Annotated in this window: 53 protein-coding genes and 3 tRNA genes (2 of these 56 cut by a window edge); 7 read left to right on the top strand and 49 right to left on the bottom strand. The window is 49.7% G+C overall.

The genetic code is table 11. The annotated features are described in order from the left end of the window. The 3 genes from CVT49_02840 to CVT49_02850 form a co-directional block, all read right to left on the bottom strand. Window positions 1-701, bottom strand: the 5' portion of a protein-coding gene (locus tag CVT49_02840; protein PKK84529.1) for a serine hydroxymethyltransferase. 547 nt of this gene lie to the left of the window's left edge; 701 of the gene's 1,248 nt are visible here — the first part of the coding sequence; its start codon is at window positions 699-701; its stop codon lies off the left edge, out of view. Between the two features lie 75 nt (window positions 702-776). Further along, the gene (gene rpiB, locus CVT49_02845; protein ID PKK84611.1) at window positions 777-1,217 is read right to left on the bottom strand and encodes a ribose 5-phosphate isomerase B; all 441 of its coding nucleotides are present in this window, start codon (window positions 1,215-1,217) and stop codon (window positions 777-779) included. Window positions 1,218-1,229: 12 nt separating this feature from the next. Beyond that, window positions 1,230-2,177: a branched chain amino acid aminotransferase gene (locus CVT49_02850; GenBank protein ID PKK84530.1), complete on the bottom strand. Its 948-nt coding sequence runs from the start codon at window positions 2,175-2,177 to the stop codon at window positions 1,230-1,232. A 211-nt stretch (window positions 2,178-2,388) separates the two neighbouring features. Here CVT49_02850 and CVT49_02855 point away from each other — a divergent pair, with 211 nt between their 5' ends. Together CVT49_02855 and CVT49_02860 are read left to right on the top strand one after the other, a co-directional pair. Next, window positions 2,389-2,619 carry a hypothetical protein gene (locus tag CVT49_02855; protein ID PKK84612.1) on the top strand — a complete coding sequence of 77 codons (231 nt, stop codon included), beginning with the start codon at window positions 2,389-2,391 and terminating at the stop codon, window positions 2,617-2,619. A gap of 153 nt (window positions 2,620-2,772) precedes the next feature. Next, the gene (locus tag CVT49_02860; GenBank protein PKK84531.1) at window positions 2,773-3,297 is read left to right on the top strand and encodes a hypothetical protein; all 525 of its coding nucleotides are present in this window, start codon (window positions 2,773-2,775) and stop codon (window positions 3,295-3,297) included. A 104-nt stretch (window positions 3,298-3,401) separates the two neighbouring features. Here the strand turns inward: CVT49_02860 and CVT49_02865 are convergent, their stop codons facing one another. The 5 genes from CVT49_02865 to CVT49_02885 all read right to left on the bottom strand — a co-directional run bounded on the left by CVT49_02865 (window position 3,402) and on the right by CVT49_02885 (window position 9,495). Continuing rightward, entirely contained in the window at window positions 3,402-4,910 is a 1,509-nt protein-coding gene (locus tag CVT49_02865; protein PKK84532.1) for a hypothetical protein, read from the bottom strand. Between the two features lie 203 nt (window positions 4,911-5,113). After that, a complete protein-coding gene (locus tag CVT49_02870) occupies window positions 5,114-6,265 on the bottom strand; it encodes an acyl-CoA dehydrogenase (protein PKK84533.1) in 1,152 nt (383 codons plus the stop codon). Window positions 6,266-6,267: 2 nt separating this feature from the next. Continuing rightward, complete coding sequence (locus CVT49_02875; protein ID PKK84613.1) at window positions 6,268-7,410, bottom strand: acyl-CoA dehydrogenase; 1,143 nt, start codon at window positions 7,408-7,410, stop codon at window positions 6,268-6,270. Between the two features lie 11 nt (window positions 7,411-7,421). Continuing rightward, complete coding sequence (locus CVT49_02880; protein ID PKK84534.1) at window positions 7,422-8,285, bottom strand: 3-hydroxybutyryl-CoA dehydrogenase; 864 nt, start codon at window positions 8,283-8,285, stop codon at window positions 7,422-7,424. Between the two features lie 19 nt (window positions 8,286-8,304). After that, window positions 8,305-9,495: an acetyl-CoA C-acyltransferase gene (locus tag CVT49_02885; protein PKK84535.1), complete on the bottom strand. Its 1,191-nt coding sequence runs from the start codon at window positions 9,493-9,495 to the stop codon at window positions 8,305-8,307. Between the two features lie 220 nt (window positions 9,496-9,715). Between CVT49_02885 and CVT49_02890 the strand changes: the two genes are divergently transcribed. From CVT49_02890 to CVT49_02900, 3 genes are all read left to right on the top strand, one after another. Continuing rightward, window positions 9,716-10,333 (top strand): hypothetical protein, encoded by a 618-nt coding sequence (locus tag CVT49_02890; protein PKK84536.1) that lies wholly within the window; start codon window positions 9,716-9,718, stop codon window positions 10,331-10,333. A 209-nt stretch (window positions 10,334-10,542) separates the two neighbouring features. Next, window positions 10,543-11,118, top strand: a complete 576-nt coding sequence (locus CVT49_02895) for a hypothetical protein (GenBank protein PKK84537.1) — start codon at window positions 10,543-10,545, stop codon at window positions 11,116-11,118. Window positions 11,119-11,207: 89 nt separating this feature from the next. Then, complete coding sequence (locus CVT49_02900) at window positions 11,208-11,816, top strand: hypothetical protein (protein PKK84538.1); 609 nt, start codon at window positions 11,208-11,210, stop codon at window positions 11,814-11,816. A gap of 35 nt (window positions 11,817-11,851) precedes the next feature. Here the strand turns inward: CVT49_02900 and CVT49_02905 are convergent, their stop codons facing one another. From CVT49_02905 to CVT49_02935, 7 genes are all read right to left on the bottom strand, one after another. After that, on the bottom strand, window positions 11,852-12,361 hold the full coding sequence (locus tag CVT49_02905; GenBank protein PKK84539.1) for a hypothetical protein: 510 nt from the start codon (window positions 12,359-12,361) through the stop codon (window positions 11,852-11,854). Next, on the bottom strand, window positions 12,358-13,875 hold the full coding sequence (locus tag CVT49_02910; protein PKK84540.1) for a pyruvate carboxylase subunit A: 1,518 nt from the start codon (window positions 13,873-13,875) through the stop codon (window positions 12,358-12,360). Before CVT49_02910 ends, CVT49_02905 begins: the two co-directional genes overlap by 4 nt. Further along, window positions 13,876-14,661, bottom strand: a complete 786-nt coding sequence (locus CVT49_02915) for an enoyl-CoA hydratase (GenBank protein PKK84541.1) — start codon at window positions 14,659-14,661, stop codon at window positions 13,876-13,878. A gap of 10 nt (window positions 14,662-14,671) precedes the next feature. Then, window positions 14,672-16,279, bottom strand: coding sequence for a methylcrotonoyl-CoA carboxylase (locus CVT49_02920; protein ID PKK84542.1), 1,608 nt, complete (start codon window positions 16,277-16,279; stop codon window positions 14,672-14,674). A 74-nt stretch (window positions 16,280-16,353) separates the two neighbouring features. Continuing rightward, window positions 16,354-16,752 carry a transcriptional regulator gene (locus tag CVT49_02925; GenBank protein PKK84543.1) on the bottom strand — a complete coding sequence of 133 codons (399 nt, stop codon included), beginning with the start codon at window positions 16,750-16,752 and terminating at the stop codon, window positions 16,354-16,356. Further along, on the bottom strand, window positions 16,749-17,909 hold the full coding sequence (locus CVT49_02930) for an acetyl-CoA acetyltransferase (protein ID PKK84544.1): 1,161 nt from the start codon (window positions 17,907-17,909) through the stop codon (window positions 16,749-16,751). Before CVT49_02930 ends, CVT49_02925 begins: the two co-directional genes overlap by 4 nt. A gap of 12 nt (window positions 17,910-17,921) precedes the next feature. Continuing rightward, the gene (locus CVT49_02935) at window positions 17,922-18,971 is read right to left on the bottom strand and encodes a hydroxymethylglutaryl-CoA synthase (GenBank protein ID PKK84545.1); all 1,050 of its coding nucleotides are present in this window, start codon (window positions 18,969-18,971) and stop codon (window positions 17,922-17,924) included. A 197-nt stretch (window positions 18,972-19,168) separates the two neighbouring features. Between CVT49_02935 and CVT49_02940 the strand changes: the two genes are divergently transcribed. Then, the gene (locus CVT49_02940) at window positions 19,169-19,720 is read left to right on the top strand and encodes a hypothetical protein (GenBank protein ID PKK84546.1); all 552 of its coding nucleotides are present in this window, start codon (window positions 19,169-19,171) and stop codon (window positions 19,718-19,720) included. A 143-nt stretch (window positions 19,721-19,863) separates the two neighbouring features. Here CVT49_02940 and clpB read toward each other — a convergent pair whose 3' ends face one another. The 11 genes from clpB to CVT49_02995 all read right to left on the bottom strand — a co-directional run bounded on the left by clpB (window position 19,864) and on the right by CVT49_02995 (window position 36,758). Next, window positions 19,864-22,488, bottom strand: coding sequence for an ATP-dependent chaperone ClpB (gene clpB / locus CVT49_02945; GenBank protein PKK84547.1), 2,625 nt, complete (start codon window positions 22,486-22,488; stop codon window positions 19,864-19,866). Between the two features lie 95 nt (window positions 22,489-22,583). Continuing rightward, window positions 22,584-23,696: a molecular chaperone DnaJ gene (locus CVT49_02950; protein PKK84548.1), complete on the bottom strand. Its 1,113-nt coding sequence runs from the start codon at window positions 23,694-23,696 to the stop codon at window positions 22,584-22,586. A gap of 102 nt (window positions 23,697-23,798) precedes the next feature. After that, complete coding sequence (locus tag CVT49_02955) at window positions 23,799-25,712, bottom strand: molecular chaperone DnaK (protein PKK84549.1); 1,914 nt, start codon at window positions 25,710-25,712, stop codon at window positions 23,799-23,801. Between the two features lie 95 nt (window positions 25,713-25,807). After that, window positions 25,808-26,251, bottom strand: coding sequence for a hypothetical protein (locus CVT49_02960; GenBank protein ID PKK84550.1), 444 nt, complete (start codon window positions 26,249-26,251; stop codon window positions 25,808-25,810). Window positions 26,252-26,454: 203 nt separating this feature from the next. Further along, window positions 26,455-28,722 (bottom strand): hypothetical protein, encoded by a 2,268-nt coding sequence (locus CVT49_02965; protein PKK84551.1) that lies wholly within the window; start codon window positions 28,720-28,722, stop codon window positions 26,455-26,457. Further along, the gene (locus tag CVT49_02970; protein PKK84552.1) at window positions 28,691-29,830 is read right to left on the bottom strand and encodes a hypothetical protein; all 1,140 of its coding nucleotides are present in this window, start codon (window positions 29,828-29,830) and stop codon (window positions 28,691-28,693) included. Before CVT49_02970 ends, CVT49_02965 begins: the two co-directional genes overlap by 32 nt. After that, window positions 29,818-32,646, bottom strand: coding sequence for a hypothetical protein (locus CVT49_02975; protein ID PKK84553.1), 2,829 nt, complete (start codon window positions 32,644-32,646; stop codon window positions 29,818-29,820). Before CVT49_02975 ends, CVT49_02970 begins: the two co-directional genes overlap by 13 nt. 139 nt (window positions 32,647-32,785) lie before the next feature. Then, window positions 32,786-33,775 carry an AmmeMemoRadiSam system radical SAM enzyme gene (amrS, locus tag CVT49_02980; protein ID PKK84554.1) on the bottom strand — a complete coding sequence of 330 codons (990 nt, stop codon included), beginning with the start codon at window positions 33,773-33,775 and terminating at the stop codon, window positions 32,786-32,788. Beyond that, window positions 33,765-35,366 (bottom strand): hypothetical protein, encoded by a 1,602-nt coding sequence (locus CVT49_02985; GenBank protein PKK84555.1) that lies wholly within the window; start codon window positions 35,364-35,366, stop codon window positions 33,765-33,767. Before CVT49_02985 ends, amrS begins: the two co-directional genes overlap by 11 nt. Then, on the bottom strand, window positions 35,363-36,136 hold the full coding sequence (locus CVT49_02990) for a hypothetical protein (protein PKK84556.1): 774 nt from the start codon (window positions 36,134-36,136) through the stop codon (window positions 35,363-35,365). The genes CVT49_02985 and CVT49_02990 overlap by 4 nt, the downstream gene beginning before the upstream one ends. A 55-nt stretch (window positions 36,137-36,191) precedes the next feature. After that, complete coding sequence (locus tag CVT49_02995) at window positions 36,192-36,758, bottom strand: hypothetical protein (GenBank protein ID PKK84557.1); 567 nt, start codon at window positions 36,756-36,758, stop codon at window positions 36,192-36,194. A 306-nt stretch (window positions 36,759-37,064) separates the two neighbouring features. On the opposite strand from CVT49_02995, the gene CVT49_03000 reads away from it, so the two are divergent. Beyond that, entirely contained in the window at window positions 37,065-38,624 is a 1,560-nt protein-coding gene (locus CVT49_03000) for a sodium:calcium symporter (protein ID PKK84558.1), read from the top strand. A 145-nt stretch (window positions 38,625-38,769) separates the two neighbouring features. On the opposite strand, the gene CVT49_03005 is transcribed toward CVT49_03000, so the two are convergent. The 23 genes from CVT49_03005 to CVT49_03115 form a co-directional block, all read right to left on the bottom strand. Continuing rightward, window positions 38,770-40,197, bottom strand: a complete 1,428-nt coding sequence (locus tag CVT49_03005; protein PKK84559.1) for a sigma-54-dependent Fis family transcriptional regulator — start codon at window positions 40,195-40,197, stop codon at window positions 38,770-38,772. 209 nt (window positions 40,198-40,406) lie between these two features. Then, window positions 40,407-41,246, bottom strand: coding sequence for a hypothetical protein (locus CVT49_03010; GenBank protein ID PKK84560.1), 840 nt, complete (start codon window positions 41,244-41,246; stop codon window positions 40,407-40,409). 13 nt (window positions 41,247-41,259) lie between these two features. Further along, window positions 41,260-42,792, bottom strand: coding sequence for a hypothetical protein (locus CVT49_03015; protein ID PKK84561.1), 1,533 nt, complete (start codon window positions 42,790-42,792; stop codon window positions 41,260-41,262). Window positions 42,793-42,807: 15 nt separating this feature from the next. Then, the gene (locus CVT49_03020; protein PKK84562.1) at window positions 42,808-43,527 is read right to left on the bottom strand and encodes a hypothetical protein; all 720 of its coding nucleotides are present in this window, start codon (window positions 43,525-43,527) and stop codon (window positions 42,808-42,810) included. Between the two features lie 119 nt (window positions 43,528-43,646). After that, entirely contained in the window at window positions 43,647-44,585 is a 939-nt protein-coding gene (locus CVT49_03025) for a sugar transferase (protein ID PKK84563.1), read from the bottom strand. Window positions 44,586-44,953: 368 nt separating this feature from the next. Beyond that, window positions 44,954-45,892, bottom strand: coding sequence for a hypothetical protein (locus tag CVT49_03030; GenBank protein ID PKK84564.1), 939 nt, complete (start codon window positions 45,890-45,892; stop codon window positions 44,954-44,956). A gap of 662 nt (window positions 45,893-46,554) precedes the next feature. Beyond that, window positions 46,555-46,956 carry a hypothetical protein gene (locus tag CVT49_03035; protein PKK84565.1) on the bottom strand — a complete coding sequence of 134 codons (402 nt, stop codon included), beginning with the start codon at window positions 46,954-46,956 and terminating at the stop codon, window positions 46,555-46,557. Between the two features lie 19 nt (window positions 46,957-46,975). Further along, on the bottom strand, window positions 46,976-49,099 hold the full coding sequence (locus CVT49_03040; GenBank protein PKK84566.1) for a glycoside hydrolase: 2,124 nt from the start codon (window positions 49,097-49,099) through the stop codon (window positions 46,976-46,978). A 9-nt stretch (window positions 49,100-49,108) separates the two neighbouring features. Further along, window positions 49,109-49,780 carry a hypothetical protein gene (locus CVT49_03045; protein ID PKK84567.1) on the bottom strand — a complete coding sequence of 224 codons (672 nt, stop codon included), beginning with the start codon at window positions 49,778-49,780 and terminating at the stop codon, window positions 49,109-49,111. A 122-nt stretch (window positions 49,781-49,902) separates the two neighbouring features. After that, window positions 49,903-51,210, bottom strand: a complete 1,308-nt coding sequence (locus CVT49_03050; GenBank protein PKK84568.1) for a hypothetical protein — start codon at window positions 51,208-51,210, stop codon at window positions 49,903-49,905. A gap of 324 nt (window positions 51,211-51,534) precedes the next feature. Continuing rightward, window positions 51,535-51,607, bottom strand: a tRNA-Arg gene (locus CVT49_03055). 7 nt (window positions 51,608-51,614) lie between these two features. Then, the gene (locus CVT49_03060) at window positions 51,615-52,145 is read right to left on the bottom strand and encodes an adenine phosphoribosyltransferase (protein ID PKK84569.1); all 531 of its coding nucleotides are present in this window, start codon (window positions 52,143-52,145) and stop codon (window positions 51,615-51,617) included. Further along, the gene (locus tag CVT49_03065) at window positions 52,139-52,426 is read right to left on the bottom strand and encodes an acylphosphatase (GenBank protein PKK84570.1); all 288 of its coding nucleotides are present in this window, start codon (window positions 52,424-52,426) and stop codon (window positions 52,139-52,141) included. The genes CVT49_03060 and CVT49_03065 overlap by 7 nt, the downstream gene beginning before the upstream one ends. Next, a complete protein-coding gene (locus tag CVT49_03070; GenBank protein PKK84571.1) occupies window positions 52,423-52,914 on the bottom strand; it encodes a TIGR00725 family protein in 492 nt (163 codons plus the stop codon). The genes CVT49_03065 and CVT49_03070 overlap by 4 nt, the downstream gene beginning before the upstream one ends. A 57-nt stretch (window positions 52,915-52,971) precedes the next feature. After that, window positions 52,972-53,045: transfer RNA gene (locus CVT49_03075), tRNA-Pro, on the bottom strand. Between the two features lie 65 nt (window positions 53,046-53,110). Continuing rightward, complete coding sequence (locus CVT49_03080) at window positions 53,111-53,860, bottom strand: 5'/3'-nucleotidase SurE (GenBank protein PKK84572.1); 750 nt, start codon at window positions 53,858-53,860, stop codon at window positions 53,111-53,113. Between the two features lie 107 nt (window positions 53,861-53,967). Further along, window positions 53,968-54,660, bottom strand: coding sequence for a hypothetical protein (locus tag CVT49_03085; GenBank protein ID PKK84573.1), 693 nt, complete (start codon window positions 54,658-54,660; stop codon window positions 53,968-53,970). A 16-nt stretch (window positions 54,661-54,676) separates the two neighbouring features. Next, entirely contained in the window at window positions 54,677-55,270 is a 594-nt protein-coding gene (locus CVT49_03090) for a DUF4145 domain-containing protein (protein ID PKK84574.1), read from the bottom strand. 79 nt (window positions 55,271-55,349) lie between these two features. Continuing rightward, window positions 55,350-55,427 (bottom strand) — tRNA-Pro (locus tag CVT49_03095). Between the two features lie 26 nt (window positions 55,428-55,453). Continuing rightward, window positions 55,454-55,819 carry a MerR family transcriptional regulator gene (locus CVT49_03100; GenBank protein ID PKK84575.1) on the bottom strand — a complete coding sequence of 122 codons (366 nt, stop codon included), beginning with the start codon at window positions 55,817-55,819 and terminating at the stop codon, window positions 55,454-55,456. 17 nt (window positions 55,820-55,836) lie between these two features. Continuing rightward, window positions 55,837-56,847 (bottom strand): glycerol-3-phosphate dehydrogenase, encoded by a 1,011-nt coding sequence (gene gpsA, locus CVT49_03105; protein ID PKK84576.1) that lies wholly within the window; start codon window positions 56,845-56,847, stop codon window positions 55,837-55,839. Beyond that, the gene (gene plsY, locus CVT49_03110; GenBank protein ID PKK84577.1) at window positions 56,840-57,490 is read right to left on the bottom strand and encodes an acyl-phosphate glycerol 3-phosphate acyltransferase; all 651 of its coding nucleotides are present in this window, start codon (window positions 57,488-57,490) and stop codon (window positions 56,840-56,842) included. Before plsY ends, gpsA begins: the two co-directional genes overlap by 8 nt. A 95-nt stretch (window positions 57,491-57,585) precedes the next feature. After that, window positions 57,586-57,671, bottom strand: partial view of a hypothetical protein gene (locus CVT49_03115; protein ID PKK84578.1) — the end only. Its footprint extends 250 nt past the window's final position; 86 of the gene's 336 nt are visible here — the last part of the coding sequence; its start codon lies off the right edge, out of view; its stop codon occupies window positions 57,586-57,588.

Below are 57,671 nucleotides of genomic sequence, written 5' to 3' on the forward strand. Positions count from 1 at the left end.
CCGCCGCGAGGGCCGCGCAGGGTCTTATGCGTGGTGGTGGTAACGAAGTCGGCATAGGGAATCGGCGACGGATGCAGATTGGCTGCGATCAGGCCCGCGATATGGGCGATATCGACCATCAGGTAGGCGCCGACAGCATCGGCCGCTTCGCGGAAGCGCGGGAAATCAAGGGTGCGGGGGTAAGCGGAAGCGCCGGTGACGATTAGTTTTGGCTTGATTTCTTTGGCCAGCGCAATCAGTTTGTCCATGTCGATAACTTCGGTATCCTTCTCCACCTGATAGGCGTGAAACTGGAACAATTTACCGGAGAAATTGATGGGGTGGCCGTGCGTCAGGTGACCGCCATGCGAGAGATCCAGCCCCATGACTTTGTCGCCAGGTTCGAGAATGGTGAAATAGACCGCCATGTTGGCCTGCGAGCCGGAATGCGGCTGCACATTGGCATGTTCACAGCCGAACAGCTTTTTGGCGCGTTCGCGGGCGAGATCTTCGGCGATATCGACAAATTCGCAGCCGCCGTAATATCTTTTGCCGGGATATCCTTCGGCATACTTGTTGGTCATGATCCCGCCGGCGGCTTCAAGGACCGCTTCGGAAACGAAGTTCTCCGAGGCGATCAGTTCCAGCTTGTCCGATTCGCGGTTGGTTTCCTTGAGAATCGCTTCATATATTTCGGGGTCGGTTTGTTTGAGATATGACATAGCTTCTTACCTGTCTAAATTTCATTATTAAAGCAGACCGCTGCGCGGCCCGCTTTTTATTATATGCAATATATATTAATTTTCTTCAGCGTCTTTAATTTTATTCAGCCGCCGTTCATGGCGGCCGCCCTCGAATTCAGTCCCCAGCCAGGTTTTTAGAATATCTTCCACGTCATTGAGGTCGGTGTATTTCTGGGACATGGTCAGGACATTGGAATCATTATGGAGCCGCGCATAATAGGCCATATCCTTGTTCAGGCAAAGGGTGGCGCGGATGCCTTTGACCTTGTTGGCGATGATGGTCATACCGTTGCCGGTCCAGCAGACCGCAATACCGCGGTCAACCTCTCCCCCGGCGACCGCCCTGGCCACGCGCAGGCCGTAATCGGTATAATCGACCGAGTCATTGCCCCCGGTGCCGAAATCGACGACACCATGGCCGAGTTGAGTCAGGATCGACTTGACTCGTTCCTTCAACTCAAATCCGGCATGATCCGAACCGATGGCAATAGTCATATTATCCCTCATTTATTTTGCCGGGACGCTGTTCTTCTTCGGGATGTATGTCAACCAGCCATAGATGTCTTCAGCGCGCCCTTCGACAATGTCAAACAGACGGGTCTGGAGTGTTTCGGTAATCGGCCCGCGGCGGCCTTCGCCGATCTGAATATCATCGATAAATGAAATCGGTGAGATTTCCGCGGCGGAACCGGTAAAGAATACTTCATCGGCAATATAAAGCATCTCGCGCGGAATGCTTTGCTCGACGACCGGAATATTAAATTCCTTGGCCAGGATCATGACCGTGTCGCGCGTGATGCCAGCCAGCACCGAAGATGACAGCGACGGCGTGATCAATTTGCCGTTGTAAACAAGAAAGACGTTTTCGCCCGAGCCTTCGGAAACATGGCCGTAAGTATCGAGAGCTATACCCTCGACATAGCCGCGGGAAAGCGCCTCGAGTTTGATAAGCTGACTGCCCATATAATTGGCGCCCGCCTTGGCCATCATCGGCATGGTATCAGGAGCGTTTCTTCGCCATGATGAGACACAGACTTTTACGCCCTTCTCCATCGCTTCCGGTCCGAGATATTTACCCCATGGCCAGGCGGCAATAGCCACATCAATCGGGCACGGTGTGGGATCGACACCGAGAGTATCATACCCCCGATATACAATCGGGCGAATATAGCAGGCATTGAGGTTGTTGGCGGCGACCACCTCGAGCGCGGCATCATAAATCTGCTGCTTGGTAAACGGGATTTTCATCCGGTAAATCTTGGCGGAATTGAAGAGTCGATCGACATGATCCTGGTGACGGAAGGCGGCCGGCCCCTGGGGCGTCGTATAAACGCGCTGGCCCTCGAAAATCGCTGAACCGTAATGAACTACATGGGAGAGAACATGGATTTTGGCGTCATCCCAGGGAACCAGTTTACCGTTCATCCAGATATAATCGACTTTATTAAAAGGCATAAACCCTCCTGAAATATCAAAAGGTTATAAGAAGCGTCTGGTCGAAATATATAGGATTGGGCGCGCAAATTCAAGGTTAAATGCCCCACTTTGTGAATTTTTTCCCGAAGAAGCGGGGAGTTTTGGACCGGTCTGCTCAACAAAGGAATTATTGTTGATTATTAAAGTTATAGCGTAAATGTTGGAAATAAGCAAATATGGAGATGACGATATGATTAACATAATCCGGGCCAAAGAGCGACATTTTTCGGATTTTGGGTGGCTGAAAACTTACTGGTTGTTTTCATTTGCCGATTATTATGATCCGAATAACATTCAATTCGGGGCGCTGCGGGTTTTCAACGATGATGTGGTCGAGCCCGGTACCGGGTTTCCGACGCATCCGCATCATGAGATGGAGATAGTCACGGTTGTTTTAACGGGTATGATGAGAAGACATTGAAAGGCCGGAAAAAGTAACGTTATTTAAGAAGGGCAGATCCTTCGAATCTCAGGAGAACTGTGGACAGGCCTCCTGAGTCTCGCAAGCCCTGAGCTTCGAAGGGAAGGATCTGCCGCCCACAAAACAAAATAACTCACTTAGAGGGAGGTTCAAATGCATTCATCGATCAAATTCACGAAACTGTGTATGGGTTTTCTTCCGGTATTAATGCTCGTATTAATTATCGGTTGCGGGAAGAAAGCCGAAATTAGTATTAATTATACAGATGCCGCCAAAATGGCCGCCATCTATGAAGAAGCGCGCGATACTTATAATCTTGAACTTCTGGATGAAATATATGCCCCTGATGTAATTATCCATGATCCCGGGTCGCCGGAGCCGCTAATGGGACTGAAGGCACTGAAAGATTACTATAATAATTCGCATGCCATGTTTTCAGACCTTAAAATAAAAATGGGCAATACATTCATTTCAGGTGACAGGATAATCTGGGAGTGGACATTTACAGGCACCAACACCGGCCCGATGGGTGCGCTTCCGGCGACAGGCAAATCAGTCAAATTTTCGGGTATTGCAGTTGATAAGATACAAAACGGGAAAATCATCGAAGAGTGGGTATTTTTCGACAGGGTCAATTTATATCAGCAGTTGGGCTTTACCCTGATGCCGCCGCAATAAGATGATGATATTGCATAAATGTCTGGACAGATGTGGACATCTACCGCCCGCGTAATTATTTTGTAGTAGGGTAAATTGATATCAACTCTGCGCAATAAATTACTTTATTGTGTCGTTTTAGAGTACCTTTTGAGACCAAGTGCTTCCATTAAACCCAAGTGAACTCTATAAATTGTAGAGCTTTCATCAAACTGCGATCGGGGGTCTTTATATCTATAAATCCATTCTGATCCACCATAACCACTACCACCGACCTTGTAGTAGCCTACGATTGAAAACTCAAATAATATCTTCAAGATATCAATCGGTTGAATTTGATTCGGCAGTAAGTTTTTTCGCTTTTCGTAAGCGGTTAGGAAATCTGAAGTATTAAACTGTAGATAGCCTATAGATTTAAATATTTCTAAATATATCTTATAGTCAACAATATGTTTGTGAAGTTCATCATCTAATTCGTTGAGGAGATAATTACTATAGTCATTTCTAGCCGTATTTATGTCAATATTTTCAAATCTATTCACTATTCGCGTTGCATCAATCTTTTTATTGTTCTTAAAAGACTTAAGGACCATATTACAAAAAAGAATTATATCTCTGGGACGCAGAAATGTCCTATCCAAAATATGTTGATATTTACTTTGATGTCCCGACATATCTTTTGACTCATCGAAAACATCATCCCATATTATAGCGTTCTCATCTGATAATAATTTATTGAATCTGTTTTCCATCAGTTTTTTTAATGTCGGCGAATTATCTCTTTCGTCCCATTTAATCTCCGTCATAAAATTCTGGGTCAATTTATTTTTGTCCTCAAATTGAAGATGAGAATAGATATCATCACGAAGAAATACTACTATTGAAAGTTTTTTATTATTTTGTTTAGCTTCAGTAAATATATCTCTTGCAGCAAGTAATAGGCCAATTAGACGACTTGAATACTCATTATCTTTCGGATCAAAATTTAAATCCAATTGATCAAAACATACAAAATATTTATTGTCTGGATTCATGCCATTTATCAGGCATTTTTGTAGATTTTTGTTAACCTCCTGAAAAACTGTTGGTAATTCATCCATTGGAAATTTCTCCAATGAAATTCCGGCTTTTAAGGGCCCACATTCTATTTTAAATGTGGGGTGTATTCTTAATTTTTTTGATTTACCAAATATTTGAACAACATCTGGGTCTTTTGTGCCATAGGAATCAATCACAAATCTTTCTACTTTTTCAAGATTAACTTGTGCGTCATCCGAATATGGTTGCGAATTGTCAAAATTCAATAGTATCTTTGACAGCGATATATATATTAAGTATTTCCAGCTGTGAATATATTTTTCATGCTCGGGCATGCTATTTACCGCCAAACGTTGATGCAAATGCCACGGATAATCGGTGAAATTATGACCGAAGGCAAAAGTGTCATGATCTTGCCTCTTTAATAATTTTCTGTAAATCGCTGTTTTTCCACTTCCTTTTCTACCTATAACTAGAAATTTTGAAAAATCGCAAATTTCCCGATAGGCCGCATGATCTTCAAAACATTCGAGCAAAATGTCATCCATGTCGGCATCAACGGCGCCAAATTGATTAATTTCCTCCAGATTTTTCATATGACCCACCAAAAGCTAAGTTAGAATCGGCAATAATAGTATAAAGTATATTTGAAAAATACATTGTCAAGGATTTTATTTATAATATTAAAGAAGCAAAATTAGTGCTTTTAATAAACAGGCAGGATCGCTTATCCCCAATTAAATCGGGAATTGCGGTCCTGCCTTACTATTATCTACTAATTTCTAAATTTACAAAAATACTATTTGACCTTCGCCTGCAACTCCCTGATGGCTTCGCGGGCGATCACCATGCGCTGGATTTCAGAAGTCCCCTCCCCTATCTCGGTCAGTTTCATGTCCCGGAAATAACGCTCGGCCGGGTATTTCTCGGTCAGGCCGTCGGCGCCGCATAATTGAATGGCATGATAGGTGTTGTAGTGGCAGGCTTCGGACGCATACAGCTTGCACATCGCCGAATATTTGGTGAAGGGAACCTTGTTGTCCTTCATCCAGGCGGTTTTGTACATCAACAGGCGGGACGTCTCGACTTTCATGGCCATGTCGGCCAGTTTGAACTGCGCCCACTGCTGGCGCGAGATCGGCTTGCCGTTCTCGAGCCGGCTCTCGGAAGCTTTGACCGCCACCTCGAACGCGGCCTGGGCCAGCCCGACCGCCATGGCGCCGATCGAAATGCGGCCGCCATCGAGAGTGATCATGAACTCCTTGAAACCGTTGCCGATTTCACCGAGAAGATGCCACGCCGGAAGCTTGAGATCATCGAAATGCATGTAGGCGGTGTCGGAACCGCGGCAGCCGATTTTGTTCTCCTTCTTCCCGGCCGTGAAACCTTCCATACCTTTCTCGACGACGAACGATGATATCCCATGCACGCCGCCTTCATCGGAAGTGCGGGCGGTGGCGATGGCATAGTCGCAGACATTAGCCGAGGTGATCCAGCATTTGGTACCGTTAAGAATGTAGCTGTCACCGCTCTTAACCGCCTTGCTCTTGGTGCCGCCGGCATCGGAGCCCGCTTCGGGCTCGGTCAGCCCGAAGGCAATCAGGCTGCCTTTGGCCGCCTTGGGCAGATACTTCTGCCGCTGCTCCTCGGTGCCGAACATCATGATCGGGCAGGTCCCGAGGGAGTTGTGGGCGGCATGAGTCAAACCGGTCGAACCGCAGACACGAGAGAGTTCCTCGACGATGATGGCATACTCGACGGTCGAAAGACCAAGACCGCCGTAATCTTTGGGGATGAGACATCCCCACCAGCCTTTGCTGTTGACGATCTCATGGACTTCTTTCGAGTATTTCTGCTCACGGTCGATCTCGGCGGCGTGCGGTGCGACTTTCTCCTCGCAGAAGGCGCGCACATCCTGTCTGAAGTCCCGATATTTAATATCAAAATCCATACTCAATCCTTCAGAAGGTCACGTGAGATGACGATTCTCTGCGCCTCTGACGTTCCTTCATAGATTTCGGTCACGCGGGCATCACGGAAATACCGCTCGACCGGGTATTCCTTGACGTAGCCGTAACCGCCGTGAATCTGCACCGCCTCATTGGCGACAAAATTAGCCGCTTCCGAAGCATACAGTTTGGCCATTGATATTTCGCGCGAAAAGCGGCCCTCGGCGTCTTTGAGAGTCGCGGCGCGGTACACCATCAGGCGGGCGGCATCGATCTGGGTGGCCATGTCGGCCAGCTTGAACTGGATCGCCTGAAAAGATGACAGTGTCTGCCCGAACTGCTTGCGCTCTTTGGAATACTTGAGCGCTTCGGAATAAGCGGCTTCGGCAATACCCAGCGCCTGAGCGCCGATACCGATGCGGCCGTTGTCGAGCAGCGACAGGGCCACTTTGAAGCCGTGGTTTTCCTGGCCAAGCAGATTCTTGCAGGGAACTTTGGCATCCATGAAGGCGAGTTCGCGGGTATCGGAGCACTTCATGCCCATCTTTTTTTCGGGTGAGCCAAGCGTCAATCCGTCTGTCCCCGGTTCGACCAGAATAGCCGAGATTCCCTTGGAGCCGAGTTCGGGGCTGGTCAGGGCAAAGACAATAAAGATACCGGCATGACAGGCGGTCGAGACCCAGTTCTTGGTGCCGTTGAAAATGAAGTGATCGCCTTTGGGGATGGCCTGGCAGCTCAGGGAGCCGGCATCGGTCCCGGAATTAGGCTCGGAGAGCGAATAGGCGCCGATAATTTCACCCGCTGCCAGTTTGGGCAGATATTCCTGCTTCTGCTCAGGCGTGCCATACATTTCGATGGCCTTGATGACAAGTGAATTGTGGACGCTGATGGGAATGGCAAAACCGGCGCAGGCCTTGGAAATTTCCTCGATGGCCAGCGCATAGCTGAGGGTATCGACTCCGGACCCGCCGAATTCTTCGGCGGCCATCAGTCCGAAAAAGCCCATCTCGGCGGCCTCGCTGAGGAGTTCCTTCGGCATTTCCGATTTTTCATCCATCTCCTCGGCAAGCGGCGCCAATCTTTTTTGGGCGAATTCCCGTGCCAGGTCGCGGACCATTATTTGATCTTCGGTTAAATTGAAATCCATTTTATTCTCCATTATTGGGAGTAATCATAGAATCCTTTGCCGGTTTTCCGACCCAGGTGGCCGGCTTCGACATATTTCTTGAGAAGCGGGCACGGGCGGTATTTGGGATCGCCAAAACCCTCATGCAGCACATTGAGAATGGCCAGACAGACATCCAGCCCGATAAAGTCGGCCAGTGTCAGCGGGCCCATCGGGTGCGCCGTGCCCAGCATCATAACGCTGTCGATATCCTTGACCGTCCCGACTCCTTCGAAGAGTGCATAGATCGCCTCATTAATCATCGGCAGTAAAATACGATTGGCGATAAAGCCGGGATAGTCATTGGCCGGTACCGGGGTTTTCCCCAGTTTTGCGGCTAATTCCATGGCAGTACTGAAAGTCTCGTTGGAAGTGGTAAAACCGCGAATCATCTCAACCAGCTTCATCATCGGAACCGGATTCATGAAGTGCATCCCGACAACGTCGCCGGGACGACCGGTGGCGGAAGCCAATTTGGTGATGGATATCGAAGAGGTATTGGAAGCCAGAATGGTCCCGGGGGGACAGACCGAATCGATTTTCTTGAAAATCTCCAACTTGACATCGAGGTTTTCGAAAACCGCTTCAATGACAATCTGAGCCGCCTTGACATCATCGAGACTGGTGCTTCGTCTGATGCGGGCCAAGGCCTTGTTTTTATCTTCTTCGCTTATTTTTTCTTTCTTGACCATTCGGTCGAGATTTTTGGTTATGGTGCTGATAGCGAGATCAAGGAACTCTTCCCTGGTCTCCACCAGAATTACATCATAACCGGTCACGGCACATACATGCGCGATACCATTACCCATAGTCCCGCCGCCAATGACGGCGATAGTTTTTATGTCGTCAACTTTCATAGTCCTCAAACTCCCAGTGTTATACCAGTTCAATTGCCATCGCGACGGCATTACCTCCGCCAAGACAGAGCGTAGCCAGTCCTTTTTTAAGTCCTCTGTCTTTCAAAGCATAAATAAGGGTCGTCAGAATTCGCGTTCCGGAGGCGCCGATGGGGTGCCCGAGGGCGACAGCGCCGCCATGCACATTGACGCGGCTCCAATCCCAGCCCAGTTCCTTGCCGTCGGCAAGGGCCTGGACAGAGAAGGCCTCGTTGGCCTCAATCAGATCGAAGTGATTGATATCATTTATGCCCATTCTGCCCATAAGTTTGCGAACCGCATAAATCGGGGCAAAGAAAATCAATTCGGGATCAATACCGGCGGCGGTGTACTCGACGACACGAGCCAGCGGAGTCAGATTATGCTTTTTGAGATATTTTTCGGAAACGATGACGGTGGCCGATGAGCCGTCATTAAGCCCGGGCGCATTGCCGGCAGTGACGGTGCCGTCCTTTTCGAAGGCCGGTTTCAGTTTGGCCAGTCCATCTATCGAGATGTTGGCGCGGGGGCATTCATCCTTGTCGTATATAACAGGATCGCCCTTTCTCTGCGGTATTTCTACCGGGAAAATCTCATTTTTGAATTTGCCCTGATCGATGGCGGCCATCGCCTTTTTGTGAGAATTATAGGCGTACTCATCCTGCTCCTCACGGCTGATGCCGGCTTTGCGCCCGGTCAATTCGGCAGCGCTGCCCATGTGCCAGTTTTTAAAGGCGCACCAGAGACCGTCGAGAACCATGGAATCCTGCAGTTTCTTGTCGCCGAATTTGAGCCCGCCCTTGGCGCCATGGAGAACATAAGGAGTCCCTGACATCGATTCCATACCCCCGGCAATTATGCAATCCTGGTCACCGGCGCGAATGGATGCGGCCGCCAGCATGACGGCCTTTAGCCCGGAGCCACAGACTTTATTTATGGTCAGGGCCGGAACCTCGGCAGGCACACCGCCATGAATGGCGGCCTGACGCGCGGGCGCCTGGCCGACACCGGCCTGAACAACCTGCCCCATGATAACTTCATCTATCGTAGCGGGATCGATTCCAGCTCGCTTCACAGCCTCTTTTATGGCCAGAGCCCCCAACTGAGTAGCGGTAAACGCGGATAAACCGCCCAGAAAAGTGCCGATTGCGGAACGGCACGCGGATGCTATATAAACTTCGTTGTCTGCCACTATCTCCTCCAGATTCTTAATTTTTATAGGTTTTATGTATTGAAATTATATAACAAATTGACGACCTTAAATCAAGTGAAACGTACTTTTGGAACGATAAAACGAGATTAATTTTTGTTGACAGTGACTTTTTCGCAAACTTATTTGCTTCAACTTGTTATAAGGGTATAGAAAAAGTATATTCTGGCAGCAATAGAGATTCCTTGGAAAGGAGGAAAATGTGAGAAATTCTGTCTTCAACAGGCTGATATTGGCGGCATTAATTGCCATCTTTATTCTCGGTGTCGCGTCCCCGGGCTTCGCCTTTGACAAAATGAGAAAAGGCTTTATTCTGGGATTTGGTCTTGGACCGGGTTATGACAAATATACCGAGGCCAAGGATTCTTCGGGGACAGAAATCAGATCATTCGATGAGGGCAAGGTTTCCCTTTTCTCCGATTTCAAAATCGGATATGCCCCGTCGGAGAAATTGATGGTTTACTGGATGAGCAAGGGCGCCTGGTTCGGAGTCGATTCGACGATTATAGATGAAAAAAAGGAAACGGTATCGATTCTGGGCGGTGTCGGCGGCATTGGGGTGACTTATTTTCTCAGTTCGGAAACACCGTCGTTCTTTGTGAGCGGCGGAGTCGGGTTTTCCTCCTGGAGTCTGCCGTTCGAGGGAAGCGATCCCTGGACCGGTATCGGTGCGGCGGGCAGCATCGGCTATGAGTTCACCAGAAACTGGACACTGGAGGCAAGTGTTCTTTATGGCAAGCCGAAGCATGAAATCGACGTGTATAAAGATGAAGCCAAGAATATGGCCTTTGGTCTGACCATAAACGTGCTGGGTTATTAATAGCATAAGACAACATTACCGTATCGGAAAAAGCCGTGCATACATGCGCGGCTTTTTTGTTGCTCCATATCACGCATCATCCAAAAAAACATTTCTATTATAATTGTTGTTGACAAAAATAAATAAAAACAGCCATTTTGAGGATAATAAATATTAAAACCAACAGATTGTATTATGTTTAAACATTTATTAACAAAAGGAGTTCAGGGATGAAAAGACTTTTCGTTCTTGGTCTGATGGCGGCGCTGTTCGCGGTGACAGCAGCGGCACAGGAAACCCCGATCGACAAAGGGAGCATGATCCTGGGCGGTACTGTAACATTTCAAAGCTATAGTGGCGATTTGTATAATAATCAAAACGGCGACGGGGAGAAAATATTTGCTTTCATGCCGAGCTTTGGTTATTTCATCGCGCCCGGGGTCGTCATCGGGGCTGATCTTATTTATCACTCCGATTCTCAGGGTGATTGGAGCGGGTCTATTTTTGGTATTGGGCCGATGGTTGGTTACTATTTCAATACCAATAAAGAAAGGACAGAAATCAAGGGGTCAATGTACCCTTATGTCAAAGGCACTTTTCAGTATTTGAAATCCGGTGGAGATTATGTCGACGAGACCAATACCGCTTTCGGCGGAAGTGTCGGTATCAACTATATGCTTTCCAATGCCGTGGCTGTTGATTTTGGTATAAATGTGATGTCGGCCACTGAAGACTTAGAGGGGTATGATTCACTCAGCGGCACTGTAATAACGATCGGTGCCGGTATGCAGGCCTTTATATTTTAATTAATGAGATAAGAATAATATCAAGACCGGGTTATATTCCCGGTCTTTTTTTATGCTTCTTTTCATATATTTTATTATCTTATCGGCCTATGAAAAGGCTGCAGTTCAGAATTCATATCCCTATTATCCTGCTTTCTATAATCATGTTGTTCACGAACGCATCGGCCGAGAATAATAACGGCGCGGTGACAGTGGCCGCCGGGATTTCGATACCGCTCAGGCCGAGTGCCGTCACCGATAATTACGGTATCGGACCGAATGTTGGATTCGGGTTGTGTTATGATCCGGCCAGAATTCTGGAAATCGAGCCGCGAGTAATTTTCAACTCCTTTCCTCATCAGGATCATGAGTCTTTCAAGCTCTTCGAAATCGGGGCCGACATCAAAATATATACTCAGGAAAGAAGACCGGAAAGACTGGCCACTTACCTGGTAATCGGGCCCGGCCTGTCATACATGAGTTACTCCAACGGCGAGGAATTATGGGGTGATAAGTTCGATAAGGAATCCAGAACCGGTACGGAAACCGATTTCGGGATGAGTTTCGGACTGGGCATAGAGCATCCGGTCGTGCCCGGATTCGGCGTCTTTATGGATATCAGGTACGCTATTGATTATGGCGAGTATAATGTCGTAACATATCTGCCGATTCGGTTCGGGCTGAAATTCAGTTCCAAAAGACAAGGAGCCGGACGATGATATCACGGCTCCTGAATTATTTACTTTGAACAGGCCTATTCTTCCGGTTTCGTTTCCAATTCCAACTCGATAATCGGTGTTTCGGTATTAACCTGGTCGCCGTCGGCAAAGTTGACCTTCTTGACGGTTCCTACCGCGGCTGAATTGACCTGGTGTTCCATCTTCATGGCTTCGACAATAACCATCGGCTGTTTCTCGACCACTTTATCGCCTTCCTTAACCAGTAGTTTGACGATTTTGCCGGGCATCGGGGCGTAAATTTTATCCTTCTCCCCTGCCATTCCGCCCGCACCGCCGATATTGTTGCCGTCCTCGGAGGGTATGGCGAGTTCCATAAGCAACCCATCAATATCGAGAAATGATTTATTGCCGTTGACCACGCAGCAGACGGTACGTCGGGTTCCGTTTATTTCGACGCTGTACTTTCCGGAGGCAAGTTCGACGATATTGAAGATTTTATCGCCGACGGAAACTTTGATTCCATCGGGAGTAATTTCCATATCGGTTTCGATGGTTTCTTCCCTATGAATAAATTCGTTTTTCATTTTCCGATCCTCATCCCAATCTCCCAGGGGCCGATAGTCTGCCAGGGTGACGGCTGCGATGCTTTTCTGCTGCCGGTCATGTTTGTGCCGACCTTGCGCATCATCGCGGCCGATGAAACCGCGGCGGCCAGGTCGAAGATTTCAGCGGTATCAACCTTTCGATCGCCCATATGAAGTTCGATAAAGTTGGTGTATGTCCGGCCGGCCCTGAATTCAGCATGTTCGAGAACATCGATCATGAAGCGCCGCGATGTTTTTATACCCAGGATACGATAATCCTTGAGGGCATCGATCATCTTGTTAATGGCCATTTCACGGTCGGGAGCATGGACGATCAATTTGGCCAGAATGGGGTCGTAATCGACCCCGACGACAGTACCGGCGGCAACGCCCGAATCGACCCTGATACCGGGGCCAACCGGTTCCTCATAGTACAATATTTTCCCTGAGGAGGGCATGAAATTATCTTCGCCGTCTTCGGCATAAATACGACACTCGATCGCATGGCCGCGCTGGGTGGCATTGCGCACATATTCGGAAATCGGTTCGCCGGCGGCGATTTTGATTTGTTCGACGACCAGATCGACCCCGGTGACCATTTCGGTAACGGGATGCTCGACCTGAATTCGGGTATTCATTTCAAGGAAATAATATCCGCCGTTTTTATCTAGCAGAAATTCGACCGTACCGGCATTGATATACCCGGCGACAGCCGCAACTTTGGCGGCAACGGCACCCATTTTCGCTCTCAGTTCGGAACTAAGTGCAGTGGATGGAGTCTCCTCGATGATTTTCTGATGACGGCGCTGAATAGAGCACTCACGCTCGAAGAGGTGCATGGTATGGCCGTGGGTATCGGCCAGCACCTGAAATTCGATATGGCGCGGATTTTCGATATATTTTTCAAGATAGACGGTATCGTCACCGAAAGCATTTTTGGCCTCGCGCCTGGCCGCCTCGACAGAGGCTTTGAGCTCCGCAGGCGATTTGACAACGCGCATGCCCTTACCGCCGCCGCCGGCGGCGGCTTTGATGAGGACCGGGTAGCCGGCCGTTTCGGCGGCTTTCTCGAACTCCTCCAGACTGGCGCCGGCCGATTTCATGCCGGGGATCAACGGCACACCGGCATCGGCCATTTTGATTCGTGATTCGACCTTATTGCCCAGCAAACGCATGGCGTCAGCGGGCGGACCGATAAAAGTTATACCGGCTTTGACACAGGCCTCGGGAAAGCGCGGATTTTCGGCCAGGAAACCGTAGCCGGGGTGGATAGCATCACACCCATGCGCTTTGGCGGCATCGATAATTTTTGGAATGGATAGGTATGATTCATTCGGCGGCGGCGGGCCGATTTCGACCGCTTCACCGGCAGACCGGGCATGCACCGCATCTTTGTCAGCCGTCGAATAGACGGCCAGGGTGGGTATGCCCAGAAGCCGGCAGGCGTTGATAACCCGCATGGCAATTTCGCCGCGATTGGCAACCAGTATCTTTTTGAAGTATCTATCAGCCATTTATTCTTCAACCCATTTTGGTTTACGCTTTTCAAGAAAGGCATTCATGCCTTCCTGTCCCTCATTGGAAATTCGCAATCTGGCGATCATTTCGGCGGTGAACGGCTTGTACTCCGCCTCGTTCATATTCGGTACCGATGACACCAGAGTTTTGGCGACCGCGATCGCTTCCGGCCCGGATGATTTTATCATCTTGACCAGATTATCAATCGTCTCATCAAGCTCATCGTCGTCAACATAGTTGTTGACCAGGCCTATTTTGAAGGCCTTTTTCGCCTTCATGCGTTCGCCCGTGATAAAAAATTCGCGGGCCTTTCCCTCGCCTATTTTCTTGACGACATACGGCCCGATACAGGCGGGAACAAGACCGATCTTCACTTCGGAGAACGAAAACAGGGCCGACTCGGCGGCAATGGCGATATCGCACACCGCCACGAAGCCGACGCCGCCGCCGATCGCGGCACCGTTTATTTTGCCGATAACCGGACAGCGGAAATTGTATATCATCGCGAACAAATCGGCCAGGGCATTGGATTCTTTCAGGTTTTCCTCGAATGATTGCGTGATAACCCGTTTCATCCAGTTCAGATCGGCCCCGGCACAGAATGACTTTCCTTCGCCGGTGAGGACTACGGCCCGGAGCGCCTTTTCGCCGTCGAGCTTCCTAAACAGATCGGTCATTTCATAGATGACGATATCATTGAAGGCATTATGCACTTCGGGACGGCAGAAGTCGATATAGGCAACGCGATCCTGTATTTCATATTTTATCGTCTGGTAATCCATGTCATTTCCCCTACATCCTGAAGACACCATATTTCTGATCGGGAATGTCGGCGTTGAGCGACATCGCAATACCAAGAGCCAGCGCCTCGCGCGTCTCGGTCATGCCGACGATGCCGTCATCCCAGAGACGCGCCGTCGAATAGTATGGTGACGACTCCGCCTCGTATTTTTCCAGGATGGGCTGTCTGATAGCAGCGATTTCATCAGGCGTAAGTTTCTTGCCCTCGCGTTCGAGCTGCTTGACTTTAACCGTCGCCAGCACATCGGCGGCCTGTTCGCCGCCCATAACGCAAATCTTGGCATTGGGCCACATCCAGAGAAGGCGCGGAAAATAACCGCGGCCGCACATGGCATAGTTGCCGGCGCCGTATGATCCCCCGATGATGACGGTGAATCTGGGCACCTGGGCGTTGGCCACGGCATGTACCAGCTTGGCGCCGTCACGGGCGATACCGCCCGCTTCGTACTGGCGGCCGACGATAAAACCGGTGATGTTCTGCAGGAAGAGAAGCGGAATTTTCCGAATGGTGCAAAGCTCGATGAAGTGGGCTCCTTTGAGTGACGATTCCGAGAAGAGGATGCCGTTGTTGGCGAGGATGCCGACCGGATATCCCATTATTTTCGCGAAGCCGCAGACCAGGGTCATGCCGTAGAGTTCCTTGAACTCATGGAATTTCGAGCCATCCACCAGCCTTGCGATCACCTCGCGGGCATCATACGGTTTGCGAAGATCATTGGGCACGACACCATAGAGTTCTTCGGGATCATAGTACGGTTCCTCGACCTCGCCCATTTCAAGCTCGAATTTAGGCCGGCGATTGAGATTTTCAATAATATTCCGGCAGATCTGCAGGGCATGCTTGTCGTTTTGGGCGTAATGATCGGTGACGCCGGATGTCCGGCAGTGCACATCGGCGCCGCCGAGTTCCTCGGCGGTGACAACTTCTCCTGTGGCCGCTTTGACCAGCGGCGGTCCGCCGATAAAAATTGTCCCCTGCTTGCGGACGATGACGGTTTCATCGGACATGGCCGGAAGGTACGCACCGCCGGCGGTGCATGAACCAAGGACGGCCGATATTTGCGGGATGCCCATGGAAGACATCCGGGCCTGGTTATAGAAGATGCGCCCGAAATGATCTTTGTCGGGGAAAACGCCGGACTGCATCGGCAGGAAAATGCCGCCCGAATCGACCAGATAGACACAGGGCAGGTTGTTTTCCTGGGCGACGCGCTGGGCGCGGGCATGCTTGAGAATGGTGATCGGATAATAAGTGCCGCCTTTGACGGTGGCATCATTGGCGATGACCATCACTTCCCGCCCATGGACGATACCGATACCGGTAATGAGTCCCGAAGCCGGGGCATCATTATCGTACATATCATATGCCGCCAGCGAAGACAATTCCAGAAACGGAGTATTTTTGTCAAAGAGGAGACCGACCCGTTCGCGCGTCAGCAGTTTGCCCCGCTCGAGGTGCACCTTGCGTGACCGCTCCGGACCGCCCTCTTTTATTTTTTCCAGTCTTTCCTTGAAGATCCGGTGCTGCTCTTTGTTGAGCCGAAGGTTTTCCTTGTAAGCATCGGAAGATGTACTGATTTTGGATTCTATTCTAAACATTTATCCCCTGTCCCAGTCCTAACGGGGTTCGAAACAAACGGGGCCGGATGATTCCCGGCCCCGCATAAACTATATTAATACCATTTGGGTACGAACTTATAGCCGTAACTGAGCACGCCGTGATGCCCATCGGTCTGAATGCGGCGGAATTCGATCCGCACTTCCATACCGACAGTCAGTTTATCGACATCACAGTCGGTCACCTGGGCCAGAAGTCTGACGCCATTGGCCAGTTCCGCGATGCCGATGGCATACGGCGCCTGATCGGTAAACTGCGACGGCGCCACACGAATGACGGAAAAAGTGAGCAGCTTGCCGGTATCCGGCAGGATGACTTTCTCGAATTCGCGGTGACCGCATTCCGGGCAGATCAGACGGTACGGGAAGACAACCTTGCCGCACTTGGTGCATTTACCGGCTTCCAGGCGATAGCGATGTTTGCTATCTCTCCAAATTCGTGATGGAAACATCAGGCCACCTCCATAATATGAACCAGAGTGGAACCGCCGGAACCACCCATGTTTTGAGTCATACCGATTTTCGGCTTGGTCTTGAGCTGACGGCCGTTTTCGGCTGTCCCGCGAAGCTGCTTGACAACTTCGATAACCTGGGCGACGCCGGTCGCTCCGACCGGATGCCCCTTGGATTTCAGACCGCCCGAAGTGTTGATCGGGAAGGAACCTTCAAGCGAGGTCTCCCCTTTTACGACCGCTTCACCGGCCTTGCCCGGCGCATACAGCCCGAGTGATTCCATGACAATGATCTCGGCAATGGTAAAGCAATCATGAACCTCGGCAAAATTGACATCCTTAATGGTCTTGCCGGCCATCTTGAAGGCTTTCTCGGCCGCTACCGTGGTCGCTTTGATCGTGGTCAGATCTTTGCGGCTGTGAAGCGCGATGGAATCGGTGGCATGACCGGAACCGATGATTTTAATGATCGGCTTGCCCAGTTTTTTGGCAATATCGACCGTGGTCAGAATCACAGCGGCGCCGCCGTCGGTGATCGGCGAACAGTCCAGGATTCGGAGCGGACTGGCCACCATGACCGAGCTCTCGACCGCCTCGCGGGTAACCTCGAAAGGATACTGGGCGAACGGATTCATCGAGCCGTTGTGATGATTCTTGACCGACACCGCCGAAAGCATCTCGCGGGTGGTGCCGTATTTTTCCATGTGGGCGACCGCCATCAAAGCATATAAACCCGGAAAGGTGGCGCCGTGGAAAACTTCATATTCCTGGTCGGCAGCGGCCGCCAGGGCATATGTGGCGCCATCGCCGGAGATATCGGTCATTTTTTCGACACCGCCGGCCATGACAATATCCGACATCCCGGAAGCAACTTCGATAAAGGCATGGCGGAAAGCCAGACCGCCGGAAGCACAGGCCGATTCGACCCGCGATGCGGCCAGATATTTTTGCCCAAGATAATCGGCCATAAGTGAGCCAACATGTTCCTGGCCGATGAAAAGGCCGCCGGTCATACAGCCGATGATCATCGAATCGAGGTGATCGACTCCTGCATCATCGATGGCCGCCAGGGCCGCTTCGACATATAAGTCACGGAATGATTTTTCCCAAATCTCGCCGAATTGGGTCATACCCACGCCAACAACTGCAACATCTCTCATATGTCTCACCTCCTAAGCATTCTTCAGAATTTTGTGCCGGAATTTGGCGTAGGTTCCATAGTCAACATAGGTCAGGTTTTCATCGAGCAGTTTTCGTGTCCTGACCGCTTTATCGCGGGCTTCATCTATCCTGTCGGTGACTTTCCAGACAAAAGCATCCGAACCGGCGCCGGAACCGTAGGAAACCATGAGAATGGTGTCGCCCGGTTTGGCGATATCGAGGGTGGACGTGAGACCCATCGGCGACGCGCCCGAGTAGGTGTTGCCGAGAGTCGGCGAGAGCCAGCCCGGTTCGATCTGTTCTTTGGTGAAGCCGAGCATTTTGCCGACCCTCATCGGAAATTTGCCGTTCGGCTGATGGAAAACGGCATAAGTGAAATCTTTCGGTTTCATATTGGCCATTTTCAAGATGCCGTTGGCAGCGCCCATGGTGGTCCTGAAATAAGCCGGCTCGCCGGTGAAACGCCCGGCGTGCTGGGGATAAAATTCATGCTCACGGCGCCAGAAATCCGGGGTGTCGGTCATCCAGGAATAGGTGTAAAGCGCTTCGGCCAGGACATTCTGGATGCCCATAATGAAGGCAGCGCCGCCGGCAGCGGCCGAATATTCCAGAGCGTCGCTGGGCGCGCCCTGTGAAGTATCGGCGCCCACGGCCAGACCGTATTTAATATAGCCGGATTTGACCAGTCCCAGGCAGACAAACATCGCCTCAGAACCGGCCTTGCAGGCGAATTCGAGGTCGGCGCAATGAATATCGGGAGTGGCGCCGATAGCTTCAGCGACGACGGTTCCCGACGGTTTCACGGCATAAGGATGCGATTCCGAACCTATATAAATGGCCCCGATTTCGGCGGGGTTTATATTTCCGGCCCGTTTCAGGGCGTTTTTGGTCGCTTCCACCGACAGAGTAATGGTATCGGTATCGGGCGACGGGACCGATTTTTCCCTGAGCATTAGTCCTTTTTTGTAGCTTGGCGCATCGGCTCCCCAGACCTTGGCGATTTCCTCGACCTTAATCCGGTGCCGCGGGATATGCGCACCATAGCCCACGATTCCTACCATAGAAATACCTCGCAATTTATGTTTCCAACTCAGTTTGTAGTCGCTTCTTACCAAAGGAGCTATCTCGTAAAGATTTATAATATACCAATTTCATTTACGTTTCGCAAGGTCTTCACCGGGAATTATTTTGACATTTTCACCGATATAAATTGCGTTTTGGGCCGCCCGGTTCTATATTAACGTTCATAATGCTAATAATGAGACTTTTTTTAATTGCTTTTATTCTGTTCGTTGCGGTCGCGGCGACAGCCGATGACCAGGTCGGTTTTGAAGAAAATTATGTTCTCTATGAGGGCGAAACGGATAATTTTATAATTGACGCCCCCGATCACTGGTATATCGATATCGAGAATGCCTCGAAAGACGGCTACACGGCGGCCATATTTGCCGACACCGAGTCATATAACGACCCCAGCATGATTATATATGTCTGGGTTTACCATAAGGATTCCCTTTCCTTCCAGGAATTTATCAGCGAGGACTCGGCTTACTATATCAAACGGGATGCCGCTCTGACCGTTGCTTCGGCCGATACGGTTTTGACCGACCAGGGAAAAACGGCGGTGGTGTTCGAAATGGAAAATCCGGGTATGGGAAGCGAGACGGCGGCGATCGGCTATATTGATGCCGGGCCGGAAATAGTCATATATGAGCTGGATGTCAGGCGGCTGGACCATTTTTTGGAAGGCAACTATAATTTTAGAGAGGCGATATGGCTGTTTAAGGTGGTGGGTAAAGAAACAGAATAGACAAAAGTCCCAAAGGGCGGGTCATAATCAAAAATATTTTCTGACTAATTCAGCAATATCAAAAATCGGCGGGGTGATGCCCCGCCGTTTGGTGTTTTTGGTGTTTGCTGTTCAACATGGCACCGGGGCCATGTTGAAATCAATTAAATTGTCGTTTTGACTTTTTCAGATTCGATCGGAATTATTTTAAGTTCACCATCGGCGTAATCGATTAAAATACTGCTTTCATTTCCAATCTCGCCGGCCAGGATTTTTTTCGAGATGGTCTGGCTGAGTTCCTTGTTGATCAGACGTTTAATCGGCCGCGCCCCATAGGTCGGATCGAAGCCGATTTTGGCCAGATGTTCCACGGCGGCGTCGGTCATCTCAGCGGTGATCTCCTTCTCCTTCAGAAGCGCCTGCAGGCGCGTAAATTGGATTCTCACGATTTTGGTAATATCGTCCTGCTCGAGGGCACGAAAGACAATGTACTCATCGATACGATTGAGCAATTCCGGATTGAAAAGTCGTTTGATTTCGTCGGTGACTTTTTTCTTCATTGATTCATAGGACATGTCATGCATTTCCGGATCAAAGCCGACCGACCGCCCCTCGCCCATTCCGCGCGTGCCGATGTTGGAGGTCATGATCAGAATGGCGTTCTTGAAACTGACAGTGCGACCCTGATTATCGGTCAGGCGGCCGTCTTCAAGAATCTGCAGCAGCAGATTAAAGACTTCGGGATGCGCCTTCTCGATTTCATCGAACAAAATAATGGCATGCGGGCGGCGGCGCACCGCCTCGGTTAACTGGCCGCCTTCATCGTAACCGACATACCCGGGTGGCGCGCCGATGAGGCGCGACACGGAAAATTTCTCCATGTATTCCGACATATCGATCCGGACGATGGCGCTTTCGGTGCCGTACATAAATTCAGCCAGCGCTTTGGCCAATTCGGTTTTTCCGACGCCGGTCGGCCCGAGGAAAATAAATGATCCCAGCGGGCGGTTCGGGTCGGAGAGCCCGGCCCGTGACTGGCGGACAGCATTGGCCACCGCCGTGACCGCCTCATCCTGACCTATGACGCGCTCATGCAGTTTTTCTTCCAAATGCAATAAGCGTTCCATTTCCGATTCAGTCAAACGCTTGACCGGAATTCCAGACCATTTGGAGACGATATCGGCGATATCTTCAGCCTCGACTTCCTCCTTAAGCAGTTTCCGTGATGATTGGATCACTGTCAGCGAATGCGTCAGAAATTGCAGTTTCTTCTCGGCTTCGACCAGCGTGCCGTATTTGATTTTCGCGGCTTCTTCATAGTTGGCCTGGCGTTCCATCTCAGACGCTCTCTGCTTCAGCTCCTCTATTTCTTTCTTGATTCCATGAATGGCCTCGACCGTTTCTTTTTCCTTCAGCCACTGCGTTTTGAGGTCATCCCGTTTGACGTACAACTCCTCCAGTTCTTCCTCGATCGGTTTGATTCTGATGGCGGCATCCTTTTCAACCTTGATGCCTTCTTTTTCAATTTCCAGCCAGCGGATACGTTTCTCGAGGGCATCGAGTTCCTCCGGCATGGAGTCGATCGAGATGCGCAATTCGGCGGCCGCCTCGTCGATCAGGTCGATAGCCTTATCCGGCAGGAAGCGGTCGGCAATATAACGGTCGGACAGCTTGGCCGCCGCAACGAGCGCTTCATCTTTTATTTTGACATGATGGAATATCTCATAGCGTTCCCGCAGCCCGCGTAAAATCGAGATGGTGTCCTCCACCGAGGGCGGCTCGACCATAACCGGGGCGAAACGTCGTTCCAGTGCGGCATCCTTTTCGATATGTTTGCGGTATTCGTCAAGCGTGGTTGCCCCGACACAGCGCAGTTCGCCGCGGGCCAGCGCCGGCTTTAGCATATTGGAAGCATCCATCGCGCCTTGAATGGCACCGGCGCCGACGATGGTATGCAGTTCATCGATGAAAAGAATAATCTTCCCGGCCGCTTCATTGACCTCTTTGAGGACGGCTTTGAGACGTTCCTCGAACTCGCCGCGGAATTTCGAGCCGGCAATGAGCGAGCCGAGGTCGAGCGCCACCACCATCCGGTCCTTGATGGTTTCGGGGACCTCTCCCTTGATAATCTTCTGCGCCAGTCCTTCAACGATGGCGGTCTTGCCGACACCCGGTTCGCCGATCAGAACCGGATTGTTCTTGGTACGGCGCGAGAGAATTTTTATGATGCGGCGGATTTCATCATCGCGGCCGATGACCGGGTCGAGCTTGCCGACGCGGGCCTCGGCGGTGAGGTCGCGTGAATACTTTTCGAGCACCTGGTATTTCGACTCGGGGTGATCATCGGTCACGCGCGTCTTGCCGCGGATCGATGAAAGCGCCTTCAGAAAAGTTTCGCGGTCAACTCCCGATTCCCTGAGAATTTCCTGTGCCTTTGATTTGATTTCGAGCATGGCCAGAAAGAGATGCTCCACCGAGATGAATTCATCTTTAAGCTGGCCCGCTTCCTGCTCGGCCTTGGCGAAAAGCTGGGGCATCTCTCTCGACGGGTACAATTGCGCCCCTACGACTTTCGGCAGCAGTTTAATGTATTCGTCGATCTTTTTATTAATGGCATCCGGATCGGCGCCGATTTTTTTGAGCACCTGCCCGACCAGCCCCTCTTCCTGCCGAAGAAGCGCCGCCAGCAGATGCGCCGGTTCGATCTGGGCGTGCGATTCGGACATGGCCATTTGCTGCGCATAATTGATCGCGTCAGCCGACCTCTGCGTGAGTTTATTCATATTCATATATTTTCACTTTCCATATGCCTATTATTAACACTGCCCTTGCGGCATCTATATTAATCAGGCAGGTATCAGCGATATAAAATAAATCGACTGAATTACGACTGCATCGTTTTCTGCAACTCTTCGAGCAGTTCTTTCTGCCGCGGGGTGATATCACTTGGGACACCGATATGCACTTCGACATACTGGTCACCCTGGGCCCCATCGACCGAAAGCCCCATGCCTTTCAGGCGCAGTTTCGTTCCATGCGTCGTGCCCGGTTTGACATTAATATTGACCATTTTGGCCAATGTCTTGACCGGCACCTTGGCGCCGAGAACGGCCTGCGGGTATGATACCTCGACCGTCGTATAGATGTCATTACCCTTCCGCTCGAATTGCTGGTTTTTGTTTACATTCACGGTTATCAGTAAATCTCCATCGTGTCCGCCGTTGGAACCGGGATTACCCAGCCCGCGAAGGCGGACAATGCCGCCGTCATCGATTCCGGCGGGTATTTTTATTTTAATTTTTTTCGATTCCTTTACTCTTCCGGATCCGCCGCAGCGCCCACAGGGCGTTCCGGGTACCAGTCCCTTGCCCAGACATCGCGGACAGGGCCGCGATATGGAGAATCCGCCCTGAGCATAGCTGACCGTACCGCGCCCATTGCACTGCGTGCATACTTTTTGACCGCTTCCCTTCTGCTCGCCGGTGCCGCCGCAGACATCACAGGTGACCGGCTTGTTCATTCGAAGCGTCTTGCTCGTGCCGTTGATGGCCTCCTTAAAACTGACATTCAGTTTGAGCGAGAGATGGGCACCGCGATGCGGCTGTGCCGCCCGGTGTTTCCGGCTCCGGCCGCCAAAAAGATCCTCGCTTCCGAAAATCGAGCTGAAAATGTCGGCGAAGGAGCCCAAACCGCCCAGGTCCTCGAACCGGAAATTGCCGCCGAACTGCGAGGAGTCCTGAGCACCGCCCCTGGCCTGCCTGTGATCGAAACCGCCGAAAGCGCCGTATTTACGCATGGTATCATACTGGCCGCGTTTCTGCTCATCGCCCAATATTTCATAAGCTTCCGATATTTCCTTAAACCTGGCCTCGGCAGACGCCTCCCCTTTATTGCGGTCCGGATGAAATTTCTTGGCCAGGGTGCGAAACGCCTTTTTTATGTCCTCCTTCGAAGCATTTTCAGGCACGCCAAGAACAGTGTAATAATTTTTAGGCATCTATATTTATCATCTGCCTTTCCATATATATTACGGTTAACTCCAGTTTAATGAAGGCAACCGTTTGAGTCAAATAAAACAGGGGCCCGACGGCCCCTGCTTTTATTCATTCACCACTTCGAATTCAGCGTCAACCGCCTTATCATCCTTTTTACCCGAATCATTCGATTCGGGTCCCTGAGGGCCGCTGCCGCCCGGCTGCCCGCCCATATTCGGGTTGACATTCTGATACATGGTCGAGGCCGCCGTTTGCCAAATTTGATTAAGGGCATCAACCGCGGCCCGCATCTCATCGGTGTTGTCGGTCTTAAGGGCCTCATTGATGCGGTTGACCGCCGCCTCAATTTTGGCTTTATTGTCGGCATCGAGTTTATCGCCGAAATCCTTCAGATTCTTTTCGGCTTGGAACACCGCGGCATCGGCCGAGTTGCGAATATCGATTTTGCGCCGTTTTTCTTTGTCATCAGCCTCATGCACCTTGGCGTCATTGACCATTTTCTGGATTTCCTGCTCGCTTAATCCGGAAGAAGCCTCGATTCGGACATTCTGCGATTTGCCGGTAGCCATGTCCTTGGCCGTTACATTTATTATACCATTGGCATCAATGTCAAAAGCGACTTCGACCTGCGGGATACCGCGCGGCGCCGGCGGAAGACCGTCGAGGACGAACCGGCCGATGGTTTTATTGTCGATGGCCATCTCGCGTTCACCCTGCAGAACATGAATATCGACCTGCGTCTGGCTGTCGGCGGCCGTTGAGAATATCTGCGACTTTTTGGTCGGGATCGTCGTGTTGCGCTCGATCAGACGAGTCGCCACGCCGCCGAGAGTCTCGATACCAAGCGACAGCGGAGTGACATCCAAAAGCAACACATCTTTGACATCACCGGCCAGGACGCCGCCCTGAATTGCGGCACCGACGGCAACAACTTCATCAGAATTGACACTTCGGTTCGGTTCCCGGCCGAAGAGATTCCGGACCAGCTCGATGACTTTCGGCATACGCGTCATGCCGCCGACCAGGATGACATCATCGACATCCTTGAAACTGATTTTGGCGTCGGCAATGGCCCGGCGGCACGGTTCCATGGTGCGGTCAAGAAGGTCATCAACCAGCTGCTCGTACCGGGCGCGGGAGAGCCGGAGATTAAGATGTTTCGGCCCATTGGCATCGGCCGTGACAAAAGGAAGATTAAGGTCGGTTTCCATGGTCGATGACAGTTCGATTTTGGCCTTTTCCGCCGCTTCTTTCAGGCGCTGGAGAGCCATCGAATCTCTGGACAGGTCAATACCGTCCGTTTTTTTGAATTCGCTGACAAGCCAGTCAATAATCCGCTTGTCGAAATCATCACCGCCGAGATGCGTATCACCGTTGGTTGACAGCACTTCGAAAACGCCGTCAGAAAGCTCCAGAATAGAGATATCGAAAGTCCCGCCGCCAAGGTCATACACCGCGATCTTGCCGGTTTTTTTCTTGTCCATGCCATAGGCCAGGGCCGCCGCCGTCGGCTCATTGATAATACGCTGGACATTCAGTCCGGCGATGCGGCCGGCATCCTTGGTGGCCTGGCGCTGGCTGTCATTAAAATAAGCCGGGACGGTGATGACGGCATCGGTTACTTTCTGCCCGAGGTATTCCTCGGCTGTCTTTTTCATCTTCGAGAGAATCATGGCCGAAATTTCGGGCGGCGAATAATGCTTCCCGGTCATTTCGACGACCGCCTCGCCCTTGTCACCGGCGGCGACTTTGTACGGGAAGTTCTTTATTTCCCCGCTGACTTCGTCAAAACGCCGGCCCATAAACCGCTTAATCGAAAAGACGGTATTAAATGGATTGGTGACCGCCTGTCGTTTGGCCACCTGTCCGACCAGGCGTTCGCCATTCTTGTCGATGGCCACAACTGAGGGGGTGGTGCGGGCGCCTTCCGAGTTGGTAATGACGACCGGCTCCTTGCCCTCGACCACCGAGACGACCGAGTTGGTGGTGCCTAAATCTATGCCGATAATTTTACTCATTTTCTTTCCTGCCTTTCATTTCTATTTTCGCAAAAAACGGGCGGGTCGATCCACCCGCCCGTCTGCGTGTAACAATTGTGCGACCCGGCTTTTATTTACTTTACGTCGACCTTGATTTCTTTCGGCAGGGCTTTCTCGTGCTTGGTCAGCATCACATTCAGGACTCCATTCTTGTAGTCCGCCGAAATTTTATCGGAGTCGACATTGTCGGGAAGCGTGAAGGAGCGCGAAAACGATCCATACAAGCGCTCGCTTCTCAGATAGTTATTGTCTTTCTCTTCCGATTCGAATTTGCGCTCGCCGCTGATAGTGAGAACACCATCCTCGACGACCACTTTAATCTGATCCTTCTCCATTCCGGGAAGTTCCACTTCCAGTCTGATTGACTTCTTGTCTTCGATAATGTCAACGCGCGGCATGAAATCGCAGCCGCCTTCGGCCCGAAGAGTCGGGGTATTGAAGATCGAATCGAAAATCGAATCGAAGTCGCGGTTGGCCGTGTTGAGCCATCTGTTCGGGTTGTATCTTACGAGTGTCATTTTAATATACCTCCTATTTTTGTTTTATCTTATTTCATCTCACGCCATTATATATAACAACCGGCGTGCCAAGAATTGTAAGAGGCTATATAACAATGACTTACTATTTGATTGGATAATAAGCGCAATAACAAAATGCCATTATGGCACTTTTAGCAGGCCATAATGGCATCAATATTAATATTTTGGCAGAACGGGACTGCCTATTTGTCGCGCCGGCCCAGGATCTCTTCGGCCGCCTTTGAGAGCTTTGCCCCGCCAAAAAGAATTTTTTGTGAGGTTGACATCGAATCGTTGAAATCTTTGATTTTTCGCAAAGAATCCTGATCGCCGATTCGCCCCAGCGCCTTAATCGTAGCCATTTTGAGATCATCGCGGGAGGAACGCCCGGAGGTGAACTGCGACTGAACCTGCTGGTCCGACAGAAGCGAACCGAGGAAGCTCCTGGCTTCGGAACCGCCCAGTTTACCCAGTGAATTGATTATACATATAATATCCGAGCGATGCTGCCTGGTCAATTCAATCAGTTCCGGAGCGATGTCGGGCTTGCCGATCAGGCCGAGGGCGATAATGGCGGATTCACGTATCTCGCGGTCATCATCGTCGGCCAGCATCAGAAGCAGATCGCAGGACTGCTCTTCGCCGATTTTCTCCAGTGATTGGACGATGGCCCGGCGGACCCTGGTGTCCATATCATTTATGCGGACCCTGAGTGCTCGGCAAGCTTCCGGGTCGTTGAGGGTGCTGAGGACAAAAATCGAATTGCGGACAATATACCACTTTTCATCAGGCAGTTCCCGTCGTGATTCTTCGCGATCGAAATAACTGCTATTATTCATAATTTCCGAGAAGACCTTAAGCGAGGCTTTGCCCATCTCGGAGAGAATTTTCAGAACATGCTGTCTGACCTGGCGCGATTCATGAGAAATAATATGTGACAGCTCCAGGGCCGCTTCCTCGGACCCGATAGTGATGAGTATATTTCTAATAAACGGAACATTGCTGTTGGGGCCGATGACGAGGTCGCGGACCAATTGCTCGATCACTTCACGGCGATTGAATTCCTCGACCGCTTTCTTGACCGCCACCGATTCATAACTCCAGACACCTTTGTAACGCGACCGCTTCTCGGAGAGAATATCGCAAATTCGCGACATGTGATCATATTGTTTTTCGGCAAGCGCAATGCGGGCCAGTTCCCAGATAAGGTCCGAGTATTCGAAGGTTTCTTTCCCCGCTTTAACATATTCGCCTACTTTTTCTATCATGTATTCGATAAGGTATCCCGCCATGTTCTTCGGATAGACCGAAAGAGCCAGACGAAATAGAACGAGCGATTTTTCGCGCAGATCAAGATTGGGTCCGGCCAGATAGTTAAGAAGAATGTTAATGACTGCTTTTGCTTTCCCCTGCTGGCCGGTTCGCAACAGGCGGCTGAAGACATCCTTGAAATCGTTCAGGTCATATCCGGGGAGCGCCTCATTGAAAGTAGCGTTGAGGAACTGGTCGATTTTCTCCGAGGATTCCACTTTGATCAGGCTGGATTCCGGAAGGATACTGGTATAGACCGACTTTTCGGCACCCTCTTGAACCATCCGGCTGCCAATATTTTCAAGAATCTTTTCCCGTTCCGGATGATAATTAAGGGCGGCAATCATTTCTTTCAGCCGGGTACCGCCCGAAACATCACTGGAATCTGATTCGGGGACCTCTCCCTTATCGAAGTTAAGAGAAGCCGACAGGCTTTCCTGAATTTTGTCGGCCGGCATGGAAGACAATAGTTCCGGGATCAAATAGCCGATAAGAGCGGGTTGATAATCGTGTTTATGGCGGGCGAAGTATTCTTCGAACGGCAGCGCTTCATCGGCCATCAAAGCCGACAGCTTTTTATAATCATCACCCAGTATTTGGCCGACCACCGCTCTGACCGAGAAGTCGCCAATCAGATCGCCGCGCATGGTGAGGCAGTTTTCGAAGATATCATGGCCCATTTCCGAATTCACGCGAATGGTCGTGATTTTATTTTTTTCGAGATAGGTGGCCATCAGATTGCTGAAATCGGACGAGGGCAGTCTTTTGACGAAGCGATCGAGAAAACGCGACAGATCATTGGCCGACAGGCTCATTTCGAAGAGGATGTCATTCAGGTCAAGCACCTGCATGAAGTTCAGAATATTTTCGGTAAAGATGGATGGGCGGGTGCGGATATTAAGGGCGTAAAGATGACCGTCCGAAATGTGCAGATTTAGGAATCGTTTGAACCTGAAAATTTTTTCCAGCATGAGAAAGGCGCGGCTGATCGCTTTTTGCGATAGCGGGTGGCCGCTTGAATAAATAGAGACTTTCTTGGATGCCAGGAAAAACTCTCTGAGGGTTTCGTGCACAAGTTCGTTTAGATTGAGGCCAAGATCGCTCTCGGTAAATTTGTAGTCTCTCATGCTAGTCTCCGAAACATTGTATGGTGCCGTCATGCGCCGCGACGCAAATTACCTTTCCATCACTGACGGCGGGGAAATTGATGCCCCTTTTGAATTCCCGTTTCGAGACCAATTCGCCGGTGTCTTTGTCGAGACAATAGAGGTTTCTGTCCAGCGAGGCAAAGAGCAGGTAATCTCCGACGACTATGGGCGAGGAGACGATGACACCGTCGGCCCGAAACTGCCACAGTGTTTCGCCGTCTGTCTCCGCCAGAGCCATGAGATTGCCGCCGTTGTCGCCGAAGTAGAGCATACCATTGTCCAGCGCCGGCGAGGTCCAGATTGGATACGGGAATGTCTTTTTCCACACAATATTTCCGGATGACCTGTCGAGGGCGAAGAAGCCGCCCTCGGAGCCGGTGAGATAAACTTTCTCACCTATGACTGCTTTTGTTACCAAAGGTTGGTCCAGTTCTGCCTCAAATATTTTGTCACCGGTTGCGGCCTTCAGACCCAGTATTGTTCCGTTGTCCTGCGGGAAAAAGACCATTTCGCCGTCACCGCTTGGTCCGGCCAGGCATCTGCCTTCGGCCGGGTATTGCCAGAGTTCTTCGCCGGTTTTTTTGTTGAGGCAAATCAACTTACCGTCGGAAGAACCGGCATAAAGGCGGTTCTCTATAATTATCGGCGCGCCGGTAACATCCTTTATATTAAAGGCCCACGAGACCTTGCGATTTAGCAGATTAAGGCAAATTAAGCGATTTTTGGTCTGGCCGACGGCAAAATAGGCCAGCGAATCCGACACCACAACTCCCGATTGGACCCCGTAACGGGCCTTATACATGCCCAGATAATCCCCTGTGGCCAGATCATAGAAGAATATCCTGGAGCGGCTGCCGCAGTAGATAAGTTTCCCGGCGCCAATGGTTAACGGCCCCAGGGGGGATTCCGAATTCTTTTTTTGCCAGATAAGATTCAATTGGCCGCCAAAATCCGACTTGATAACGGCTCCGGCCCCGATATCTTTTCTCGGATATTGCCAGCTTGGCGGCGTCATTATATCCGCCCGGGGCAGGGTAAACTGCTTTGAGCAGCCTGATACCAGAAATATGGCCATAATTGCCGGTAGTATGAAGTGTCTGGCATTCATCAAAAATTCCAACCAAAGAAAAAGTCAAAGTTCGTGTTTTTGCTGACTGTCTTGAAATCAGTGGTCCGGGCAAAATCGAAACGGAAGACGACAAATCTTCCCAGTGCGATGCGAAAGCCGGTGCCGAATGATCCCAATAGATTCTCATCGAAATCATCGGTAAGCAGACGGAACTGCCGGTCGGTTATATATCCGGTATCGAAGAAAACGGCACCGCGGATAGCCTGGAAGCCGATTCCGCCGATAGGCAGGCCTATGTACAAATTATCGATGAGCGGAAAGCGCAGTTCATTGGAGGCAAAGGCAATATTCCGGGCATAAAAAGCACGGCGGTTATATCCGCGGAACGACCAGCTTCCGCCGAAATAAATGCGCTGAGGTTCGATTCCGGTTGAGGAGTACACGAAGAAACGCGAGGCATAGGCCGAGTATTTCCCCAAACGCAGGTAATTGCGAATGTCGATCAGACCGATGCGGTTGTACTGCCGTCCCTGCTCCAGCCGCGTGGTGAGACCGAAAGTCAAGTTGTATCGGTGGCCCTCGATCGGTCCGGAAATATCCCAGAGGGAATTGTCGGAGACGATGGACACATAATTGGTCATCATGGCACCTTTGCGCCGGAACTGGAAGAGCCATTTGTCACGGTCGGAATACCTGATATAAGTGGTCGTCTCCAGGCGGTTGAAACGCGACAAAGGATAATTCACATAAGCCAGGCCGCCGAGCTGACGCTCGAAATAATATCCGTCATAGTCGTTAAAATATTCGTCGTAAAGATGATAAATTCCCCCGCCCCAGTTAAGGCGATGTTTCTTGTTGATATAGGTCACGGCAAAATTGAAACTGGACAGGAAGTCATCCTTCGTTTCGGCGGTGTTGGTGAGAAGCAAATAAAACGCATTATCGCCGAGCATATCCGAGAGAGCCACCTGCAGTCCACCGAGGGAGCCATAAACCGGATCATATGATATGGCCGACTGGGCTATGTCCAGTGAGTATTCGGTTTTATATCTGACCGATGATTTGAATGTTTTGCTGCTGAGTTTCCCGGGGCGCCACTGGGCCCGGCCCTGAGGCAGAGAATCAGCGGCAAGAAGCATGGTGTCGCTGATACCAACGCGATATATATGCGAGCCGAAATCCTGGTATCCGGAAAATAAAAGATTCTTCTTGTCGGGAGTCAGTCGAGGATCATAGGCCCCGGTCAAAAGGGCGGTCACTCTGTTTATGGATCCGTCATTGTTAAGGCGATAAATGTTAAAGGCGCCGTCCCGATCAGATGAGAAATAGATGCCTTCTTCCGAGACATCGGGAGTGATATCGCGCCAGCGTCCGGAAGTCAACTGTCTCGGGGCGCCGCCTCCCGCCGCGACAATAAATAAGTTAATGGCGCCGGCATCGCCCTCAACCGAGCGGTCGGAGGCGAAAACGATGGAGTCGCCGGCAAGCGTGAAAACCGGGTCCTTGTCCAGATAGAAATCCTTGGTGACACGCTTGAGGTCGCCGTTATTGAGATTCAGAGTATAAATATCGGTAATGCCGGATCGTCTGGCCCCACTGAAGACGGCCAGCTTGCCATTGGGCGAAAAGCGCGGCGATGAAATTTCGGCCAGTTCAGGGATTTCATATTTTTCTTTGATCCGGCGTCTCTCCAGATCATACAAGTAGAGAACATCGGCCTCTTTGGATTTGGATGAAAAAAGAATCATGCCGTCATCATTGGCATCGATACCGCTTTGCAGGAGATGCAACGATTCAAAACTGGCCGATCGTCCGCCTTTTAGCAACGTATAGAGTTTCTTTTTTTCACCGGCCGGGGGCATCATATATATCCCTGAATAACCCCGCTTGTTGGCTTTGAAAATGATCCACTCCCCCGACTTGTCGCCGTCTTTGAGTTCGATGGGGACCCCTTTGAGCGAATAGCCGTCCTTGGTCAGTTGTTTTGCTTCGCGCTTGGCGAGGCCGGCATCGGCGATCTGCGGGAAATATCTTTTCTTAAGATGATATTCCCATTTTTCGGAAATATCTTTCTGCGAATCGCCCAATGTGTAGCGAACAACTTCTTCGAAGTTGGCGCCTTTCCACCAGTTTTCGAAGATAAGGATAAGTTTGTCGGAACCGTAGTAGTCGTTTATAAATTCGCAAATGGATTGACCGAGTTTGTACATGAAAAAGGTGCCGGAAATTTCATAGAGCCGCGAAATGGGAAACAATTTTCCGGAAAGCACCATATCCTTCAGGATCATGTCGGCTTCGCTGTCCCATTCGGTTGACCAGTATTCGGCGATTCCCTCGATAAACCACAACGGCGGCGAAGCGAGCCGGGCCAGTCTTTGCTTGGACATGACCGATTCCAGTTTGGAAATGGTGAAGACATGCACCAGTTCGTGCCGAATGACATGGGCAAAACTGTAATAGGAGCCATGGAACGGCACAACGACGCGCCCCTTGAGAAATTCGGTGAAGCCGCCCACCGATTCCGGCAGAAGACTCGGTATGACATTGGTCTGGGCGAAATAGTTGGGCGAACTGTAAATAATCAGGGGGATCTTGCGATAGACCTCATGCTTGAATTTGGCCGCAAGTTCTTTATAGCCATCCTCGGCGATGCGGGCTGCGATCTCACCCAGTTCCTCTTCTTCGGCATAGAAGAAAATCCGGAAATGATCGGTTTCCATCACCTGCCAGTCGAAATTGGTGTACTGCACCTTATTCTGCCCGAAATAAAACTGGGAGTTAGCAGCCGCCGGCAGTAAAATGAGAATTACTGCAAGGGCCAGGAGGTATTTTAACGTCGAGGTAATCATAATAAAGTCATAATACAACTCAAGCGCCCTTTAAAACAAGGGTTCTCGAGTGTTGGTTCCATATAATAATAATCGCACAAGCTATGCATAATAACACATTAATATTTTATCGGTCTTTAAATAATATGTCTGAATGATGTCAGTCATTAATCGGCCCTCATTGAATTATATTCAAATCATGGCTGCAGTTTTTACATTTACCGTTTTCGAGTTCCAATATTTCGATATGATAACCGCTTCGGCAAATAAGCCGCTCCTTACATTGGGGGCAAAAGGTGTCCGATCTGTCCGGGATCCTGACATTTCCAAGATATACGAAATCCAATTTTTTTGAAGAGATTTCATAGGCCCGCATCAGTTTTTGCACGGATGTGGGCGGATTGTTCATCTTGTAAGTGGGATAATAGGCGGAAAAATGCAGTGGAATATGTGTCGAAACTGAGGCTACAAAGTCGCTGATCGCTTCAAAATCATGATCGGAATCGTTCAGGCCGGTTATGACCAGATTGGTTATTTCAATTTTCACCCCGGCTTCGTGGAAATGCTTGATATTATCCAGAACCGGCTGCAGTTTTCCTTTGCAGATTCGCTTATAAAAATCGGGGCTCATGCTCTTGAGATCAACATTGGCGGCATCGATCAGAGGGAGCAATTCCATGAGCGGTTTCTCATTGATGTAGCCATTGGTGACAAGAACATTTTTGAGTCCGGCATCTTTGATCAATTTCCCGGCCTCCCTGATATATTCAAACCAGATCAGCGGTTCGGTATAAGTGTAGGCAATACCGATGGAGCCGTTGCGGCCGGCCAGATTGACCAGATCGGGCGGAGCGACGAACCGGGTTGGAACATGCCCCTGCGAAATTTCCCAGTTCTGGCAGTTACTGCAGTTAAGATTGCAACCGTTGGGACCGGTCGAGAAAATGGCCTTGCCGGGGTGGAAATGATACAGCGGCTTCTTTTCGACCGGATCATAGCAGGCGCTGACCAGTTCCCCAAAGTTGTCCGTCATTAACTTGCCATTGGAATTAAACCGCGAACCGCAGATACCGATTTTGCCCTCGGTGAGGAGACATTCTGCGGGACAAAGATGACAGCGGACCTTGCCGCCGTCAAGTAACTCCGAATATGCCGCATCAACTATCATCGCCGCTGATTCCTCCACCCCTCACCACATATTTTACGGCTTCATGGAAGTTTTCGGTGATTATTTCCGGGCCAAGCACATAAGGAATCTGCAACAGTTTTTCTTCCTGTTTGCCGAAACCGGTCCGGACAAGAATCCCGCGTCCGCCCGAGACTGCGGCCAATTGAATGTCGGTCATTTTATCACCAATGACAAAGGAGTTAAAGGGATTAATATTGTGCCGCAGGCAGGCCAGTTCCAGCATCCCCGCCGACGGTTTTCGACAGGAACATTCGATTGCATATTGAGGCAACTCGCCCTTGATATAATGCGGGCAATAGTGAATCTCGTCGATGGGCGCCCCTGATGAGGCAAAGATATCGAGCACCCTCTGGTTGACCAGCCGCACCATTTCCTCGTCATAATATCCGCGGGCGACTCCTGACTGATTGGTGAGTCCAATAATTTTGTACCCGGCATCGCGAGCCATTCGAACCGATTCCACCGCTTTGTACTCGGGTTCAACTTCACCCGGATCGCGAAGGTATCCTTTTTCCCTGATCAGGGTGCCGTCCCGGTCGATAAATAAAGCCTTCTCTCCCCCGGTTTTTGACTTTATTCGTTCCGTAACCTTCTCCATGACATCATCAATTGAAATTCGGTCAAAGCAGTACTGGTGGTCGCGATAGCAGGCCCGCCTTCCATGCAATGAACAGGGTCGGCATGGTTCGTCCACCTGCATGATGCAATCACGCAGGCCGCGCGGTGAAAAACCGAGAGTCGGGTGGGTCGGGCCAAACAGGGCAATGACCGGGGTTCCGACGGCCGAACCGATATGCGCCAGCGCCGAGTCGTTACAGATTAGCAGGTCGGTTCCGGCGATAATCTGCGCCAGTTCGGCGAGTTCGGCATTGACGAATATTTTCAGCCTGTCGAGCGGTATTTCATCCCGCAGCGACTCCATCTGTTCATCAATATCAGCCAATAATAGAACGACGTTGGCCGGGTTACGTTTAAATATTTCCAGAGATAGCTTGCGGAAGCGGTCAGGCGGCCACTGTTTCGACGGAAACGAGGCCCCCGGCGCGATGGCGATGTGCGGCAGTGATTCGGTCAGATCAAAGTCCATACGCTCGGAAGGTTTCAGCCGGATTACCGGGCGCCGGGCATAGATGCGGCTGCCGGCTTTTTGAACGGCCATATTGTACAGGTCGATCGTGTGCGGGGGATCGGGGTTCAGTTTATGCAACCTGACGGATGCCCACCGCTCAAAGCGGCGTTTGGGATATTGCACTTTGACACCGGCGGCGATATGTTTCATAAGATATTTTGAACGGAGGTTGCCGTGCAGATCGACAATCATGTCGAAACCGATTTTGTCCAGATGTTCCGCCATCCGAAACAGGTCTCTTAATGAAGCATGAGCCGGGAACTCGATGATCTCATCCACCCCGGAAAACATCGAGGCCAGTTTGGCGATTTTCGATCGTGTTAATAATAAGATTCTGGCGCCGGGATTCGATATTTTTAAATTCAGAATAGCGGGCGAGGTCAGGACAACATCGCCGATCGCCCCGAGTCTGATAACAAGTATCCGTTTCATCGCATTCAAATAAAATATATTATGCCGATTATTCCAACGACCAGGCAGTAGATACCGAAATATTTGAATTTGCCTTTCTTGATTAAATCAAGCAAGAGATAAACGGCAAAGAGTCCGGTCAAAAAAGCAATGACCGTCCCGACCGCATATTGGCCGATCAGGCCGGTATCAATGGAGATAATTTCTCTTGACTTGAAAATAATGGCTCCGATAATGGCCGGAATCGACAACATAAAGGAATATTCGGCGGCTTCAATCGGTTTAACGCCGGCAAACAGTCCGGCTGAAATGGTCATTCCGGAACGAGATATTCCCGGAAGTATCGCCAGAGCCTGGGCAATCCCGATTAAAAGGGAGCGCGGCGCATCGATCATCCTGGTTCCCTTGCCGAAGGAAGAGGTCAGGAGAAGCACAACACCGGTGAAGACCAGAAACATGGCCGCGGCAAAAGGAGATGCAAAAGCGCTCTCAATCAGATTGTCAAATAAGAGGGCTATTATAGCGGCCGGGATCGTGCCCAGTATCAGATAATGAATAAATTTTCTTTCGGATTTGAGAGCCGGCGTATATAGAGCCCTGATCAAAGCAAATACCTTTTTCCTGAAATAAATAAGCACCGACATCAGGGTTCCGAAATGGACGACCAGTTCAAACATCACGCCCGGCATTTTTGCACCCAGCAGATACTCTCCCAAAACCAGGTGCCCCGATGATGAGACCGGTAAAAATTCCGTCAATCCCTGAATAATGCCAAGGATGATTGAATCAAGGTATGTCATTACAAAAAGCTCCGGTCGTAACCGGAGCCCAAATCCTTTCTGAATTCAGAGCGACTTAAAACGCCCGTATGTCCATTCCCAGATAAATGCCGGTGTTGCCGTCTATCTGAAACTCGCCATAGAGATTGAAATCCTGCGTCAGCTCGAATTTAGCGCCGAAATTCAAACCGGCCTCGAAGTCGGTATTCGCATCATGCCCATCGGGATCAACTCTTTCCATTCTCACATTCAGCCGGGCGTAAGGAACAATTTTTTGGCCTGATTTAAACCGATACGGAATCGAGCCGATGAGATCGCCGCCAAGCTGCAACAGCGGACTGAATTCGAAATCGGCATATTCAATAAAGGCGCCGGCGGCGAGATCGAACGGATTCTTATGCAAGGTGTCTTCATAATCCATTAATTCATACTTGAAGTCAAAACCGAGCATAATCCTGGGATCGCTCTGCGGCGCGTCGGGATCGGAAAACCCGAGTTTGAAGCGGATATCGGTATATTCGGCCATACCGTAGGTGAAAGTCCCGTAAACCGTGGCAACATGATCGCCAAAACCGACAAAGCCGCCGAAGTATCCAACACCGGGACCGGAGGCGTCAGCAGTGGTCAGGCAGCCGGTGAACATGCCCGCCGAGCTGTCGGCCATAGCCGGCGAAAAACTTGAAGCTGCAATAAGCAAGGCGGTCAGGGCGATTAATTTTCTTATCATTACATTCCTCCATGAATTATTTTTTTCATTCCAAGCCTATTCATGATATTCCCCTCTCGGATTCATGTCAACAAAAAATGATACGTAACTGGGGCGGGGCGGTTCCAAATGTCTTTTTATATTGACATTAAAAGTCGTGAGTCTTTATAATTTCATTTTACCGGGCAAAGGGTAATTTAACTGCTGCGAAAGTAATTTATAAATCATGCGGAGATATAAGAGATGAGTAACGACAGGCAACGCTGGGGAACCAAAATAGGTGTCGTTCTGGCCGTAGCCGGCTCCGCGGTCGGCCTCGGCAATTTCCTTCGATTTCCCTCACAGGTGGGCAAATACGGCGAAGGCGCCTTTATGATACCTTATCTTATTGCGCTGGTCCTGGTCGGCATACCGCTGATGTGGGTCGAATGGACGGCGGGTCGCTATGGCGGCGGTTTCGGTCATTCCACCGCGCCCGGTATTTTCCAGTCACTTTGGAGAAAAAGTCGTTTTATCAAATATTTCGGCATTGCCGGGATATTCGGACCCTTTCTGATATATATGTATTATGTATATATCGAATCATGGTGCCTGGCCTATGCCTATTATTCACTCACAGGGCAGCTTGCCGGTATTACATCAAGTCAGGGCTTTATTGATTTTCTTACGTGGTACCAGGGGGTGGGCGATGCCGGAACCTTTGCCGGAACCGTTCCGGGAGTCATCTTTTTCCTGATCACATTTTTGCTGAATATAACGGTAACATATTTCGGCATTCGCGGCGGTATCGAGAAATTATGTAATTTCGCCATGCCGCTGCTGATAGTTTTCGGTCTGGTGCTGATGATTCGGGTGATTTTGTTGTTTGCGCCGGATCCGCTGCATCCTGACTGGAGTTCCATCAACGGTCTGGGCTTTATATGGAACGCCGATCTGTCGGCGCTGAAATCGCCGAAAGTCTGGGTGGCGGCGACGGGACAAATATTTTTCACCCTGTCGGTCGGAATGGGTGTGATCCTGACTTATTCGAGCTACCTGAGAAAGAGCGATGATGTGGCTCTGTCGGGCTTGGCGGCGGCCTCGACCAATGAATTTGCAGAGGTCATTCTGGGAGGTTCGATAGTGATTCCGGCGGCCTTCATCTTTTTCGGCCCAGCCAACATTGTCGATATCGCCAACTCCGGCTCGTTCAATCTCGGCTTTGTCACCATGCCGCAGATTTTCAATCAATTGCCGCTGGGCGCCATTTTCGGGTTTATCTGGTTTTTTATGCTGTTCCTGGCCGGGATAACTTCATCTATTTCGATAGCCCAGCCGGCGGTGGCTTTTATGGAAGATGAGTTCAATATCAAGCGGCAGAAGGCGGTCAAGATTTTCGGCGTGATTGCCTTTATTCTCTGCCAGCCGGCTCTGTGGTTCCTGCATCGCGGGGTGCTCGATGATCTCGATTTCTGGGGCGCCAATTTCGTTATTGTCGTCGGGGCCACGGTGGAAATAATTCTTCTGGCCTGGGTTTTCGGAATCGATAAGGCCTGGAAGGAACTGCATCACGGCAGCAGAATCAAGGTCCCGGGGATATTCCGGTTTATAACGAAATATATTACGCCGACATCGTTGATTGTCCTGCTGGTGTGGTGGGTCAAGGAAGAGTGGTGGAATGTCATCACGATGAAAGGGGTCCCTGAAGAGAACTTACCCTATGTTCTGGGGACAAGACTCCTTCTGTTGGGAATCCTGGCGCTGCTGGCCTTTCTGGTTTTTCTGGCTTGGCGGCGGCGTGAAAAGAATCATTTGGAAGGCTGATTATTTATGACAACCGGCGGCTGGATATTCATGATTCTTGCATGGGGAGTGATCATCTCGATTCTGATCTACTGTTACACCAGTTTGATCAGGGGAAATAAAGATGAACCCACGCAGGACCAAAATAAAATATCGGAATAGTCCTTTAGAAAATACTGTATCGGGCCATGCGGTCCCGCAGAGTATTTCTTGATATGCCCAGTATTTCCGAAGTCTTGACCTGATTCGAGCCGAAGTGTTTCAGGCATGACGCGATCAGGGCCTTTTCCAGGGCCGATTCCAGAAAGTAATATATCTTCCCGGGCGAGTTGTTGATCAATCTGGGCAGGACCGGGTCAATTATCTTACCGAACATCTCGGTATAATCATCCTGCAGATTATTAAGATCTATCTCCACCCCGGAATCGATTTCGGAAAAAATCGGGAAATCTTCCGGCTGCAAGGCATTCGATTTTGTCATGACGCAGGCGGTGTGAACGTTATTTTCCAGTTCCCGAACATTGCCGGGCCAGGAGTATTTGCTCAACATGTTCTGCGCTTTTTGCGAGATGCCTTTGATCTCTTTATTGAGCTGGCGGCTGAATCCCTTGGCAAAATGGTCGGCCAGAAGCGGGATGTCATCCTTACGTTCACGCAACGGCGGGATGAAGATCGAGACGACTTTCAGACGATAGAACAGATCGACCCGGAAGGAACCTTCCTTCATGCATTGCACCAGTGATTTATTGGTCGCCGCGACCACCCGGACATCAACATCGATGGTTTCATTGCCGCCGACGCGTTCGAATTTCTTCTCCTGCAACACCCGCAGAAGTTTTGACTGGGTCAACATCGACATATCGGCGATTTCATCCAGGAATATCGTCCCCTGATCGGCCTGTTCGAATTTACCCAGACGCTTGAAATAAGCTCCGGTGAAGGCGCCTTTCTCATGGCCGAACAGCTCCGATTCGAGAAGGGTCTCGGCCAGCGCTGCGCAATTGACCGAGAGGAACGGTTTGCTTCGTCGATGCGAATTGCGATGGATGGCCCGTGCCACCAGTTCCTTGCCGGTGCCGGACTCGCCAAAGATAAGGACGGCCGCGTCACTCTTGGCCACCTGTCCGACCAGTTTGGCTATTTCAACGATTTCGGGGGACTGCCCGACGATCTCATCCAGTTCATGCGCCTCGACATCGGAAGGATCGACATAGGCTCTTATCCGCGCCGTCTTGAATCCACAAGCTTTGTTAACCGTATCTATCAACTTTTGTATTTCGAATGGTTTGGTCAGATATTCAAAGGCCCCCTCACGCATAGCTTCCATAGCGTTGGCGGTAGAGACAAAACCCGAAATCATGATGACCGGACTGCCGACCTCATGGAGCTTAATCTGCCTCAGAACCTCAAGGCCGGATAATCCCGGCAAATTTACATCCAGAAGAATAGTATCAATGTCTTTATTCTCTTTGACAAATTCAATGACCTTCTGACCGTCTTCAAGGAAATAAAATCGAAACCGATCGGGATCGAAAAGATTGGCCAGTGATCTGGATATTTCACGATCGTCATCAACGATAAGTATGTTTTTCATAGATGCGTGTTTATCCTGTATATATTTTATACATTCATAACAGTTTGCCTCTTCAAGGTATCGGATTTTGAACAGAATAGTTTAGCGCCGGGCGGCTCAAATATCCGATATAAAAGGCTTTTCGGAAGGTTTATAATGATATCAAAAGCGGATTCAATCAAATGATCCGGTCTGCAAAATATTGCAAAGTCATCAATAAATATTTTGGCTCAGTCGCGTTCTTCGATAAGCAAACCGACCACCGTGGCTGTTAGTATAAAATTAACCAGCATATCGACAATCAACCCGGCAGCCAGAATGTAAAAGACCAGTTCCGGGGAAAATTTGCTGACGATTGCGGCGGATTGACCCGTCAAGTACGATGTGGGTACAGTCAGCAAATAAGGAAGCAGGGCCAGGAAAAAAGTAAAAATCGGGTATCGGAAAAAGAGGGCGAATGTGGTCCTGAAGGCGCGGATAATATTGTTCTTATATACGATGATTGACGGGACAGCATAAATAAATATTGCGTATAATGTTACAGCCACCAGTCTGATAACGACGTCAAAGACGGCGGCGCGACGCGGTGATCCTTCAAGATAACTCCTGAACAACTCCGGCAATATCAGACTCGCGGCGATAATCACCGCCGTCACAATAGTCCAGACAATAATGAGCTGCGGCCATCGGCGCACGACTGACCGAAGCGTCATGCCCTCACCCCTTTTTGAACCAATATATCTAAGAAAAAGCAGTGCGGTAAGCCCGATCGCCAGTCCTTCGAAGATTATTCCGAATAGCAATCTCCCCCATTGATACACATATGGAAGGGCGATGTACAGACCGGGATATTGCGCAAACAGGCTGGCTGTATTTTTTCCCATCAAGCCGACAAATGGAGACAGAACAGGATATATTACCGGATTTACATATGAATTGAAAACAAGCAGCAGAAGAAATTGTGCAATCGTATAAATAAACAGCGGCGGCCACAGCCGCATTTTTACGACGGCCCTAAAGGCCTCCGCATAAAGACCAATCAGTCGGTTGATGCCGTAAATAAAGCCCACTAATTACCTCAGTCTATGGTATCGTAACATTCACCCAGTTGGATACCGCCCATTTGCCCTGTTTGTCGAAGACGGCCACGCCGAAATAAAAGGTACCGTTTCCGGGGCTGTTTTCGAAAGCGGTCTCGGCCCGAGCATTGACAATCACCAGTGGTGTCAGCTGGTCGATGGAAGCCGGGATGGAGGCGGCACGATATACGCGATATGACTCAAAATCGGAATCATTATTCGACGACCATGATAATGACACCACGGCCCCATCGACACCGGCGGCCAGAGTTACCGGAGCGGGCGCCTGGTTTACTAGTGTGACGGCGGAAATAACGGACGAGGCCGCCGAGAGACCGGTATTGTCATAAACATATATTCTATAAAAGTACTGCGTACTTTCGTTTAGATTTTCATCCTTATATGTGCGGGTGGCACGGCTGGTGACAACCATAATGGGATCGGAGCTGTTGGAAACTGAACCGGTCAGGCCGCGATATATATGATAGGCGGCGAAATCATCATCAACGGACTGCGACCAATTGAGCCTGATGGCGGACGATGATTCGACCGTAGCATAAGCCGTAACCGGCGAGGGAGGATTGGAGATAGTCAGCAAAGCCGGAGCATTCACAATAGGAGCCGAATTGCCGGCGGCGTCAAGGAAATGTCCGGCGACTTCTCCACCGACCACCTCGAGGCCGGCCGGAATTTCATAAATCCGGGAATAGACATATCGACTTGCGCCGATATTACTTTGAACTTCATCGAATGTCAGCGCCAGACTGCTCTGTCCGGGGAACGTAATGGATGCCGAGCCATCCCCTTCCGCTGTTTCGAGTGAGAACGCAATGCTGTCCCCGGCCGCAAAGACCTGGTCATCGGGAGAATAAGAGACCGAATTTATCGAGGTCTCGGTATCAAGGATGATACTGTCGGATACGGCCGAGCCGATGCCTGTCTCCGAACCATCAGCGAATCGAAACCGGGCATAGACATACTTGACACCGTCACCGGCAGTCAATACAAAAGTTTTAATCGGGGCATAACTTTCCCAGATCGCTTCGGTGAATAGCGGATCCTCGGTAACCTGCATCACGGTTGCGGTAACGGGAACAATGAAATCCAGACGGACACTCCTGGAATTGGTGTACTTTCTCCCGCTGCCGATAACAACCGACATTAACCCCGGGCTGGTGGCAACCGGTTCCGACTTTTCGCCTTCAAGGCCGTCGCTCGTAACAGATGAAACCATGAAATAATACAGGCGTCCGGAGACGAGGCCGGTAACGGTCGTGGAATATGCGGCGGTTTTAATCCAGAGTTGTTCCGGGCCGCCGAGTGAATCGGTATAATACACTTTGAAAGACATATTGGCGAGGGTATCGGGAACCTGCCAATCCAGCATAATGCTCTCGGACAAATGAATCGCTTTGACATATATCGGCACCGGGGGAGCCTCGGGAAGTGAGAAATCGAGATCCTCGGAATCGATATAACGGTCACAACCGCCGACCAGCAGCGCCAATAAAGCTATGATAAGAATAATTAATTTCATTGTGCTATCCCCTGCTTAAAACCTGTGGCTCAGGACCAGCCGGCCGCCACCCTGCTCAAAATCCGGCACTACCGTAAGGCTGTTCGTCCCGCTTTCAATATTCTTTTCCGGAAAAAAGAAGATAACATCGAGCAGATTCAATCCCCAGACAGCGATGGCGGCGCCGATTGTCACCCGCCGAATCGTTTCGGCATCATAGGCGTCCTTTCTGGCTTCAGCCAGAATCGGATAAAACTGTTCCTTATCGCCAATCGATGTCATGGCATCATAACGATCGAAATAATCATCATAGATACCGACTTTATCGTCGTACTCATTATCGGCTATCAGGAATGAAGCCAGCGCTCCCGCGGTCGCGACAAAAAACAGACCGCCCTTGAACTTCTGATCGGCATATGTCTGTCCCCAGCCGGGAATAAAAAAGGAACGACTGAAAGCTTTGAACCGGGTCTTCGGTTTAAGGGTTATGTTGAGACTTCGCCCAATGCCGCTCTGAAGAAACAAAGATGACTTGTATGTTTCATAGCCGTCTTTTTTGATGCTGACACGGTAATTGCCTTCAAGCGCCTGTTGAAAATTAACGGGAGTAACGCCGGAGACGACTTTATCGCCGGCAATAAAAACTTCCGCCCCGGTCGGTTTAGTGACAACGGAAAAACCGCTGGCCTCCTGAGCGGACAGCGCCCCGGAGATAATGAATATGATACTTATGACCAAGATCCCTTTGGGCAACATATAAAACTCACTTCCTTGTTAATTATCGCTTAATATTGTAAAATAATTATATTCAACACCTAATTCAACAAATAAAAAAAGCCGCATCAGGCGATGCGGCTTAAAATTTTCTCAAAATGTCAACAGGCGCCTCTTCCGGTCAGAACCACCACGACTGTCTTCGCCAGTATTTTCAGGTCGGTAACAATCGACCATTTATGGATATATTTGACGTCGTGCCTGACTTTATCCACCACCGACTCGATCGAAGAATCATAACCCTGGCTGACCTGGGCCAAACCGGTAATTCCCGGTTTTACCCTGAGGCGGGCATCATAATTAGGTACCTTTTCCCGTAATTCCCTGACAAATTTCGGTCGTTCCGGCCGCGGTCCAACCAGTGACATGTCGCCTTTTAATACATTCAGCAATTGCGGCACCTCATCCAGTCGGGTCTTTCGGAGGAACCGTCCCAGCGGCGTTACTCTGGCATCATTCTGTGTGGCCCAGACCGGTCCGCTTAATTTTTCGGCATCCGTGACCATGGTGCGGAACTTAATTACCTTAAAAGGCCGGCCGAAACTGTCTTCACGGCGACGTTCCCTGATTCTCATATTTTCATTCACGTCGGTTTTGTAAATGCGGCGCGAATTGCGGCGGCGATTGATCCCCACTCTTTCCTGGGTATAAAACACCGGGCCGGAGCTGGTTAATTTAATCAAAAGCGGGACGACCAGAAATATTGGCAAAGCGACGATAATTCCGATAATGGCCCCGCCGACATCAAGTATTTTTTTCATTAACTTATCTATCATACCGATCACATATTTTACCGGGTTGGCAACATTTATTGGTGTCATTAATGTATACAACAAGAGGGCGAAAATAAACATAATTCCGGTTATATATTCGCCATAATAATATCTCAGGATTGTATTGAACGATTGTTTGCGAAGGGCCTCCCTGACATTCCCGGGCTCCACCGTGATAACTTTGCCGTAACCGACAACCGTTTGTGAAATTGCGTAAGAGTGGCTTACTTTGCTTTCGTAGTTGGTTTCAATTACTGTCTTACTCATTCGAATTTCATGTCTTTAAAATTAACATTAATATAGAATTACACTTCTTGTGCATATATGAGCAAATAGACTGCCCGAAATGAAATAAGCGGGAAAATTTACAAACCAAGCAAGATTATTACTGTCCCGTATTTGTATGTACTTATGATACAGATCGTTACAGATACTCGCTGAAGAAATACTATTATTAATAATTCATCAGGATAGCGTCCGGGCGGTGTGCAATACGTTTTCACTGAATCTGTTGACATAATAACTGCAAGATATTGCGCACTACTTGCGAAAAGAGTTGCAAAATGCAAAAACGGCCGGAATCTCTGGTTCCGGCCGCTTTTATGATCAAGTTTATATAATATCTATCGGAGAGTTTATAAGTCCATTATTATAGAGAAACGGTGAATGCTTTCCGAAGTTGAATTTTCGGACGGCGAGAAGGTGTAGTCGAAATGGGCCGGGCCAAGAAGGGCGCCGACGCCAAAGGACAAACTTTGGCCGAATTCGCGTCCATCCTGGGACGGAATGAAGGCATACCCGGTCCGTACGAAATACTTTTCCTGGAAGCAGTATTCATAGCCGTTTTTTATGGCAATATCTCCATAAAACGGTGTGTTCATCTCCAGCGAGGCCAGGAGCGATGAGCCATAGGGTCTGACACTGAAGCCGACCCGGACGGCCGCAGGAAGTTTCTCGGAGACTTCATCGAACTTGATTTTTTGCCCCAAATTAACAGCCGCCAGCCCGAACGTAAACCGATCCATTTCATAACGGGCACCGATATCGGCAGCCAGGGCCGATCCGGACAGTCCGGCCAGCGAGACGACGATATATTTGGCAGTCAGTCCGAGCGAAAAATTATCTTTAACCAGATAGGCGGCCGAGATACCGGCAGCCATATCATAGGTCGAAGCTACTTCACCGGTCGGCTCGTCAAAAGCATTGTAGCCATCAATTGAGCCATAGCTCAAATAAGACGCGCTCGTTCCGAGAGTCCATCTTTCCGAGACCGGATAGGCCACGGCCAGATATTCATAGTTTATATCCTGATACCAGGCGAAATGCGAGAAAGCGGCCTGAGCCCCTTCCAGTGTCATCAGCCCGGCCGGATTCCAATAGGCCGCGGTGGCATCATTGGTGACGGAGGTATAAGCGCCGCCAAGGGCGGCGGCTCTGGCACTGACACCGATATTGAGAAAATCGGCGGCGGCGGAGCCGTTATCGGCGGCAACGGTCGTTTTGCCCAGAAGCGCCGTAGCGACGACCAGGCAACCCCATATAATTAAGATTCTAAACAGTTTCTGTCGTGACATTTTCTACCACCCCTTGGTTTTGTATGCATATTTACAGGGTGGTAATTGCAATGACGATGCCCATAGGGCATGAATCAAAATTATTTTCAGCAAGTAAAAAAGTAAATTCATAGTTTCCTGTAATTGTATGTATCCTATTTGTTTACAAGACCTGCAAGGAAGCCGGCAGGAGACTTCGTCGGGTTGAATTCAGCCAGGGCCGGCTGTCAACTATAAGGCAAATCCAACAAGTCTTGAACAGATCCCATATTTAACCCCCTTTCTCAGCGTCATTCGTTTACTCGGCAATGGCTTAAATACCTCGTTCGGTTATTGCACAAGCCTAATCTAATTGTCGGTCTTCTGAACACTGTTCTTTATACAATATGGGATTCAACCCATAGTATTTTTATACTACTTTTTTTTATAAGCTGTTGTCAACACAAAAATTAGAAAGAATTATCTTTTTATAACATCGCAACCCGCACCAGGACAGCGATTTAACATGGTATTATTGACATCTTTATTCATTATCTTGTATTGGAATGGACAATCCAATGAAAGATAATGTGTTACGAAATTATTAGAATGACGACGAAAGGGATAAAATCTGCAGATGGGACGTTCCGATTTCAATAAGATTTAATTACAGCGGCGCGAGCATACGAAATTTCGGAACAAAATCAGAGCTTCATTTTCTCGGCAATGTCGCTAATAATCGGCAATCTGTACATCTTGCCCTGAATACCAAATATAATCCCGGCAACGGATGTTCCGAGCGCCAGAATTAATATGGTCTTCCAGATCATACCGGACAGTCCCGGTATCAGAAATAAGACGGCCAGCAGCTCAATGAGAAACAGAATCAAGCCCTGTCGGCTGTGAAAGCGGGCCTGTTCATTATCACGCATCTGGAGAAGCGGCACCAGGCACAAAAACGGAATATAGGAGAGGACGGCGGCAATAAGCGCCCGGTCGGTTTCAAAGCCCGAGTCGCCGGGCTTCGGGCCGGCGGATCCATTGAGATTTGGAATTTCGCTATGGCCGGTCTTTTCTTCTTCCCTGTCAAAAAATGATTCACCCATGGTATTCTATCTCCATTAGTTAAACCTGCCAAAAGATTTCTTTATCTCTTTCAGGAAGTTCAAGGGAAATCGGCTCATCAAAAGGCCATTTTTCAATCAACTCACCGCCGGAATAGAGCGCCACAAAAAACTGAATTTTGCCGCTGCCGGATCCGGTAAGACTCTTTCGATTGAACTTGATTTCCAGAACCCGCTTAAAGGAGAAGGCAAAATCACCCATATCTCTGAGCGGCGTCTCCTCCAATTCGATCTTCCTGTGACCGATATCCTTGAAATCAATTACAATTTGGCACTTGTTAATGCCAACTAAATCAAAATCATCGTCAAAGTCAAGCCGAATATAAAAGCTGTCATGATCGAAGGCGAAGTATATCCCTTTGATATAGACATCCACACGATGCATGGCTCCGCCCGCTTTAAGGCAATCATAACTGCCGGCGCCGCTCCATTCATAATAGTGCGTCAGCAGGCCGTCAAGCCGCGGTGTGATGAGCGATTCGGGCAGGCATATGAATGATTCCAGTTCCCCCCGATGAATCGGCTGCATGAGTGACACCGGAACCTCCAGACCGAGTATTTTATAGACGGCCGCCAGATGAGCCCGGAAGAGTAAATCGAAGTCGGCATTCTGGGCTCCGAGATGATCATCGCCGAACCACCAGCACCAGTCGGAGCCTTCGGAGATATAAATTTGACGCCAGGCGCGCGCAATTTTGTCGGCGTCGGTTTCAGGAGCGGTTTTCTGATATTCAACAAGAACACGGCGGGCCTCGGATACCAGATCCCACGCCCGATTATCTTCACCATGCCCGATCCAGATTCTAAAATTATGATTGATCCAGGAACCGGCAAACAATGACTCCAGCGGTTTCGATTTCAGACTGTCGGCGGCAGCGGTCATGGAAACCACCTCGATGTCGTCGCAGGCCGCCAGTTCCTCATAAAGCCGGGACAGGAATTTATAACCGTCTCCCGGGTAATATTCCCAGGCGTTTTCGCCATCCAGAATAATCGGGATGATGACATTATCCAGTTGTTCTTTCTGCTGGTCACGAATTAGTTTCAGATTCTGGATAAAATCCAGGACGGCTCTTTCGGCATCCCATCCGGAATAAACGAAACCGATTTTATCGGACAGGCCGTGATCCCGGAAAAAGATTCTGGTTCCCGGGGCCCCGACGTACTCATAGGTGAAATACGGGGAGGCTTTCATCGACGACGGCATCATTTTTGAATGCTGCAGGATTTCCTCATCGGTGGCGATCCATTTGATACCGGATTCATTGATAATTTTCACCGCCGCTTCGGACACCGAGCCTTCCGAGGGCCACATCCCCGTCATCTCCCTGCCGAACAGCGCCCGATATTTTTCGCATGATTTTTCTATTTGCCAGCGGGCATCTTCCGGGTGGCTGAACCGAATCCGCGGCAGTTCGATTTCGGCAATGGCCTGTCGGGCCGTATCGGTGTCGATCAGAAGTGGCAGAATGGGATGGTAATATGGCGTAAAGGAGACATCGATTTTATTTTCGGCCAGCAATCTCTGATATGTCGGGATAATTTTTTTCAGCAACTCGATTTCATAATCGAGCAGCCGGCTCTTGTCTTCTTCGGTATAATCCCGTCCCTTTCGGAAAAGATGATTGACCGGGTATTCGTCACGGAACATGGGGTCGATCCAGACAAGGTTCGACCAGACCTGCAGGTCGCGCCATTCCGAAGCGGAGAAGATTTCGGCGGCAAGGTTGAGGTCATTGCCACAGCCTTCCTTTTTGCGGTACAACTGTTGATAGCGGGCGTGCGGTTCTATCATGGTGGCATGCTGGGCGGAAAAGAATGTCCGGAGAATTTCTTTCTTCTCGGCCGAGTTAAGTTCACGCGCCGGAAGGCGGGAGAGTTCCATGTGTCGATCGGTGTAACCCCGGCCGTACATCTCAATCTGATCAAGCAGCGACGGCACCAGATTGAAAGTGGCCTTAATACCGTACTTCTCGGCCAGGAGCGGCATATCGAGATAATCCTTAAGGCCATGCAGACGAACCCATGGCATCATGAACCGTTCGGTATCAGGATTAAGATAGAAGGGCTGGTGCATATGCCAGAGAATCGCGATTTTGAGTCTTTTTTTCTCCGACACACTCATGTTATTAATTTATTTGAGTCTCAGACTCATGGCCATTCTGGTAGCGGCTCGTGAGTAATCAGAATTCGGGAACTGTTGATCCAATTCACCGAGAATTTTCTCCATTTTCTCACGATCGTTACCGGCCACATAGTTACGAACCGCACCGACATAATAATCCGGCGCGTTGGCAGATTCGGGAAAATATTCGAAAGCTTCGACATATTTATCACCGGCCGCCAGAAATTCCTGCTTACTCTCAAGACAGGCTGCAATTCCCGCAATAGCCGAAGAGGTCGTCAGCTTGTCAATGTGATACTTATCGATATATATCTGGTAATTTTCCATGGCCTGATCATAGTTCCGGCTTTCATAGTGCCCGTTGGCCAGATAAAATTGCGCCATACCACCGATACGTCCGCTATAATCATCAGCGATATTGCCAAGCTCCAAAATGGCTTCCTGGTAATTGCCGCGATTCAGGTTGGCTACGGCCGCGGACAGACGAATGGACCCTTCCTGACCCTTGGCGCTCTGCATATTCACGAAATAGACCACCGCCACCACGACGACGACCGCAAGGGCAACACCGATGGCCAGCTGCTGCCAGCTTTCAAGGACCCAATCCTTGGCCAGGAGCATGAAACTCGTGAATTTATCCTGCTTCATCTGCTTCTTGGTAATTTTGACTTTCGTCCGCATTGTCCTTCTCTCTTTTCCGACTTAAGCTACTTTAGATATCTATCGGCTTGACAAATCAATTTCCTCACCGGTGATAAAAAAACGGGGCCGCCGATGGCCGGCCCCGTCGTAAATTATAACGATTAGAAATAACCGGTAAAAGTAACATTCAAATGATGATTTTTCCAATTATTTTCTGATTTCAAAGCGTTATCGCTGGTCAGCACCGACTGATCGTAGGTAGTATAAGTATATGCGAGGTCAAGCAAAATCTGCGACCAGTGGATACCGGTGCCGAAAGCGATACTATAACCTTTAACCTGCTCATCATTAAAGTTGAAAATATAGGAAATTCGGGTCGAATCATTGACCGGGTTGCCTTTGGCGCCGTCATAAACGACCTCATAACCGGAAATATTTCCTTCGGGAAAAGCCTCGTTACGGAATCCGGCTCTCAGAGGGATATCCCCTTTCGCCGTATTCAAAATGTATTCGGTTCCGATTCTAAATTGGATAACATTACTCCAATTCGGATCGCGGGTATAGAACCTTTCCTCGGTATCGCCGCCGGGGGTGATAAAGAGGGCCTCCAGATTCTTTACCTTCTTACCGCTGAATTTTCTATACTCGATGTCGCCCGCGGCAAGCCAATTGTCATTGACCTGATAAGACAGGCCCAAACCGACGACCAGCGGCATTTCCATACGTGATGTCATATTGTCGACATACACCGTATCGGTTTGAAAGATTCCCCAGGAATCATCCTGGCCGACACCGATGTCGTTTCGGGTCGACAGCATATAAAGGGTGGAATCGGATTCGCCTTTCAGATTAAATGGCGTTTTTATAACCGCGCCAACCTTGAAAGCATCACCCGTATACATGAATCCAATGGTGGTATTGAAGCCGCTGAAACTGGTCGAATCAATTGACCGAACATCGCTGGCATAAGTGGCATTACCGTAAAATGTATAGATGTCCCGGCTGAATTTTCTGGTTTCCTCGGTTACCACGCGCCCGGTATAGAGATTGCCGGCCACACCGAAAGACAACTGCTTATAAATCCTGGTTCCCATGGATAAATTAATGCTGCTCACGCCGCCCTGTTTATCCAGAAAAGCATTGGGCTCATTGCCCATCCAGCCACGAAACAGGTTTTCGCTGAATTTATAATATGTGTCGAAATTCCTGGCGTAAGACATATTCATGACCACATGATGCCCCTTGATACGAACCGGGCTCAAAACATTCCAGTAATTTATGGCCCCATAGCTGCCACCGTGAGAATATGTCTCATAAAGAGCATTGTCTATATAATATGACAATTCTCCACGCGGCATCAGGAAGCCGTAACTGAATACCATCATGGTTCTTTCCTGTATATAAAGCCCGGCCGGGTTCCAACTGCCGGCTGTGCCATCGTCGGAAACGGCCAAAAAGGCCTGACCCATCCCCTCAGAGCGCGCTCCGCCACCGAAAAAATTGAAGCTCAGTCCCTGCTCCTGCCCACAAGCTGTCGTTGCGAGAATTAACGCAAAGAGTATTGAAGCCTTAAACAACGACAATTTCATAATATAAGATCCTCCCATCACAAAGGATTGTTATTCTTTTCTATACAGACGCATAAACCTATCAAATATCAAAGTGAAAAATATAACTACTCCTGTCTGTCCTGTCAAATTCTTTTTGCACATTTGGCGAATTAAAGTCAATAATTGCAGGGAAATAGCAGATGTTTTCAGAATAAAGGTGGAAAAGATGATTTCATCAAAAAATACCCCCGGCAGGAATTGAACCTGCGACCAATGGTTTAGGAAACCACTGCTCTATCCCCTGAGCTACGGGGGCATATTTTTTACTCGGACTCGTATTTAATCAAACTCAAAACATCGTATTTGTCAATCTTTTCCCGCCATGGCAGGAACGCCAAATCAATTAAAACGGCAATCCCGGCCACCTTTCCACCAGCCTTTTCGACCAGTTTACAGACCGCCTCAAGGGTTCCCCCGGTGGCCACCAGATCATCAACCAGAACGATGTTTTCTCCCTCACTGACGGCGTCGGCATGGATTTCGATCGCATCGGTACCATATTCCAGTTCATATTCACAACGAATTGTTTTGGCCGGAAGTTTGCCAGATTTTCGGGCCGGAATAAAGCTGACTCCAAGCCGATCGGCCAGGGCGCCACCAAAAATAAAGCCGCGCGATTCTATTCCAAGGATTTTGGCCGCCTTTTTCTCACGGCAGAAATTCTCCATCAAATCGAGCGCCTGCTTAAAGGCTTTGGGGTCGGCGAGAAGCGTTGTTATATCCCTGAAAACGATCCCCTTCTTGGGAAAATCGGGGACGGACCTGATAACTGCTTTGAGATCAATCATTAATATTCTCCATGCCTTATAATAAAATCATCGAAGCCCTGCGGGGTATCATACCAATCGACTTTAAGGTCGGTCACATGGGCATAGGTCGGCCCCACCCGGACTTCTTTAAGAAAATCATTCACAACTCCGCGATCACCCTCCACTTTCATCTCCACCGAGCCGTCGGGCATATTGCTCACATAACCATTAAGGCCGTAATCTCTGGCCAGATGCAGACACCAGTAGCGAAATCCGACTCCCTGGACAACTCCACGAACTTTGGCCGTGGCTCCGATAAAAGTCATTTTTTCGACTCCAGAATCTCAAAGGCCCGCTCGACAGCTTCGACAGGTTTCTCGAATTTTTCGATTTTTTCCGAAATATTCCAGGCCGACAACGACAAGAGTGGTTTGCCAAGCTGCATACAAAAAGCCATTTCGGAAAGAGTCCCGAATTTGCCGGGCATGGCAATCACAATATCGGCGCAACGGACGACCAGGAGATTCCTTCCTTCGCCAAGCCCGGTGGGGATGGCATAATCCAGATACGGATTGGCATCTTTGCGGCTGGTTCCGGGGAGAATACCGATGGTTATCCCGCCGTTTTCATGCGCCCCTTTGGAAGCGGCTTCCATGACGCCGCCCAGACCGCCGCAGACAAGAATCCCGCCTCTCAGGGCGATTGCCTTGCCGAGTTCCTGCGCGTCCAGACACATTTTGCGCGAGCATTTCCCGGCCCCGATAACGCCAATATAAGGAGCCGGCCCTTCTGAAGATTTCTTCTTTTTGTTCATAGGTAGATTAAATATGAGGATCCTGAGCTGACTTTCTCTCTGCACACCGAAATTAAATCGGGGCGACTGGATTTGAACCAGCGACCCCTTAGTCCCGAACCAAGTGCGCTACCAAACTGCGCTACGCCCCGATTTAATGATAAGCTATTATATATAATCGTCATTCAAAGTCAAGCTATTTATTCCATTATGGCCTTTACAGCCTTAAGTTTACGTTTTTCATGGCGTCCAGCGAATCGAAGTCCGAAAAATTGACTTTCAGCGGCGAGATGGAAACGGCGCCGTGGCTGACCGCCTCGAAATCGGAGCCGGCGACATCTTTCCAGACCGAATCCCCGGCAATCCAGTAGTAGTTACGGCCGCGCGGGTCGGTTTTCTCGATGACAATGTCGTTATAGACCCTCTTCCCCAGTCTGGTATAGCGGTATTCGGCGAATTTTGTCCCGGACAATTTGGGGAAATTTATGTTCAAAAACGTGTCGATCGGAAGATTGAATTTATGCATCTGCTGAATGAATTTGGCGATAAATTCCGCCGCCGGTTTATAGGAACCGATATTTTCATCATCGGTATTGGAGACCGCCAGCGACTTGATGCCCAGAATCGAGCCCTCGATAGCCGCCGCCACCGTTCCGGAATAAGTAACATCTTCGCCCATATTGGCGCCGTGATTGATACCGGAAATAAGCAGGTCAGGCAGGCGGTCTTTAAGTATGCCGTGGGTGGCCAGCATGACGCAGTCGGTTGGAGTCCCGTCGCATGAATAACAGTACGGCCCGCGTTGATGCAGCCTCAGCGGCCGATTAAGAGTAAATGAATGCGAAGAGGCCGATTGCTCGCGGTCAGGAGCGACAACGAGGACCTCCGCAAAATGCTTGATTTCCATCTCGAGAGCGTTCAAACCCTCGGCATAAATACCGTCATCATTGGTCAACAAAATAAGCATGACATAACTCCATAATAATAAACCATACCGAAGCCGGAATATAAGATATTGCCTTTATTTTGCAACAGTCGATAATTAAAATATTTGATTGGAAATCGGAACTATTATCAGCAGAAAATTCGTTTCCAGATCAGTTTGACAAAGCGGGCCGAATCCATGAACGGATTTATAAACGAAGGCGAGTCTTCATAAATGGTCGAGATCGGGATTTCGGCGATATCGATATTCATCTTCCCGGCCAGAAACAGTTGTTCCGACTCGAACATATAGCCGATATAGGACTGTTTAAGCGCCCTGATCAGTTCAGTGGAAATCATCCGGTAGCCGGTCTGGCTGTCGCGAATCCTCCGGCCGCTGAAAATCGAGATAATCAGCGAGGTAATATAATTGCTCAATTTCCGGTGCGGCGGCATATCTTTCGAGCGCAGATCACGCGTGCCGATATAGAGATCAGCATAGGGGCGGTAATCAAGAAAACGGGGGATTTCTTCCGGAAGATGCTGGAGGTCGGCGTCAATCGTCAGGACGTAATCATAGCCCTTCTCGAGGGCATAGTCGAAACCGCGCTGGAGGGTGGCCCCTTTCCCCCGGTTGGGGTCGTTGGTCAAATGAGTGACGCTGAGCGAAGTCAGGATTTCGGCGGAATTATCGGTGGAGCCGTCATTGATAATCAACAGATCGGTTTCAGGGGCCGCTTTGCGGATTCGAGCGGTCAGCTCAACCAGATATTTCCCGGCATTATAGGCCGGAACGAGGATGAGGACTTTTTGGGGCGAAGAATTGATTTCTGGGCTGATCATTTAAAGAGAATAAATATCAGGTTCTCATATGCTCATCGATGAATCTGGTGAGCCATTTGATCATATCATCAACATCTTCATTCTTGACTTTGCCGAAATGTCCATGATCGGCGTTATTTCTTATATCAGCATAAAGCGTAATTCGTTTCTGGGTTGTCTTATCGTAAATTTCCTTTTGGGCCAACGAGATATTTAAGGCGTCAATTCTTGTTTTCTTTTCATACTCAATATTATTCTTATCGCAGAGTTTCCTTAATGTATCTTCCAAAACTGCACCGGCAAGAGAGGCTGCAGCACAATGGTATTCCTCATTTAACAAATATTCAGCTTGGGACAAGAAATCATCCAAAAGTTCTGCTCTGACAAATCGCCTGACATCAAAAAACATTCCATGTTCAAAATCGGTTTTTGCCGCGCCCAGAGTACCCAATAATCCATCAAATAAATGTCTCCGTTCCGTTCCTCTATATTCGGAGTTGAAGTACTTGGCCTGTCTATAATGATCGCTATTTTCGGAGCAAGATATCTTAATTAAATGCAGCGATTCAACCATCCATTTATGACATCTTATGGAAAAATCATAATTGTCATCCCGGAAATTCGATGACAATTCCCCACCTTCCAATAATAGGATTTCAAACTTCTCTAGAATTTTATTATTTAGATTCATAACAATTTCTTGATTTTTATGGTCGGGGCGAGCAGATTTGAACTGCCGGCCTCTCGCACCCCAAGCGAGTGCGCTAACCAAGCTGCGCTACGCCCCGATCACTGGCACAATCTAAACTTTCCGTCAGAAAAGGCAAGGGAAAAGTTTCAGCAGGTCCTCGATATCCTTGCGAATATCACCCACCACCGTCCGAAATTTCCCGGTCTCGGCCAGCTCTTTTTTCTCGGGGGTAGGTTTGATACTTTTCAGCCGATTGCGGGCGCCCTCGATGGTGTAATTTTCCTTGTAGAGAAGATGTTTGATCCGGTTGACCATCTCGATGTCGCTTTTCTGGTAAATCCGGTTGCCCCCGCGGTTTTTGCGCGGTTTGAGCATCGGGAACTCTTTCTCCCAGAAGCGAAGGACATACGGCTCGAGGCGGGTGATTCGGGCCACTTCGCTGATCGAGTAGTAAAGCTTCTCCTCGGTTTTCTTTTTACGTGGCGGCATAAAAAAACCTCTATAGTCTAACTCCAGATTTCTTCCTTAAGGGTGCGCCCCATCAGGTCGGTCAGGGCCCGGGCCGGTGGTTTGTCTTCGAATAACACTTTATAAACCTGCCGGGTGATCGGCATATCGACATCGAATTTGTCGGCCATGGCATTGGCCGAGCGGCAGGTATCGACACCCTCGGCCACCATGACCATGCTGTTCAGGATGTCGGTCAGCTTCTCCCCTTTGCCGATACGGTCGCCGACATAGCGGTTGCGCGAGTGGCGCGAAATGCAGGTGGTGACAAGGTCGCCGATTCCGGAGAGACCGGCGAAGGTCAGCGGATCGGCTCCCGCTTTGACACCCATGCGGGTGATCTCGGCCAGGCCGCGAGTAAGCAAGGCGCCGGTGGTGTTGTCGCCGAAACCGAGCCCCTGCGTTATTCCGGAACCGATGGCGATCACATTCTTGAGCGACCCGCCCAGCTCGACGCCGATCAGGTCGGTGGAGCGGTAAACGCGAAAAGTTATATTATTGAACAACTCCTGAATTTTAACGGCGAAATCATTACTGACCGAGGCGGCCACGACACTGGTCGGGACACCGCGGGCGACTTCCTCGGCATGGCTCGGCCCGGAAAGAGTGGCGATGCGATCCATCGCGACGCCATCGATTGTGCTGCAGATGACTTCCGACATTCGCAACAGCGTTCCTATCTCGACACCCTTGGCCAGGTTGATGATGCCGGCCTTCGATAACCCTATTTTGTTTAGCCCATCACAGACCGACCGCACTCTCTGGGCCGGGATGGCCATGACGATATCGGCGGCGTTATGGATGGCTTCTTCAAGGTTGTTGGTGATGTCTATTTCCCTCGGGATGTCGATGCCGGGAAGTTTTTTCTCGAGGGTCCGTTTCTCAATCAGGTATTCGCAGTCGGCTTTGTTGAATTCCCAGAGTTTTATTTTGTGTCCATTGGCGTGGAGCAGATTGGCAACTGCGATGCCCCAGCTTCCGGCGCCCAAAACGGCTATTTGCTCAGACATGGTCGGCCCTCTCGGTATTATACCTCGAGTGAAAATCAAATTTGTTCTCGCCGCCCGACAGGAGTCGTGAAATATTGGAGCGATGAGTGATAATTATGAGAAGCATCAAAAGAGCGCTGATGATCAAGTAAAGCAACGGCATCTCGTGCAGTTTGAAAATATATGAAATCAGAACGGCAGCAAAGAAGAAAACCGAGGCCAGGACCGAGCCGAGCGAGATATAGCGGCTGATGGCGACCGTGATAATAAAGCCGGCCAGGGCAATTAAAGTCTCGATGGGGAGTATCATAATCATTACGCCCAGAGCGGTGTTGACACCTTTACCTCCGCGAAAACGAAGAAACAACGGAAAGACATGACCGAAAACGGCCGCGATGCCGGCGATTAATTTAAGATTGGCCAAATCAAGGGCGCTTTGGGGCATCAATGATGCCAGAATAACGGCCAGAACACCTTTGCCGATGTCGCCGATTGAAACCAGGATTCCGGCGACCGGTCCGGCGGCGCGCCAGGCATTGGTGGCGCCGATATTGCCCGAACCTACCTTGCGAATATCTTTGATCCCGAACATCCGGGTAATGATTAAAGCGAACGGAATCGACCCGAGAACATATCCGCCCGCAATGGCGATTAGATCATACATAAACGATAACTTTAAGTATAAAATATAAGCTATTTTATATCAAGCTAATATTCAACTATTTAAATGGCCGCCAAAGCGGCGCCCTGGCGATGCCTTTATTCAGCCGCTTTTCTGATTTCTTCGACAAACATGCGGGCCTCGGTGCTGTCCACTACCTGGTCCTTCATAATGTCCTGAAACA

The organism is candidate division Zixibacteria bacterium HGW-Zixibacteria-1, from assembly GCA_002838945.1.
Taxonomy (GTDB): Bacteria; Zixibacteria; MSB-5A5; order GN15; family PGXB01; genus PGXB01.

Coding starts and splice junctions, on each gene's coding strand:
- CVT49_02910 (PKK84540.1), bottom strand. CDS start 13,875: ATGGCTGATAGATACTTCAAAAAGATACTGGTTGCCAATCGCGGCGAA.
- CVT49_02875 (PKK84613.1), bottom strand. CDS start 7,410: ATGGATTTCAATTTAACCGAAGATCAAATAATGGTCCGCGACCTGGCA.
- CVT49_02905 (PKK84539.1), bottom strand. CDS start 12,361: ATGAAAAACGAATTTATTCATAGGGAAGAAACCATCGAAACCGATATG.
- CVT49_02995 (PKK84557.1), bottom strand. CDS start 36,758: ATGTTCACCGGCTGCCTGACCACTGCTGACGCCTCCGGTCCCGGTGTT.
- CVT49_02950 (PKK84548.1), bottom strand. CDS start 23,696: ATGCCTAAAAATTATTACACTGTTCTTGGCGTGCCTGAAAATGCTTCG.
- CVT49_02930 (PKK84544.1), bottom strand. CDS start 17,909: ATGAGAGATGTTGCAGTTGTTGGCGTGGGTATGACCCAATTCGGCGAG.
- CVT49_02935 (PKK84545.1), bottom strand. CDS start 18,971: ATGGTAGGAATCGTGGGCTATGGTGCGCATATCCCGCGGCACCGGATT.
- CVT49_03020 (PKK84562.1), bottom strand. CDS start 43,527: ATGTTGCCCAAAGGGATCTTGGTCATAAGTATCATATTCATTATCTCC.
- CVT49_03085 (PKK84573.1), bottom strand. CDS start 54,660: ATGATCAGCCCAGAAATCAATTCTTCGCCCCAAAAAGTCCTCATCCTC.
- clpB (PKK84547.1), bottom strand. CDS start 22,488: ATGAATATGAATAAACTCACGCAGAGGTCGGCTGACGCGATCAATTAT.
- rpiB (PKK84611.1), bottom strand. CDS start 1,217: ATGACTATTGCCATCGGTTCGGATCATGCCGGATTTGAGTTGAAGGAA.
- plsY (PKK84577.1), bottom strand. CDS start 57,490: ATGTATGATCTAATCGCCATTGCGGGCGGATATGTTCTCGGGTCGATT.
- CVT49_03070 (PKK84571.1), bottom strand. CDS start 52,914: ATGAACAAAAAGAAGAAATCTTCAGAAGGGCCGGCTCCTTATATTGGC.
- CVT49_02850 (PKK84530.1), bottom strand. CDS start 2,177: ATGCCTTTTAATAAAGTCGATTATATCTGGATGAACGGTAAACTGGTT.
- CVT49_02895 (PKK84537.1), top strand. CDS start 10,543: ATGAAAAGACTTTTCGTTCTTGGTCTGATGGCGGCGCTGTTCGCGGTG.
- CVT49_02900 (PKK84538.1), top strand. CDS start 11,208: ATGAAAAGGCTGCAGTTCAGAATTCATATCCCTATTATCCTGCTTTCT.
- CVT49_02955 (PKK84549.1), bottom strand. CDS start 25,712: ATGAGTAAAATTATCGGCATAGATTTAGGCACCACCAACTCGGTCGTC.
- CVT49_03000 (PKK84558.1), top strand. CDS start 37,065: ATGAGTAACGACAGGCAACGCTGGGGAACCAAAATAGGTGTCGTTCTG.
- CVT49_02915 (PKK84541.1), bottom strand. CDS start 14,661: ATGGATTACCAGACGATAAAATATGAAATACAGGATCGCGTTGCCTAT.
- CVT49_02870 (PKK84533.1), bottom strand. CDS start 6,265: ATGGATTTTGATATTAAATATCGGGACTTCAGACAGGATGTGCGCGCC.
- CVT49_03025 (PKK84563.1), bottom strand. CDS start 44,585: ATGAGTAAGACAGTAATTGAAACCAACTACGAAAGCAAAGTAAGCCAC.
- CVT49_02960 (PKK84550.1), bottom strand. CDS start 26,251: ATGACACTCGTAAGATACAACCCGAACAGATGGCTCAACACGGCCAAC.
- CVT49_03005 (PKK84559.1), bottom strand. CDS start 40,197: ATGAAAAACATACTTATCGTTGATGACGATCGTGAAATATCCAGATCA.
- amrS (PKK84554.1), bottom strand. CDS start 33,775: ATGATAGTTGATGCGGCATATTCGGAGTTACTTGACGGCGGCAAGGTC.
- CVT49_03080 (PKK84572.1), bottom strand. CDS start 53,860: ATGCTTATTTTGTTGACCAATGATGACGGTATTTATGCCGAGGGTTTG.
- CVT49_02920 (PKK84542.1), bottom strand. CDS start 16,279: ATGTTTAGAATAGAATCCAAAATCAGTACATCTTCCGATGCTTACAAG.
- CVT49_03100 (PKK84575.1), bottom strand. CDS start 55,819: ATGCCGCCACGTAAAAAGAAAACCGAGGAGAAGCTTTACTACTCGATC.
- CVT49_03065 (PKK84570.1), bottom strand. CDS start 52,426: ATGACTTTTATCGGAGCCACGGCCAAAGTTCGTGGAGTTGTCCAGGGA.
- CVT49_02860 (PKK84531.1), top strand. CDS start 2,773: ATGCATTCATCGATCAAATTCACGAAACTGTGTATGGGTTTTCTTCCG.
- CVT49_03045 (PKK84567.1), bottom strand. CDS start 49,780: ATGCGGACGAAAGTCAAAATTACCAAGAAGCAGATGAAGCAGGATAAA.
- CVT49_03040 (PKK84566.1), bottom strand. CDS start 49,099: ATGAGTGTGTCGGAGAAAAAAAGACTCAAAATCGCGATTCTCTGGCAT.
- CVT49_02880 (PKK84534.1), bottom strand. CDS start 8,285: ATGAAAGTTGACGACATAAAAACTATCGCCGTCATTGGCGGCGGGACT.
- CVT49_03015 (PKK84561.1), bottom strand. CDS start 42,792: ATGAAATTAATTATTCTTATCATAGCTTTATTGGCGCTGCTGGTCGGC.
- CVT49_03050 (PKK84568.1), bottom strand. CDS start 51,210: ATGGGTCAGGCCTTTTTGGCCGTTTCCGACGATGGCACAGCCGGCAGT.
- CVT49_02855 (PKK84612.1), top strand. CDS start 2,389: ATGATTAACATAATCCGGGCCAAAGAGCGACATTTTTCGGATTTTGGG.
- CVT49_02865 (PKK84532.1), bottom strand. CDS start 4,910: ATGAAAAATCTGGAGGAAATTAATCAATTTGGCGCCGTTGATGCCGAC.
- gpsA (PKK84576.1), bottom strand. CDS start 56,847: ATGTCTGAGCAAATAGCCGTTTTGGGCGCCGGAAGCTGGGGCATCGCA.
- CVT49_03035 (PKK84565.1), bottom strand. CDS start 46,956: ATGGGTGAATCATTTTTTGACAGGGAAGAAGAAAAGACCGGCCATAGC.
- CVT49_03030 (PKK84564.1), bottom strand. CDS start 45,892: ATGTCACGACAGAAACTGTTTAGAATCTTAATTATATGGGGTTGCCTG.
- CVT49_02990 (PKK84556.1), bottom strand. CDS start 36,136: ATGACATACCTTGATTCAATCATCCTTGGCATTATTCAGGGATTGACG.
- CVT49_02965 (PKK84551.1), bottom strand. CDS start 28,722: ATGACGGCACCATACAATGTTTCGGAGACTAGCATGAGAGACTACAAA.
- CVT49_02940 (PKK84546.1), top strand. CDS start 19,169: ATGAGACTTTTTTTAATTGCTTTTATTCTGTTCGTTGCGGTCGCGGCG.